At 63.1% G+C, this 42,901-nt stretch carries 39 protein-coding genes and 1 riboswitch; of the genes, 16 read left to right on the top strand and 23 right to left on the bottom strand.

All coding sequences use genetic code 11. The features are described 5' to 3' along the window. Positions 1 to 133 precede the first annotated feature (133 nt). On the top strand, positions 134 to 880 hold the full coding sequence (locus tag ACF8EA_RS10815) for an SDR family oxidoreductase (protein WP_325950790.1): 747 nt from the start codon (positions 134 to 136) through the stop codon (positions 878 to 880). A gap of 9 nt (positions 881 to 889) precedes the next feature. Here the strand turns inward: ACF8EA_RS10815 and ACF8EA_RS10810 are convergent, their stop codons facing one another. The 5 genes from ACF8EA_RS10810 to ACF8EA_RS10790 form a co-directional block, all read right to left on the bottom strand. Next, complete coding sequence (locus ACF8EA_RS10810; protein WP_392521995.1) at positions 890 to 2,956, bottom strand: PAS domain-containing protein; 2,067 nt, start codon at positions 2,954 to 2,956, stop codon at positions 890 to 892. A 62-nt stretch (positions 2,957 to 3,018) separates the two neighbouring features. Next, positions 3,019 to 4,674 (bottom strand): PAS domain-containing sensor histidine kinase, encoded by a 1,656-nt coding sequence (locus ACF8EA_RS10805; protein WP_103462577.1) that lies wholly within the window; start codon positions 4,672 to 4,674, stop codon positions 3,019 to 3,021. A gap of 57 nt (positions 4,675 to 4,731) precedes the next feature. Then, entirely contained in the window at positions 4,732 to 6,141 is a 1,410-nt protein-coding gene (mapR, locus tag ACF8EA_RS10800; protein WP_020191377.1) for a GntR family transcriptional regulator MpaR, read from the bottom strand. 50 nt (positions 6,142 to 6,191) lie between these two features. After that, the gene (gene ccoG, locus ACF8EA_RS10795; protein ID WP_392521994.1) at positions 6,192 to 7,595 is read right to left on the bottom strand and encodes a cytochrome c oxidase accessory protein CcoG; all 1,404 of its coding nucleotides are present in this window, start codon (positions 7,593 to 7,595) and stop codon (positions 6,192 to 6,194) included. Positions 7,596 to 7,716: 121 nt separating this feature from the next. Beyond that, entirely contained in the window at positions 7,717 to 7,956 is a 240-nt protein-coding gene (locus ACF8EA_RS10790; RefSeq protein ID WP_021785646.1) for a DUF3203 family protein, read from the bottom strand. A gap of 136 nt (positions 7,957 to 8,092) precedes the next feature. Between ACF8EA_RS10790 and ACF8EA_RS10785 the strand changes: the two genes are divergently transcribed. After that, entirely contained in the window at positions 8,093 to 8,611 is a 519-nt protein-coding gene (locus tag ACF8EA_RS10785; protein ID WP_392521993.1) for an MgtC/SapB family protein, read from the top strand. A gap of 533 nt (positions 8,612 to 9,144) precedes the next feature. On the opposite strand, the gene ACF8EA_RS10780 is transcribed toward ACF8EA_RS10785, so the two are convergent. The 3 genes from ACF8EA_RS10780 to ACF8EA_RS10770 all read right to left on the bottom strand — a co-directional run bounded on the left by ACF8EA_RS10780 (position 9,145) and on the right by ACF8EA_RS10770 (position 11,416). Then, entirely contained in the window at positions 9,145 to 10,044 is a 900-nt protein-coding gene (locus ACF8EA_RS10780) for a hydroxymethylglutaryl-CoA lyase (protein WP_392521992.1), read from the bottom strand. A 19-nt stretch (positions 10,045 to 10,063) separates the two neighbouring features. Then, on the bottom strand, positions 10,064 to 10,462 hold the full coding sequence (locus ACF8EA_RS10775) for a MerR family DNA-binding transcriptional regulator (RefSeq protein ID WP_003247847.1): 399 nt from the start codon (positions 10,460 to 10,462) through the stop codon (positions 10,064 to 10,066). A gap of 75 nt (positions 10,463 to 10,537) precedes the next feature. Next, positions 10,538 to 11,416, bottom strand: coding sequence for a helix-turn-helix domain-containing protein (locus ACF8EA_RS10770; RefSeq protein ID WP_392521990.1), 879 nt, complete (start codon positions 11,414 to 11,416; stop codon positions 10,538 to 10,540). 172 nt (positions 11,417 to 11,588) lie between these two features. Between ACF8EA_RS10770 and pobA the strand changes: the two genes are divergently transcribed. The 3 genes from pobA to ACF8EA_RS10755 all read left to right on the top strand — a co-directional run bounded on the left by pobA (position 11,589) and on the right by ACF8EA_RS10755 (position 15,643). Continuing rightward, positions 11,589 to 12,776, top strand: a complete 1,188-nt coding sequence (gene pobA / locus ACF8EA_RS10765) for a 4-hydroxybenzoate 3-monooxygenase (protein ID WP_392521989.1) — start codon at positions 11,589 to 11,591, stop codon at positions 12,774 to 12,776. A 150-nt stretch (positions 12,777 to 12,926) separates the two neighbouring features. Then, positions 12,927 to 14,717, top strand: a complete 1,791-nt coding sequence (gene ggt, locus ACF8EA_RS10760) for a gamma-glutamyltransferase (protein WP_392521987.1) — start codon at positions 12,927 to 12,929, stop codon at positions 14,715 to 14,717. A 44-nt stretch (positions 14,718 to 14,761) separates the two neighbouring features. Continuing rightward, positions 14,762 to 15,643: a LysR substrate-binding domain-containing protein gene (locus tag ACF8EA_RS10755; protein WP_021785640.1), complete on the top strand. Its 882-nt coding sequence runs from the start codon at positions 14,762 to 14,764 to the stop codon at positions 15,641 to 15,643. A 273-nt stretch (positions 15,644 to 15,916) separates the two neighbouring features. Here ACF8EA_RS10755 and ACF8EA_RS10750 read toward each other — a convergent pair whose 3' ends face one another. Next, positions 15,917 to 16,516, bottom strand: coding sequence for an START domain-containing protein (locus tag ACF8EA_RS10750; protein ID WP_392521986.1), 600 nt, complete (start codon positions 16,514 to 16,516; stop codon positions 15,917 to 15,919). Between the two features lie 88 nt (positions 16,517 to 16,604). Beyond that, the gene (locus tag ACF8EA_RS10745) at positions 16,605 to 17,441 is read right to left on the bottom strand and encodes a bifunctional allantoicase/(S)-ureidoglycine aminohydrolase (RefSeq protein ID WP_003247865.1); all 837 of its coding nucleotides are present in this window, start codon (positions 17,439 to 17,441) and stop codon (positions 16,605 to 16,607) included. Between the two features lie 283 nt (positions 17,442 to 17,724). On the opposite strand from ACF8EA_RS10745, the gene ACF8EA_RS10740 reads away from it, so the two are divergent. Then, positions 17,725 to 18,408: a TetR/AcrR family transcriptional regulator gene (locus ACF8EA_RS10740; RefSeq protein ID WP_003247872.1), complete on the top strand. Its 684-nt coding sequence runs from the start codon at positions 17,725 to 17,727 to the stop codon at positions 18,406 to 18,408. Between the two features lie 38 nt (positions 18,409 to 18,446). Here the strand turns inward: ACF8EA_RS10740 and ACF8EA_RS10735 are convergent, their stop codons facing one another. Continuing rightward, on the bottom strand, positions 18,447 to 19,454 hold the full coding sequence (locus ACF8EA_RS10735) for a GlxA family transcriptional regulator (protein WP_021785635.1): 1,008 nt from the start codon (positions 19,452 to 19,454) through the stop codon (positions 18,447 to 18,449). 161 nt (positions 19,455 to 19,615) lie between these two features. On the opposite strand from ACF8EA_RS10735, the gene ACF8EA_RS10730 reads away from it, so the two are divergent. Beyond that, positions 19,616 to 20,086: an FAD/FMN-containing dehydrogenase gene (locus ACF8EA_RS10730; RefSeq protein ID WP_392521985.1), complete on the top strand. Its 471-nt coding sequence runs from the start codon at positions 19,616 to 19,618 to the stop codon at positions 20,084 to 20,086. Between the two features lie 103 nt (positions 20,087 to 20,189). Continuing rightward, positions 20,190 to 20,402 carry a PLDc N-terminal domain-containing protein gene (locus ACF8EA_RS10725; RefSeq protein ID WP_003247877.1) on the top strand — a complete coding sequence of 71 codons (213 nt, stop codon included), beginning with the start codon at positions 20,190 to 20,192 and terminating at the stop codon, positions 20,400 to 20,402. A gap of 42 nt (positions 20,403 to 20,444) precedes the next feature. Here ACF8EA_RS10725 and ACF8EA_RS10720 read toward each other — a convergent pair whose 3' ends face one another. Continuing rightward, the gene (locus ACF8EA_RS10720; RefSeq protein ID WP_392521983.1) at positions 20,445 to 20,771 is read right to left on the bottom strand and encodes a hypothetical protein; all 327 of its coding nucleotides are present in this window, start codon (positions 20,769 to 20,771) and stop codon (positions 20,445 to 20,447) included. Positions 20,772 to 21,116: 345 nt separating this feature from the next. Here ACF8EA_RS10720 and ACF8EA_RS10715 point away from each other — a divergent pair, with 345 nt between their 5' ends. Both ACF8EA_RS10715 and ACF8EA_RS10710 read left to right on the top strand, forming a co-directional pair. Next, positions 21,117 to 21,527, top strand: coding sequence for a RidA family protein (locus ACF8EA_RS10715; RefSeq protein ID WP_103444296.1), 411 nt, complete (start codon positions 21,117 to 21,119; stop codon positions 21,525 to 21,527). A 107-nt stretch (positions 21,528 to 21,634) separates the two neighbouring features. After that, on the top strand, positions 21,635 to 22,507 hold the full coding sequence (locus tag ACF8EA_RS10710; RefSeq protein ID WP_392521980.1) for a DMT family transporter: 873 nt from the start codon (positions 21,635 to 21,637) through the stop codon (positions 22,505 to 22,507). Here the strand turns inward: ACF8EA_RS10710 and ACF8EA_RS10705 are convergent. The 6 genes from ACF8EA_RS10705 to ACF8EA_RS10680 form a co-directional block, all read right to left on the bottom strand. Next, entirely contained in the window at positions 22,504 to 23,223 is a 720-nt protein-coding gene (locus ACF8EA_RS10705) for a TorF family putative porin (protein WP_101196027.1), read from the bottom strand. The genes ACF8EA_RS10710 and ACF8EA_RS10705 overlap by 4 nt on opposite strands. Before the next feature lie 81 nt (positions 23,224 to 23,304). Beyond that, complete coding sequence (locus ACF8EA_RS10700) at positions 23,305 to 23,556, bottom strand: hypothetical protein (RefSeq protein ID WP_021785629.1); 252 nt, start codon at positions 23,554 to 23,556, stop codon at positions 23,305 to 23,307. Positions 23,557 to 23,725: 169 nt separating this feature from the next. Then, positions 23,726 to 24,682 (bottom strand): helix-turn-helix domain-containing protein, encoded by a 957-nt coding sequence (locus tag ACF8EA_RS10695; RefSeq protein WP_323601245.1) that lies wholly within the window; start codon positions 24,680 to 24,682, stop codon positions 23,726 to 23,728. 148 nt (positions 24,683 to 24,830) lie between these two features. Further along, on the bottom strand, positions 24,831 to 26,915 hold the full coding sequence (locus ACF8EA_RS10690) for a hydantoinase/oxoprolinase family protein (protein ID WP_323601244.1): 2,085 nt from the start codon (positions 26,913 to 26,915) through the stop codon (positions 24,831 to 24,833). 13 nt (positions 26,916 to 26,928) lie between these two features. After that, positions 26,929 to 28,674: a hydantoinase B/oxoprolinase family protein gene (locus ACF8EA_RS10685; protein WP_012052132.1), complete on the bottom strand. Its 1,746-nt coding sequence runs from the start codon at positions 28,672 to 28,674 to the stop codon at positions 26,929 to 26,931. A gap of 152 nt (positions 28,675 to 28,826) precedes the next feature. Continuing rightward, entirely contained in the window at positions 28,827 to 29,681 is an 855-nt protein-coding gene (locus tag ACF8EA_RS10680) for a LysR family transcriptional regulator (protein WP_392521978.1), read from the bottom strand. Between the two features lie 92 nt (positions 29,682 to 29,773). Here ACF8EA_RS10680 and ACF8EA_RS10675 point away from each other — a divergent pair, with 92 nt between their 5' ends. Next, positions 29,774 to 30,202 carry a multidrug/biocide efflux PACE transporter gene (locus tag ACF8EA_RS10675; RefSeq protein WP_101196030.1) on the top strand — a complete coding sequence of 143 codons (429 nt, stop codon included), beginning with the start codon at positions 29,774 to 29,776 and terminating at the stop codon, positions 30,200 to 30,202. Between the two features lie 179 nt (positions 30,203 to 30,381). On the opposite strand, the gene ACF8EA_RS10670 is transcribed toward ACF8EA_RS10675, so the two are convergent. The 4 genes from ACF8EA_RS10670 to ACF8EA_RS10655 all read right to left on the bottom strand — a co-directional run bounded on the left by ACF8EA_RS10670 (position 30,382) and on the right by ACF8EA_RS10655 (position 33,798). Then, a complete protein-coding gene (locus tag ACF8EA_RS10670; RefSeq protein ID WP_003247906.1) occupies positions 30,382 to 31,401 on the bottom strand; it encodes a branched-chain amino acid aminotransferase in 1,020 nt (339 codons plus the stop codon). 136 nt (positions 31,402 to 31,537) lie between these two features. Next, a complete protein-coding gene (locus tag ACF8EA_RS10665) occupies positions 31,538 to 33,115 on the bottom strand; it encodes an ATP-binding cassette domain-containing protein (protein ID WP_392521976.1) in 1,578 nt (525 codons plus the stop codon). A 171-nt stretch (positions 33,116 to 33,286) separates the two neighbouring features. Continuing rightward, positions 33,287 to 33,649, bottom strand: a complete 363-nt coding sequence (locus tag ACF8EA_RS10660; RefSeq protein ID WP_021785625.1) for a hypothetical protein — start codon at positions 33,647 to 33,649, stop codon at positions 33,287 to 33,289. After that, a complete protein-coding gene (locus tag ACF8EA_RS10655) occupies positions 33,646 to 33,798 on the bottom strand; it encodes a hypothetical protein (RefSeq protein ID WP_392521974.1) in 153 nt (50 codons plus the stop codon). The genes ACF8EA_RS10660 and ACF8EA_RS10655 overlap by 4 nt, the downstream gene beginning before the upstream one ends. A 100-nt stretch (positions 33,799 to 33,898) precedes the next feature. Then, a riboswitch (cobalamin riboswitch) is annotated at positions 33,899 to 34,116 on the top strand. 99 nt (positions 34,117 to 34,215) lie between these two features. On the opposite strand from ACF8EA_RS10655, the gene cobW reads away from it, so the two are divergent. The 4 genes from cobW (at position 34,216) to ACF8EA_RS10635 (ending at position 40,740) form a co-directional block, all read left to right on the top strand. Then, the gene (cobW, locus tag ACF8EA_RS10650) at positions 34,216 to 35,283 is read left to right on the top strand and encodes a cobalamin biosynthesis protein CobW (protein ID WP_021785623.1); all 1,068 of its coding nucleotides are present in this window, start codon (positions 34,216 to 34,218) and stop codon (positions 35,281 to 35,283) included. A 3-nt stretch (positions 35,284 to 35,286) separates the two neighbouring features. Continuing rightward, positions 35,287 to 39,048, top strand: a complete 3,762-nt coding sequence (cobN, locus tag ACF8EA_RS10645) for a cobaltochelatase subunit CobN (RefSeq protein WP_392521973.1) — start codon at positions 35,287 to 35,289, stop codon at positions 39,046 to 39,048. Position 39,049: 1 nt separating this feature from the next. After that, positions 39,050 to 40,072 (top strand): ATP-binding protein, encoded by a 1,023-nt coding sequence (locus tag ACF8EA_RS10640; protein ID WP_392521972.1) that lies wholly within the window; start codon positions 39,050 to 39,052, stop codon positions 40,070 to 40,072. A gap of 77 nt (positions 40,073 to 40,149) precedes the next feature. Then, positions 40,150 to 40,740, top strand: a complete 591-nt coding sequence (locus tag ACF8EA_RS10635; RefSeq protein ID WP_392521971.1) for a VWA domain-containing protein — start codon at positions 40,150 to 40,152, stop codon at positions 40,738 to 40,740. A 106-nt stretch (positions 40,741 to 40,846) separates the two neighbouring features. Here ACF8EA_RS10635 and ACF8EA_RS10630 read toward each other — a convergent pair whose 3' ends face one another. Further along, positions 40,847 to 41,113, bottom strand: a complete 267-nt coding sequence (locus ACF8EA_RS10630; protein WP_103469058.1) for a hypothetical protein — start codon at positions 41,111 to 41,113, stop codon at positions 40,847 to 40,849. Between the two features lie 341 nt (positions 41,114 to 41,454). Here ACF8EA_RS10630 and ACF8EA_RS10625 point away from each other — a divergent pair, with 341 nt between their 5' ends. After that, complete coding sequence (locus ACF8EA_RS10625; RefSeq protein WP_392521970.1) at positions 41,455 to 42,780, top strand: sigma 54-interacting transcriptional regulator; 1,326 nt, start codon at positions 41,455 to 41,457, stop codon at positions 42,778 to 42,780. Positions 42,781 to 42,901: the final 121 nt, after the last annotated feature.

The raw sequence follows: 42,901 nt of genomic DNA, 5'->3' as shown, positions 1-42,901 counted from the left end.
CAAAAGCCAGATCAAAAGCCAGATCAACAGCCACATCAACAGCAGAGGGTTGGCTGTGCTGATCTTTGTCATTCCAACGCAGCGCCATTTCGCCTATTGTCGATGCTCCCTTCCCCAAACCATTGGCAAACCCATGGAGAACGTCATCGTCATCACCGGCGGCAGCCGCGGCATCGGCGCCGCCACTGCGCTGTTGGCCGCCCGCCAGGGCTACCGCATCTGCATCAACTATCACGCCGATGACCAGGCCGCCGAAGCCATCCTCAGCCAGGTACGCGCCCTGGGCGCCGAGGCCATCGCGGTGCGCGCCGACGTCAGCGTCGAAGATGAAATCATCCAGCTGTTCCTGCGTGTCGACGACGAGCTCGGCCCGGTCACCGCACTGGTCAACAACGCCGGCACCATCGGCCAGCAAAGCAGGGTCGAGGACATGTCCGAGTTCCGGCTGCTGAATGTCATGAAAACCAACGTCGTCGGCCCCATGCTCTGCGCCAAGCACGCCCTGCTGCGCATGGCGCGCCGGCATGGCGGGCAAGGCGGGGCCATCGTCAACGTATCATCGGTAGCCGCACGCCTGGGTTCGCCCAACGAATATGTCGACTATGCCGCCTCCAAGGGCGCGCTCGACACCTTCACCATCGGCCTGGCCAAAGAAGTGGCAGGCGAGGGCGTGCGCGTCAATGGCGTCCGGCCGGGCTATATCCATACCGGTTTCCATGCGCTGTCGGGTGACCCAAACCGCGTCAGCAAGCTCGAACCTGGCTTGCCCATGGGCCGAGGGGGGCGTCCCGAGGAAGTGGCCGAGGCCATCCTCTGGCTGCTTTCGGACAAAGCCTCCTATGCCACCGGCAGCTTCATCGACCTGGGCGGCGGGCGCTGAACGCGCCCGTCAAGTTTCCAGCAGCTCGCGAACCCGCTCCGCCAGTGCGTCCAGTTCGAACGGCTTGGTCAACACCAGCGTACCTTGCAGCGGTTGGCCATCGCTGAACGCCGCGCTCTCATCGTACCCAGTCATCAACAGTACCTTGAGGTCCGGGTAACGCTCACGGCAGCGTTCGGCTACCTGGCGGCCATTCAGGCCGCCAGGCAGGCCGACATCGCTCAGCAGCAAGTCTGGCCGTTCGCCACTTTGCAGGTGGGTGAGGGCAGACGGACCGTTCTCGAAGGCGTCCACCCGATAGCCCAGCTCTTCCAGCACTTCGCCTATCACCAGGCGCAAGGCGGTCTGGTCTTCAACCAACAGAACGCGTTTTGCAGTCTCGCTGCTTCTTCGCAAAGGCGCGCGCTGCGGTTTGCTGATTGGCGCCTGGGCTTGCGCGTGGTGGCGGGGTAACAGCAGCTCGATGCGGGTACCCTCGCCAGGCACCGACAGCACCCGTAATTGCCCACCCGACTGGCGCACGAAGCCATAGGTCATGGACAGACCCAGGCCGGTGCCCTGGCCCATCGGCTTGGTGGTGAAGAACGGCTCGACTGCGCGCTCAACGACTTCAGCCGACATGCCGCTACCGTTGTCGACGATGCTCAGCCGCACGTACTCGCTGGCCGGCAGTGCCAGTGCCAGGGCCTGCTTGTCGTCAAGCCGCAGGTTGTCGCCAATGATCTCGATCACACCACCGGCCGGCATGGCATCGCGCGCGTTGATGCACAAGTTGAGCAAGGCGCTTTCCAGTTGGGGAGGGTCGATGAAGGTTGGCCACAGCTGGTTGGCGAAGCGGCTGCTCAGGGTAATCGCCGGGCCGATGGTGCGGCGAAGCAGGTCTTCCATGCCAGCCACCAAAGTGGCCACCTGCGTGGAGCAGGGTTGCAGGGTCTGCTGGCGGGAGAACGCCAGCAGCCGGTGCACCAGCGACGAGGCCCGCTGCGCCGCGCTGCTGGACAGCTCCAGCAAGGGTGCCAGGGCGTCGAAGCGTGACTGGTCCAGGCGTTGACGCATCAGCTCCTGAGCGCCAAGGATGCCGCCCAGCAAATTGTTGAAGTCATGGGCAATGCCGCCACTGAGCTGGCCTACGGCCTCCATTTTCTGTGCCTGGCGCAGCGCCGCTTCGGCCTTGGCCAAGCGTTCCTGCTCCTGCACCCGTTCACTGATGTCATAGGCGAACAGAAACGCGCCCTGTACCTCGCCTTTGGGGTCGCGCAAGGCGTTGAACCGCAACTCGTAATGGCGCAGCGCGGGGGGCTTGCCGAAGGTACCGATCTCGATGAACTGCTCGCCTGCCAGGGCGCGCTGCCACATCGGCAGAATAGGCGTCTGGCCGGCGGTGCCATCCTCGAACAACCCGGGCAGGTAGTCGCCGATTTCGGGTGTCCTCCCGTACAGCAGGTGGAAGTCATGCCTGGCCTGGCGATTGACAGCCAGCCAGCGCAGGTCCTTGTCGACCACATGCACATTGACCACACTGTGATCGACCAGCTCGGCAAACAAGCGTCGCTCCGCCAGTGCGGCACTCACCCGTTGTTCGAGCTCTTCGTTCAGACGCTGCAGGGCCTGCTCTGCACGCCTGCGTTCGGTCACATCCTTGAACAATACCGCTACCTGGCGTTTCTCGGCAGGCTCTATGCGAAAAGTGGTCACTGACAGCACACGGCCGGTAGCAAACAGTTCCTGCTCGAAGTGCAGCGGTTCACCGGTGCGAAGCACCGCGCCATAGCGGGCCACCCAGTCATCTGCCTCATCAGGCACCATCTCGCGCAGTTTTTGCCCGACCACGTTGGGGATGCCGGCGTGTTTGGCATAGGCTGCGTTGGCCAGCACATGCACGTAGTCACTCAGCGGGCCATGGGGGCCATCGAAGAACTCGATGATGCAGAAGCCTTCGTCCATGGTGTCGAACAGTGAGCGATAGAAGTCCTGGTCGTGCGCCTGGTGGCTTGCAAGCCGTTGCTCCAGCAGTGTGTTCTGGCGCTGGAGGTCTTCGACTTGTTGGCGCAGTGAGTTCAGATCACGAGAAGGCATGCCTGCGTCCGGCCAATGAAAAGTCCTGACTTTAACGTGTTCACCTGTAGGCGAATAGCCGCTCAGTGCGACTGGGCGGTGCTCCCCAGCAGCCGTTCAAGCGCCTGGGCAAGTGCCTGAAGATCGAATGGCTTGGCCAGCAGTTCGGTGCGCCGGTCGGGCCGCGCATTTGCCGTACTGTGCGCAGGGTCATGCCCTGTGATCAGCAGCACCGCTGCATGCGGCGCAATAGCTCGACAGGCGTCCGCGAGTTGGTAGCCATCGATTCCCCCGGGCAGGCCGACATCGGTAATCAGCAAGTCCGGCGCTGGGGCTTCCTGCAAGGCCTTGTATGCCTGGCGGCCATCTTCGAATGCCTGAACTTCATGGCCCTGGTCCAGCAATACCTCCAGCATGACCAGGCGCAGGGCCGGCTCGTCTTCCACCAGCATCACCTTGCATACGCGCTGCTGAAGCGAGGCCGCAGGCGCAGGCCCCTCGACGTGGGGGCTGGGTGAAGTGGCGGCGACGCTTTCATCGCGGGGCAGATACAGGTTGATGGCCGTACCCTGGCCAGGGGTGCTATCGATTACCAGCTGGCCCCCGGATTGCCGCACAAAGCCGTAGACCATGGACAGCCCAAGGCCAGTGCCCTGGCCAAGCGGCTTGGTGGTGAAGAAGGGCTCAAGGGCGCGCTGCATCACTGCTTTTGACATGCCCATGCCGGTATCTTCAACGCGGATACGCAGAAACTGGCCAGCGGCCAGGCCCAGCTGTCTGGCTTCGGCGCCTTGCACTTCGACATTGGCGCAACCGATGCTCAAGGTGCCGCCAAGCGGCATGGCGTCACGGGCGTTGATGCACAGGTTGAGCAGCGCATTTTCCAGTTGCTGTGCGTCTATTCGGATGGGCCATAGTCCGGCATGTGTCTGGTCGTGGTAGTCGACATAGGGGCCGGTGGAGCTGCTGATCAGGTCGTGCATACCGGCCACCAGTTGCTGCACATCGACCCGTTGCGGGACCAGCGTCTGCTGCCGTGAGAATGCCAGCAAGCGCTGCACCAAGGCTGCGGCGCGTTGGGCGTTGTGCCGGCTGAGTTCAAGCAGCTGCGCAGTGTCCGCCAGGCGTTGCTGCACCAGACGCTGCCCGGCCAGTTCCAGGGCGCCAAGGATGCTGGCCAGCAGGTTGTTGAAATCATGGGCAATCCCGCCGGTCAACTGGCCGACTGCCTCCATCTTCTGCGCCTGGCGCAGTGCTTCTTCGGCCTGCTGCAGGCGTTCCTGTTCGGTCACGCGCTGCGTGATGTCATAGGCGAACAGGTAGCCGCCCTGAATTCGCTGCTGAGCATCGAGTAACGGGTGATAGCGAATTTCGTAGTGGCGTGGTGCGTCGTCCGGCCCGAAGGTGACGGTGTCGATGAACGCTTCCCCTGCCAGTATGCGCGGCCATATCGGGGCCAGGCGGCCCATGATGTCGGGTTGACCGGTCAGGAACTGGGGTACGTAGTCACCAATCTGCGGCACGAAGCCTCGGTAACGCTCGAAGGTTTCGCGCGCCGTGCGGTTGATGGCCAACAGGCGCATCCTGCGGTCGGCAGCAAACACGTTGGCCGGGCTGTTGTCGAGCAGTTCTCCAAGCAGCCTGTCATGCGCCTGAGCGCTGTCTTCGCGCTCTGCCAGGCGTGCTTCCAGTTCTGCGACACGCGCTTGCAATCGGGCAAAGGACGTATCTGGCTGCATGACGAGGGCCTGATGGTCGGACCGAGCAACTATAGTCGTCCCTCTGGCCCCTCGCTATCAGAACGAGCGAATGATCCGCCCGAGGGTCTCCATCGCCTGTTCGGCGCCGTCATGCCAGGGGCTGCCGTAGTTCAGGCGGATGCAATTGCCAAAGCGTCGGGTGGGCGAAAAGATCGGCCCAGGGGCGATGCTGATGCCTTGGGCCAGGGCCATGTGGAACAGTTTGAGGGCGTCCATCTGCTCGGGCAGTTCCAGCCACAGGAAGTAGCCGCCGGAGGGCTGGCTGACCCGTGTCTGCGCCGGGAAGTGGCGGGCGATGGCTGCCAGCATGTTGGCCTGCTGGCCCTCCAGGGCGTAGCGGAGCTTGCGCAGGTGGCGGTCGTAGCCGCCGTGTTGCAGGTAGTCGGCGATGGCCGCCTGGGCCGGCATGGAGGCACAAAGGGAGGTCATCAGTTTCAACCGCTCGATCTTCTGCGCAAAGCGCCCGGCGGCCACCCAGCCAATGCGATAGCCCGGTGCCAGGCTTTTGGCGAACGAACCGCAGTGCATGACCAGCCCCTGAGTGTCGAAGGCCTTGGCGGGTTTGGGCGCCTGTTGCGAGTAGTACAGCTCGGCGTACACATCGTCTTCGATCAACGGCACCTGATGGCGCGTCAGCAGCTCCACCAGCGCCTGTTTCTTGGCCTCTGGCATGCTTGCACCTACCGGGTTCTGGAAGTTGGTCATGCACCACACAGCCTTTACCGGGTGCTTTTCCAGGGTCTGCGCCAGCACCCCCAGGTCCATGCCCTCGCGCGGGTGCACGGGGATTTCCACCGCCTTGAGCTTGAGCCGCTCCAGCACCTGCAGGCAGGCATAGAAGGCGGGGGCCTCGATGGCGACCAGGTCGCCCGGCTGGGTCACTGCCTGCAGGCACAGGTTCAGGGCCTCCAGTGCGCCGTTGGTGATCAGTAACTCTTCCATCGGCAGCATCAGCCCACCGACCATGTAGCGCAAGGCTATCTGCCGGCGCAGTTGCGGGTTGCCGGGGGACAGATCGGTCACCACCATGCGCGGGTCCATGCTGCGGCTGGCGCTGGCCAGTGAGCGCGACAGGCGTTGCAGCGGGAACAGCTCAGGGCTGGGAAAGGCTGAGCCGAAGGCAATGGTGTTGGGGTCCTTGATCGAGTCGAGGATCGAAAATACCAAGGCGCTAACGTCGACATCGGTAGACTCGCTTACCGGCTGCAGCGCCTGCGGCTCGCTGAACTGGCGCGGAACGTGGGCGTTGACGAAATATCCGGAGCGCGGCCGGGCCCGGATCAGCCCACGCCGCTCGAGCAGGTAGTAGGCCTGGAACACGGTGGACGGGCTGACCCCGTGGGTCTGGCTGGCGTAGCGCACGGACGGCACGCGCTGGCCGGGGCCCAGCACCCCGGAGCGGATCAGTTCGGCAATGTCGTCGGCGAAGCGTTCGTAGCGTTTCATTCTGGCCTTCTGTCGAAGCCTGGCAGGCAAGGTGGCATGAGTGTAAGGGATCAGCGGTTCATGGGGGCGACGAAGCGACTGTGCGCTACGCTGCGGATAGTGGGGTCGTCACGCTCACGGATTTCAAAGCTCAGCGTCTGCGAACTGCTGGCCGGGCGCTCGGCCAGCATTGCCACCGACACCGGCAGTTCGCTCATTTCGCCAGCAGGGATGACCAGTGCGCTATTACCCTGCAGGGTGAAACCGTCAGCGTCCAGCAGGCGCAGTTGATAGTGCTGGGTACGTTCGGTCTTGTTGATGACCTTGAGCAGGTAAATGTTCTCGATCTGGCCTTGGGCGTTTTCGCGGAACAGGCCGCGGTCCTTGATCACATCCAGCGATACAATCGGGCGCATCTGCAGGGCTACCACCAGTGCCCCGATCATGACCAGCAGCGCGGCAGCGTAGCCCAGCAGGCGCGGGCGCAGCCAGTGAGTGGTACCGCCTTGCAGGCTGTGCTCGGACTTGTAGCCAATCAGGCCGCGGGCGTAACCCATCTTGTCCATTACCCCGTCACAGGCATCTATGCACGCGGCACAGCCGATGCAAGCCATCTGCAAACCATCACGAATGTCGATGCCGGTGGGGCACACCTGCACGCACAGCGTGCAGTCGATGCAGTCGCCCAGTCCCTGGGCACCGACATCACTGCCTTTCTTACGCGGCCCACGGGCCTCGCCACGACGCGGGTCGTAAGCGACCGCCAGGGTGTCCTTGTCGAACATCACGCTCTGGAAGCGCGCATACGGGCACATGTGCAGGCACACCGCTTCACGCAGCAAGCCGGCATTGATGTAGGTAGCGGCCGTGAAGAACAGTACCCAGAACAGTGCCACACCGCCCAGTTGCAAGGTGAACAATTCTGCGGTCAGTGGCCGGATCGGGGTGAAGTAGCCGACAAAGGTCAGCCCCGTGAGCACGCCAATGGCCAACCACAGGCTGTGCTTGAGCGTGCGACGGGCCAGTTTGTTCATGCTCCAGGGCGCCGCGGCCAGCTTGATGCGCTGGTTGCGGTCGCCCTCGGTAACCTTTTCGCACCACATGAATAGCCAGGTCCAGGTACTTTGTGGGCAACTGTAACCACACCAGACGCGCCCGGCGTAGACGGTGATGGCGAAGAGGCCAAAGGCACAGATGATCAGCAGCGCCGACAGCAGGATGAAATCCTGTGGCCAGAAGGTGGCGCCGAAGATGTGGAACTTGCTGTTCCCCAGGTCCCACAGTACGGCCTGGCGGCCGTTCCAGTTCAGCCAGGCCGTGCCGAAGAACAGCACGAACAGGGCGCCGGCAAAGCCGATGCGCAGGTTACGGTAAAGCCCGGTAAAGCTGCGGGTATGGATGCCGCTGTCGGTGCGTCGCGCTTGGATGCTGGCTGGGGCGGTGGCGATCTCTGTAAAAGGGATTCTATCGTTCATGGTTCGGTGCTCATCAGGCCTCGATCAGGCATGAGCACTATGGCGCTGAAGCTGTTATCAGCACAGGTTCAGATTTTACGATAAAAACCATATCAGATTTGCCGCATAGCCCCGCCAGGCCTCATATCACCGAGCCTGGCGCGCTGGCCTTCAGATGCCTGCGGCTATCCACCGCACCCGCCACGGTCAGTGTATCGGCTTCGGTTTCCGTGATTGGCACGCGTTGGCCGGCCAGAATGGCCACCGACATGCGCAACTGCTCGTCGGTGATGATCTCGATGTCCGGGCCTTCGCCCTCGATGCGCAAGCCTTCGCCAATCAGCGTGCAGCGGCGGGTGGTTTCGTCGATTTCAATGGGCATGGTGGGATCCTCCTGGGGGGGTTACAGGGTGGACCGCGGTCAGGGGCCAGTTGCTGCATCAGCAGGCTGAGCGGCACTTTGCACTGCGTGCAGAGGTCAACCCTGAAACCATATGCTCAGGCAGGGGAGCACCGCGATGGATGTCATCTGGCAAGCAATCCAGGCCGAATTCGCCGATGTCACCGATGAGCGCGAGGTCACGCAAATCCTTGTGCGCTTGCTGATGGCTGCTGTGCTTGGCGCAATACTGGGCTTCGAGCGTGAACACAGGGGCAAGTCTGCCGGGGTGCGTACCCACATGCTGGTCTCGCTGGGCGCTGCCCTGTTCATGCTGTCACCCAGCATGGCGGGGGCCGATGACCAGGCGCTAAGCCGGGTGATCCAAGGCATCGTTGCCGGTATCGGGTTTCTCGGTGCGGGTACCATTCTGAAGGGTAACGGCCAGAACACCAGCCATGTGAAGGGTCTGACGACCGCTGCCGGGCTATGGATGACGGCTGCCATCGGTATGGCGGCTGGCATGGGACGCGAAGCCACGGCGCTGATCAGCACGGTACTGGCCCTGCTGGTACTGGGCACGATGCCGTTGCTGGTGGAGAAGGTCGAAGGAAAGGATGAGGAGAAGCAGGAGGAGGAAGAGGGCAGGAAGCACTGAGGGGAGCCGAAGCTCCCCTCAAAGCGTTGTTGCCTGCTCTTTTTTTATTATTGGGACCGGCCTATTGTTGTTTTTGTCGGCTTGTCCTGGTACTGCGGGTGACCCCCATGCGGGGTCAAGAGCAAACGTATTTTTTTGAGCGCTGACCTGCTTTCACCATTGCTGATCCGAACCTGGCTGCCGCTACCTTGAGGTAGTTTTTATTGTTCTGTGCCAGACCGCGGGGCGAACCCCTGAAAAGCGTGTCGACTCCAAAAAAATCTGCTTGCTACGCCTCTGCCGTGTTGTTCTTGTTATGTCAGAGCCGTTACCTGTTGTTTTTATTGGGTATCGCGTTTTTTTTGTTGTTGTACCAGAGATATAGCAGGGTGCGTGCCAACTTTTGAAAACCCTTTAAAATCAATGGGTTAATAATTTTGGTCGACACCGCCCTGCCTGAAATTCTGCCGATTTGTTTCCCTGTTACCCGATTTTTTGCTGTGAAATGTGCGGGAGGTAACACTTCACCCACACCAATGTGACACCCGTGTGACCTATTGAGCGCTGCAGGCCCGTGCTACCCGCGACCCGTTGTCGCGGCCCAGCACGCTGCTGATGCGCTGGCCGGCGGCTATCAGCCGGCCCAGGTCGATGCCGGTTTCAATGCCAAGCCCTTGCAGCAGGTACACAACGTCTTCACTGGCGATATTGCCGGTAGCACCCTTGGCGTAAGGGCAGCCGCCCAGCCCGGCTACCGAGCTGTCGAACACGCTGATGCCTTCAAGCAGGCTGGCATAGACGTTGGCCAGGGCCTGGCCGTAAGTGTCATGGAAGTGTCCGGCCAGTTGCTCGCGCGGTACCTGAGCCGATACCACCTCGAACAGGCGCCGGGTGTCGCCTGCGGTACCGGTGCCGATGGTGTCACCCAGCGAGACCTCATAGCAGCCCATGTCGTGCAGGGCGCGGGCCACCGGGGCCACCTGATCGGCGCTGACCTTGCCCTCATAAGGGCAGCCGAGCACGCAAGACACATACCCGCGCACGCGCACGCCGTGGCTGCGCGCAGCGTCCATGATGGGTTCGAAACGCTTGAGGCTTTCGCTGATCGAGCAATTGATGTTGCGCTGCGAGAACGCTTCGGAGGCGGCAGCGAATACCGCTACTTCCTTGACCCCCGCAGCCAGGGCGTCCTCGAAACCGCGCAGGTTCGGCGCCAGCGCGGCATACGTCACACCGGGGCGCTGCTGGATGCCGGCGAAAACCTCGGCAGAGCCGGCCATTTGTGGCACCCACTTGGGGGACACGAAACTGCCCACTTCTATATAGGCCAGGCCCGCTTCGGTGAGGTCGTTGACCAGGCGTACCTTGTCGGCGACGCTGATGGGCTGGGCTTCGTTCTGCAGGCCGTCGCGGGGGCCGACTTCGACCAGGCGGACGTGTTTGGGCAAGGACATGGCGGGTTTCCTGTGGCGTTCAGCGATTGTCTTTGTTGTTCAGGGTGGCGGCCAGGGCTTGTTCGCAGCGCTCCTGGGCGGTGTCCAGTTCCAGTTGCATCTGGTGAATGTCCAGCATCTGCTGCTCCAGCTGGGCACGGCGCTCGGCGATTTTCGCCAGCATGCTGTTGAGCTGCTTGAGGTTGCCGCTGGTGGGGTCGTACAGTTCGATCAGCTCGCGGCACTCGGCCAGGGAAAAGCCGATGCGCTTGCCGCGCAGGATGAGCTTCAGGCTGACCTTGTCGCGCGGTGAGTAGATACGTTCCAGGCCACGACGCTCAGGGCTGAGCAGTCCCTGTTCTTCATAGAAGCGTATTGCGCGGGTGGTGATGTCCAGCTCGCGGGACAGGTCGGAGATGCTGTAGGTCTGAGTGCTCATGCTCGGGCTCGACGTAGGGTATGCGGATATCCTGAGGGCAGGTTGACGTATACGTCAAGAAGAGGCTGGCATGGATTATTCAGACAGCCCCGATCTGCGATACCCATTGGGTGTCTGCCCACTCAAGCGCTTGAACCACCGGGCGAAGTAGGTCGGGTCGGTAAACCCCAGGCTGTCCGACAACTGCCCGATGCTCATCCGCGTGTAGATCAGGTTGCGTCGCGCCTCCAGCAACAACCGCTGGTGCACCACCTGCAACGCAGTCTGGCCACTCAGCGTCCGGCACAGCTGGTTCAGTTGCAAGCTCGGAACATTCAGCCGCGCGGCATAATCTTCAACCGATAGATGCTCGCGGTAATGCGCTTCGACCAGGCGCAAGTACTGCCCCAGCAACAGCCGGTCACGTTCATCGCGGTTGCGCGGCGCCAGCCCTTGCTGCTGGCGGCGGCTGATCCACACCACCAGCGCGGTCACCAACGCTTCGAGCATCGCTGCGCGAGCCGGGGCATTGCCCTGGTACTCCTGCTGCAAGGTGTCGACCAGACTGCGCAGGTGCACGCGGTCATGGCCCAGCGGGTAACACGCAGGTTGTGCCAGCACCGTCAGTGGCGCGCCCAGGCGCTGTTCCAGGTTCGCTACAAGGGCAGTACCAAAGGTCAGGACATAGCCCTGGATATCGGCGCTGAAGCGAAAACCATGCACGGTCATCGGCGGCACTACCTGGATCGCCGCTTCGCCGATGGCACTGCGCACCCCCTCGATCTCCACCTGGGCCTGGCCACGCTGTACATACAGCAGCTGGAACAGCTCGGCATGCTGGTGCGGCTTGATCTCCCAGTGATGCAGGCGGCTGCGCGCCGGGATTGATTCGCAGTGCAGCAGGTCGGTGCCGGGCCAGGCCTGATTTTCGCCGTACAGCTTGAACAACGGGACGCCGGGGAGGGTGGATTTCATCTGGGCTGACCTGTCCGTTAATCGAACGTTTTTCGTAAAAGTGCAGTTTTTTTATGGAATAGCACACTTAAGCGGCATTTTTTGCCATTAAAAATGCAATGGCAAACCCTAACAGCAGATGCCGCCCCGCTGCCAGTTCCGGGCCGGTATCGTCCGAACAGAGACAACAACAATGAAAACTCAGGTTGCAATTATTGGTGCAGGTCCGTCTGGCCTGCTGCTGGGCCAGCTGCTGCACAAGGCCGGTATCGATAACGTCATCGTCGAACGCCAGACCCCAGAATATGTACTGGGCCGCATTCGCGCCGGGGTGCTGGAGCAAGGTACGGTCGACCTGCTGCGTGAGGCCGGCGTGGCCGAGCGCATGGACCGTGAAGGCCTGGTGCACGAGGGTGTCGAACTGCTGGTTGGCGGGCGCCGTCAACGTCTGGATCTCAAGGCCCTGACCGGGGGCAAGACGGTGATGGTGTACGGCCAGACCGAAGTCACTCGTGACCTGATGCAGGCCCGTGAAGCCAGTGGTGCGCCGATCATTTATTCCGCCAGCAATGTCCAGCCGCATGAATTGAAAGGCGAGAAGCCCTACCTGACGTTCGAAAAGGATGGCCGGGTGCAGCGGATTGACTGCGACTATATCGCCGGCTGCGACGGTTTCCACGGCATCTCGCGGCAGAGCATCCCGGAGGGCGTGTTGAAACAGTATGAGCGGGTTTACCCGTTTGGCTGGCTGGGCCTGCTGTCGGACACGCCACCGGTCAATCACGAGCTGATCTATGCCCACCATGAGCGCGGTTTTGCGTTGTGTAGCCAACGCTCGCAAACACGCAGCCGCTACTACCTGCAGGTACCTTTGCAGGACCGGGTTGAGGAATGGTCTGACGAGCGTTTTTGGGACGAACTGAAAGCCCGTTTGCCCGCCGACGTGGCGGCTGACCTGGTTACCGGCCCAGCCCTGGAAAAAAGTATTGCGCCGCTGCGCAGCCTGGTGGTCGAACCCATGCAGTATGGTCACCTGTTCCTGGTGGGTGACGCTGCGCACATCGTCCCCCCTACCGGTGCCAAAGGCCTTAACCTGGCGGCCTCGGACGTCAACTACCTGTACCGTATTCTGGTCAAGGTGTACCACGAAGGGCGCGTCGACCTGCTGGCGCAATACTCGCCGCTGGCACTGCGCCGCGTGTGGAAGGGCGAGCGCTTCAGCTGGTTCATGACCCAACTGCTGCATGACTTCGGTAGCCACAAGGACGCCTGGGACCAGAAGATGCAGGAAGCTGACCGTGAGTACTTCCTGAGCTCGCCGGCGGGGCTGGTGAACATTGCCGAGAACTATGTGGGGCTGCCGTTCGAAGAAGTGACCTGATCTGTCATTGCGCAAACCTGGCACTCACGCAGAGAGCAAAGGCTGTATTGGTCAGCGAATGGCTTGCCGGTAATTGCACCAAGGCTTGAAGTCGAGACTGCCTATGACCGACAGTACTTCGCTGAATAGGTGAAGGCAGGACGCTTGACGATGAAATATCCCACCCCGCTGATCTGCGTTCTGTGCCTGCTGGCTGCCAGTGACTGGGCCGGGGCCGACCAGGTATTGCCCGCACCACCGGAACTGGCCTCTGGCTACCGTAGCGGTTTGCAGCCGGTGCACGCCAGCCGGCACATGGTCGCCGCAGCCAACCCGCTGGCCAGTAAAGCGGGGCGGGCGATGCTGCGTGCCGGCGGCAGTGCGATTGACGCCGCCATCGCCATGCAAATGGTGCTGACACTGGTCGAGCCGCAGTCCAGTGGGATCGGTGGCGGAGCGTTCATCCTTTACTGGGATGGCAAGCGCGTGCAGGCATTCGACGGGCGTGAGGCAGCACCTGCGGCGGTGACGGAAAAACTGTTCCTGCAAGCCGATGGCACACCCATGCCGTTCCGGGTGGCGCAGATCGGGGGGCGTTCGGTGGGCGTGCCCGGGGTGCTGCGTGCCCTGAAACAGGTCCACGAGCAGCATGGCAAGTTGCCCTGGCACGCCCTGTTCACCCCGGCCATCGCCCTGGCACGCAACGGCTTCGCGGTTTCCGAGCGCCTGCACACCCTACTGGCCGGGGATCCCTATATTGCACGCTCACCCGCCATGGCCGGTTACTTCCTCGATGAACAGGGCAAGCCGCTGGCGGTGGGTACGATCCTGCGCAACCCTGAGTTGGCTCATACCTTCGAGCAGATCGCCGCACAGGGGGCCGAGGTGTTCTACAGCGGTGAAATTGCCGAAGCCATCGTCGCCAAGGTGCGTAGCCACGCCAATGCCGGGTATCTGTCGTTGCAGGACTTGCAGCGGTACCAGGCCAAGGAGCGCGAGCCGTTGTGCGGTCCCTACAAGGCCTGGCAGATCTGCGGCATGCCACCGCCCTCATCGGGTGGGGTGACCGTCCTGCAAACCTTGGGCCTGCTCGAAGCCGTGCAGCGCACCGCGCCGCAACGCGACCTGGCAGCGCTGCACCCGCTGGCCACCTCGTCCCCGGCCCGCCTGGAAGCCCCGCCCTTGGCCGTGCACCTGATCGCCGAGGCCGAGCGCCTGGCCTACGCCGACCGCGCTCAGTACCTGGCCGACAGCGACTACGTGCCCGTCCCGGTCAAGGCCCTGACCGATTCTGCTTATCTGGCCAGCCGCGCGGCGCTGATCGGCGAGCACAGCATGAAGCGCGCCCGTCCGGGCCACCCGCAAGGAGCGGACCTGGTACTTGCGCCCGACCGCTCGCCTCTGCGTATCTCCACCTCTCACCTCAGTGCGGTGGATGACAGCGGCCAGGCCCTGGCCATGACCACCTCGGTGGAGGCCGCATTTGGCTCGCACCTGATGGTCAAGGGCTTCCTGCTCAACAATCAGCTGACCGACTTCTCGTTCATCCCCCACGAGCACGGCAAGCCTGTGGCCAATCGGGTGCAGCCGGGCAAACGGCCGCTGTCGGCCATGGCGCCGACATTGGTGTTCTCGCGTGCCACGGGCGAGTTTGTCGCGAGCCTAGGTTCGCCGGGTGGTTCGCAGATCATCGGTTACGTGAACAAGGCACTGGTCGGCCTGCTGGATTGGCAGCTCGACCCGCAACAGGCCGCTGGCCTGCCCAACTTCGGCAGTCGCAATGCCGGCACCGAAGTGGAAGCAGGGCTGAGCAGCCCGGCGCTGATCCGCCAGTTGGCAGCCTGGGGCCATGAGGTGACGCCGATGACCATGACCAGCGGCATGCAGATCATCCAGCGTAACGGCGAGGGTTGGTCAGGCGGTGCCGATCCTCGGCGGGAAGGAGTGGCCCTCGGTGACTAGCCGTGATAGAACGCAGACTTGCCATTCATTAGTTGAATATCCAGATGTCCATCAGCGTGAAATCGAATAGAGCCTTGTTCGACCTCGATCTGCTGCGCGCTATTGTCGTAGTAGCCGACTGCGGCAGCTTCACTACCGCTGCCGCGCGTTTGCATTCGACCCAGTCGACGATCAGCCAGAAGGTACGCCGCCTGGAAGACATGGTCGGCCACCGCCTGTTGGTGCGGGGCAACCGTGATGTGCTGCCGACCGACGCCGGGCAGACCTTGCTCGGCTATGCCCGACACATGCTTGCCCTGAACGATCAGATGCTTGAAGCCCTGGCCGGGGCGATGGTGGGCACCACGGTACGGCTTGGCGTGCCCGAGGACTTCGTTGGCGGGCGTACCACCAATGCGCTGTCGGCATTCAGCCGGCTGCACCCACAGGTGAAGCTCGAAGTGACCAGCGGCTTGTGCCGCGACCTGAGCCAGGCCTACGACAATGGCGAGCTTGACCTGGTGCTGCTCAAGCAACGACGCAACAGCCGTGAGGGCGTGGCCTGTTGGCCAGAGCGTCTGCAGTGGATCGACAGCGCGCGCACGCCTGCCTTCGAGCTGGACCCGATCCCGTTGGTCACCTTTCCGCCACGTGGCCTGTATCGCGAGGACATGATCAACGCCATCGAAGGCATGGGCCGGCGCTGGCGCATCAGCTTTACCAGTTCCAGCCTCAGTGGCATCCAGGCCGCGGTCGCCGATGGCATGGGTATCAGCCTGCTGCCGCCAAGGGCGGCCACCGGCGAGCACAGGGTGTTGGGGGCCGGGCAAGGGCTGCCGGAGGTCGACAGTTATGAGATCGTCATCGTGCACCGGCCGACCGCGGATGTGATGGTCAAGGCGTTGGCTGAGGTGATGGCGCAGTTGCTGGCGGGCGGTGGGATCTGATGATCTGTGGAAGATGCTCTTGCACAGCACTCAAAGCCAGCACGATCATTGTGAGGTTGTCCGGCGAATACAGGTGAAGCCCTTTGCCTTCCATCGCGCAGCCTGCATCGCGGGCAAGCCCGCTCCCACACCCGTCACGCTCCCTGTTCGCCGGACCTGATTCAAGGTCTCGATCCTTGCGCACATCCCGCGTTTTTTATTTTCTGTAGTACGTACCGTGGTACGGCGTGATCTTCCAGAGCGAAGCCCGGCGGATGGCGGCGACCAGCATACTCAAGGTTGGCGCTCAGCCACCGCTCGCAAGGTACGCAGCGTCACCACCGCTATATCCACCATTAGCCGGTTGGCCAGCCAGCTCGGCACATCCCCGGCAGGGGCGGCCTGCAACTGGTAGGTCACCTCGGTCACCCGCTCACCCAGCGGCTTCATCCGCCACTTGCCACTCAGGTGCCGTACCCGGATCAGTCCGTCAACCTTGGGGATTCTGTCGGGCTCGGCGCTCAGGTGGCGCACCAGGGTACCGTCGGCCAGGCGTTTGCTGGTCACTTTCAGCACCATGTCTCGCGGCCTCGTCGGCCATGGTGGGTTGGTGGTCAGGTATACCCAGGTGCTATCACCTTCCACATCCAGCAGCCGCAGCTGGTCACAGGCGTACAGCCACTTGCAGGCTACGCGCAGGTTATCCTGCAGGTCAGTAAGCGTGCGCACGCTGGCTTTCATGGTGCTGACACCACGAAACTGCGGGTAGGGCGAGGCGCTTGGGTCTTTCAGGTACACGCGAATGCCTTCGCGGTCGTAGGCGAGTTTCCAGCCATCGGTGGCCAGGGCAGAGGTGCACAGCAGCAAGGTCGCGATCAGCAGGCAGCGGTTCATGGCCGTACCCTGCAGGGGTGGGTGTTTCAGTATGCGCGGCAAACAGAAAGCCCGCCAGGTTGGCGGGCTTGCGGGCATCAGCCTGGGCTTAGCGTTTAGGGTTCAGCGTCAGGTGTACGTGACGGTTCACGTCCTTGTACAGCAGGTAGCTGAAGTTGCCTGGGCCGCCAGCGTAGCAGGCTTGCGGGCAGAAGGCGCGCAGCCACATGAAGTCGCCGGCTTCCACTTCGACCCAGTCCTGGTTCAGACGGTACACTGCCTTGCCTTCCAGCACGTACAGGCCGTGTTCCATCACGTGGGTTTCTGCGAACGGAATCACACCGCCCGGCTGGAAGGTGACGATGTTCACGTGCATGTCGTGGCGCATGTCGGCCATGTCGACAAAGCGGGTGGTTTTCCAGCGGCCTTCGGTGCCCGGCATTTCGATGACGGTGGCGTTGTCGCGGTGGGTGACGAAGGATTCCGGTACATCCAGGCCTTCAACCTTCTGGTAGTGCTTGCGCAGCCAGTGGAAGGTGACGTTGGACTTGCTGTTGTTACGCAGGCTCCACTCGGCGCCCGGGGCCAGGAAGGCGTAGCCGCCAGGTACCAGGGTGTGGTGCTTGCCTTCGACGGTGATGTCCAGTTCGCCTTCGACGATGAACACCACGGCTTCCGCATCAGCGTCCAGCTCAGGGCGCTCGCTGCCGCCTTCCGGGGCCAGTTCGACGATGTACTGGGAGAAGGTTTCGGCAAAACCGGTCAGCGGGCGGGCGATGACCCACATGCGCATCTTGTCCCAAAAGGGCAGGTGGCTGGTGACGATGTCACGCATCACGCCTTTAGGGATGACGGCATAGGCTTCGGTGAACATGGCACGGTCAGTCAGCAGCTCGGTTTGAGCCGGGTGCCCACCGTGTGGGGCGAAGTACGAATGGTTCGACATGGACGATCTCGACTTGTTGTTCTCTCCCCATGCCTTGAACCGCACCGGCCGGTGCGGCGCAGGGGATGTGGTCACAGAATAGGGTCGAGCATGTGCTATCCACAAATTAAATGTTGGAATACCCGGTATTTGATCGCTGAATGCTGACCTGGCACCCAGTGTGCCGTTCGGGCAGCTGGCTGCCGCGGCCATGCATCATGCTTACCCGACCAATAGCGTGCTTCCCTGCATGGCCGCGCTAACGGATAATCCCCGCATTCCAATAAACAGCCTGTGAGTGGGTATGAGTGATTCCGTAGTCGGCCTCGGCCAGCCTGAAACCGAAGGGGTGCGCAAAACGCGCAAGAACAACCCTGAGAAAACACGCGAGGACATCCTCCAGGCCGCCATCAACGAGTTCGTTCAGCAAGGGCTGGCCGGCGCCCGCGTCGACGCCATTGCCGAACGCACCGCCACTTCCAAGCGCATGATCTACTACTACTTCGGCAGCAAAGAGCAGCTGTATTGCGAGTGCCTGGTGAAGTTGTACGGGGATATCCGCAAGACCGAGCAGAGCCTGGACCTGGAGTCGTTGCCGGCTGAGCAGGCGATTCGTCGGCTGGTGGAGTTCACCTTCGATCACCACGACCGCAACGTCGATTTCGTGCGCATCATCTGCACCGAAAACATCCACTATGGCGAGTACGTCAAGCAGTCACCGGCCATTCGCGAAATGAGCAGCCTGGTGTTGGAGGCCTTGGGCAACACCCTGCGCCGCGGCGTTCAGGAAGGCGTGTTCCGCGCCGGCATCGAGGTCATCGACCTGCACATGCTGATGAGCTCGTTCTGCTTCTACCGGGTGTCGAACCGCCATACCTTTGGCGAGATCTTCCAGATCGACCTGTCTGATGAGCAGGTAAAGCTGCGCCACAAAGCCATGATCTGTGATGCGGTGTTGCGGTATATCCAGCTCGAACCTCGTACGTGAGATTGCTCGAGCGCCTAGGCTGACTCAAAGAGCCTCGGTCACTCGCCCAGCCGTTGCTCGCGCGACGGCGGGTAGCCGAAATACGCCGCATAGCACTTGCTGAAGTGCGACACCGAGACAAACCCGCAGGCCACTGCCACTTCCATCACCGACAGGTCGGAATACTGCAGCAGCCGGCGGCTCTTGGTGATGCGCAGCTCCATGTAATAGCGCCGTGGCGACGTGCCCAGCTGGGCCTGGAACAGGCGGTCGATCTGCCGGCGCGAGCGCCCGCTGTAGGCGGCCAACTGGTCGAGGCTGAGGGTTTCCTCCAGGTTGTTTTCCATCAGCTCGACAATGGTGCGCAGGTGCAGGCTCATGGACTTCTTCGCCCCAGGACCCACCTGGCGGTAGCGCGCACCGGAAAATGACAGGATTTCCTCGACCCCTTCGGCCAGGCCATCACCATACAGCCGGCGCACCAGGCCCAGCATCAGCTCCATGGCGCCATTGGGGCTGGCGGCGCTGAGGCGGTCACGGTCGAGGGTAAAGCTGGCCGGGGTGATGCGGGTTTGCGGGCTGCGCTCGGACAGGCTGGCGCGTTGCTCGGGGTGGATGCTGCAACCGTAGTCGTCCAGTACCCCGGCGCGGCCAAGGAACCAGGCGCCGTTCCACAAGCCGCCCAAGGCCATACCGTGGGCCGCGCAATCGTCCAGCAGGCGATCGAGTTCCGGGTACTTCAGTGGTGTGCGCAAGCCGCCACAGACCACCAACAGGTCCAGCTCCTTCAGCGCCGCGGCGGACAGCTCGGTGGCTACCAGTTCCAGCCCCAGGTCGCTGAGCACCCGGTCGCCGTCCAGCGACAGCGGAGTGAACTGGAAGCTGTCGGCACGCAGCAGGTTTGCCGTGACCAGCACGTCCATGGCCACGGTGAAACTGGCCATCGAGAAGTGTTCGAGCAGGATAAAGTCGACCCGATAGGGCGCCTGGATATTGGCGCTGCTTGTTTTCAGCCGTAGCATGTTGCTGGTGCTGGTTTTTTTGCTGAACTGGCGTGGCGTGGGCACTCTGGACTCCGCTTCCTGGCTGGCCCGCAGAGTGTGGACGGTGCCCGGGGGAAAGACAATCTCCCTGGTGGCGGTGTCGTATTACAGGTCGTGTTCAGGCAACCTGCCTGTCCTGGTGCTTTGTCGCTATGCTGACATTCCCGTCATTGAGGATGCCCCTGATGAAATATGCCGCTGTAGTGTTGCTCAGCCTGTTGCCGTTGCTGGCCAACGCCCTGGAGCAGGGCGACAAGCTCGCCCCGTTCACACTGCTCGACCAGTACGACCAGGCCTACAGCCTGGATGCCGACACGCAGATTCTGCTGGTGGCACGCGATATGGACGGTGCCAAGCTGGTCAAGACGGCACTGGCCGAGGAGCCCAAGGGCTACCTGGAAGCACGTAGCGCCGTATTTGTGGCCGACATCCAGCGCATGCCTGCACTGATCAGCAAACTGTTTGCTGTCCCGGCCATGCGCGATTACAGCTACCGGGTGCTGCTCGACCGAGAAGGGCGAGTGGCCAGCCGTTACCCCGGACAGGATGGCCAGGTGCAGTGGTTGCAACTGCAGCAGGGCGTGCTGGTCAGCCAGCGGGCGTTTACCGATGCAGCGGCGTTGAAGGCTGCACTGGAGAACGCACCACGGCAATGAGGCCCTATCGCCGCGCCTGCAAAGAGGTGTGGCGAGTCAAATCAATCTGAACCCTCAGCGCTTGCAGCAACCCAACCCATTACATGCCATTGGGAGAGCGCTCATGGAAATCGGTACAATCTGGATCATCATTGCGGCCCTGGTCATTCTGCTGGAGATCTGGGCCATCTGGCACATCATCGGCAGTGAACGGCGCGCCGAGCGCAAGATGCTGTGGATCGTCTTCGTGGTCTACGCACCATTCCCCGGTTTGCTGTTCTGGGCCTGGCGCGGGCCGCGGGCGGTGAAGGGCAGGGCGGTGCTGCAGGAGAAATGAGGTTTGCGGCCTCAGGCGCGGGACGCCTGAGGCCTTCGAGGTTTATTTAGGCAGGATGTCGAAACGTATGGCAGGGCCCAGCCCGTCCACCATCAGGCAGCCGTAGAACTTCACGGTGGACAGTACGCGCAATTCCTTGAGCGCGTCATGGATGTAGTCGTGGACCAGCTTTTCAGCTTCACGCTTGCGGTCAGCGAGGCTGGTGCCATTGAGCGTGATCATGCCAAGCAACGTGGTTTCAATGTGCTCAACGGTGTCCAGGCCGAGCTTTTCCCGCAGGTGCAGACGTGCCTGTGCCGCATCGGTTTCATCGCGTGGAGCGTTGTGCGGCTTGATGGTATAGGCCAGCTGAAAATCACATTTGCTCATCGGTTTTTCCTTGTTGGTTAAAGGCCTCCATGCCGGGCTTTGCAATCTAGGCTCTGTACGGAAAGCCTTGATACTTGTTGATGCTGCGTTGAAAACAGCCTCGGAATGCTCATGTACTCCAGTACAGTCGGGCGCAACCCCGGCCGTTCCTCGGCTGTTTTCGCCTTGCCTGACCTGCGTCTCAAGGCTTTTCGTACAGAGCCTACGGTCTTACAGCCTCCGCGCAAACACACGCGTGGTTCTGACATGACGGTGTTTTGTACGAAATGTCCTACTTCGTGCTTGACCTCGAGTTAGCTTAAGGTCCGATACTCCGGCGCTCTTCCAACCGAGCGAGGGCTTGTCGTGACCCCATCAAACGCATTCCAGCTAAGCAACCCTGAAGGCCTTTACGACCCCAGTGGCAACGCCTACTCCCATGTCGCCGAAGTGCGCGCTGACAGCCGTCTACTGTTCATCGCCGGCCAGGGTGGGGAGGAGAGCAATGGCCGGTTGTCACCTGTGTTCGCCGAACAGGCTCGCCAGGCACTGGCTAACCTGGAACTGGCCCTGGCGTCGAAAGGTGCCAGCCTGGCTCAGGTGTTCAAGCTGACCCTGCTGATTGTCGAGCACACCGAAGCGCGCCTGCGCCAATGGGTGGCCGAGGCCGACAGGGCCTGGGGAACGCACATGAAACCGACCTGCACGTTGATACCGGTGCCCCGGCTGGCGCTGGACGGCATGCTGGTGGAAATCGAGGCAGTCGCTGCGGTGTAGTGCAGTCAAATCAGTGGTGGCGCCAGGGAATTACTCTGTTGTATATCGATGCAGGCACCATCGGCACTGCTGCTATAACAACAATCCCACTCAGAGGTGACCACACCATGAGCACTGGCACGAGCACGCTTACTGACCGCAAGACCAGAGCCTGGCTTTGGCCTGCGCTGTTCAGCCTGGTGGCATTTGCTGCCAACTCGGTGTTCTGCCGGCTGGCGCTGAAAGACGGGGCCATCGACCCGGTATCTTTCACCATGGTACGCCTGGCCAGTGGTGCGCTTTTTCTGCTGTTGCTGATTCGCCTGCGCAAGCCGGTGCACACCATGGGCGGCAATTGGTGGGGCGGCCTGGCGCTGTTTCTGTACGCGTTCCTGTTTTCTGCGGCGTACCTGCAACTGGGGGCTGGGGTGGGGGCGTTGTTGCTGTTCGGTGCTGTACAAATCACCATGTTCGGCTTTGCCTGGTACCGGGGCGAACACATCACGGTACGCATGCTTCTGGGCATGCTGATCGCCTTTGCCGGCCTGCTGGTGCTGCTGTTGCCCGGTGCTTCGGCACCTTCGTTGGCCAGTGCCTCGCTGATGGCTCTGTCCGGGGTGGCCTGGGGGGTGTATACGCTACTGGGCAAAGGCTCGCCCAGGCCGCTGGCCGACACTGCCGGCAATTTTGCCCGCAGCCTGCCTTGCCTGGTGCTGCTGCTACCGATGCTGTTGCTGGGCGCCGGCCCGCACCTCACGCCGCTTGGCTTGGCGTATGCATTGGCTTCGGGTGTGCTGGCCTCAGGCGCCGGCTACGCCGTGTGGTATGGCGTGGTCAGGCAGGTCAGTGCGCAACAGGCGGCGACTCTGCAGTTGAGTGTGCCGGTGATTGCCGCACTGGGCGGGGTTGTCCTGATCGGCGAGCCGGTGTCGTTGCGCTTGTTGATCGCCTGTGTGGTGGTGTTGGGCGGCATTGCCCTGGCGCTGGCGTCGCGCCGTTAAAAAAAGTTGCGCTGGGCCTTGAGGGTGACCACGCTGTCGCAATAGGTGTTGATACCTGAGTACGCATCGCAGCCGTCGCCACTCAGGCTGGAGTTGCTGTAGATCAGGTTCAGGTCGATGCCCAGCCAAGGCCGCGACAATTCCAGTGACCAATCGGAAAAGGCATTCACCTGGCTACCATCACCAATGGTGAACGGTGTGCCCAGGCGGTGGTGGGCGAGCTTGACGGTGAAGTCGACGTCGAACATCGGCAGATGGCCGAAGTCGGCGAACAGCGTGCCGGTGCGGTTGTCGGGGTTGTCGCGCAGCGCCCCGCCGAAGCGGCTGCCCAGCACCGAAACACCCCCATACAGGGCGTAGCTGTCGGGGCCTGCGATATTTGGCTGACTGTAATGGATCAACCCTACCTCGTAGCCCAGGCTGCTGTCGAAATGGTGCTTGTAGCCCAGGTAACTGTCCAGGCGCAGGGTCGAGTTGTGGGCGACGCCCATGCTGGGGGCGTACTGGCCCAGATACCAGCCATTGGGGTGGCTAAGGTCGAGCCCACCATGGAATGCGCCGACGGCGCTGGGTGAGATAAGCCCTTGCGCCATGCTGCGCGAGGGAGTGGTACCGAGTGTAAAGTCGAAATCGCCCAGTTGGCGTTTCATCTGCTGGGCTAGCGATACGGAGCTGAAAAGCAGCGCAGCACTCAGCAACAGAAGGGGCCTGATCATGGTCTCCGTCCTGGAAGGCTTGCGGTTGAGCGGTAGAGGATACCTGCGCAAGTGGAGGGAGGGAACCGCCGGCTAGCCCGTTCAGCCTTTGGTCGAAGGTTCAGCGTCGGTGGTCTCGGTCACCACAGGCAGCTTGCCGGCACGCAGGATTACCCGCCGTTGCTGCTCGTAATTGTCCAGCGACAGGCCGCGGCGCTGTAAGGCTTCCAGTTGCAACTGGCGAGTTTCTTCAGCGGTGTACGGGCGCAGCTCAGGGTGGCTGGCACAGCCGCTGATCACGGTGATGGCGAAAACGACAAGGACGGCGGCAAGCTGGCGGGCCAGGGCATTCATCGGTTAGCTCCAGGGCAGTCTAGTAGGCAGCGAGGGGATGGAGCTAGGTTATGCGGCCACAGCGTTCGGTAGAAATTGCCCTGCTCGATAGTGACTATCGACGGTTCCGAGGAAGCCCACCTAAATCGCATCCTGGACGCACAGGGCCCATCCACTTTCCGTTGCTTTATCAGTGCGTACGCGTAGCCCGCACTTCGCTTGCCGTGCACCCATACTGCTGGCGAAAGGCCCGGGTGAACTGCGCCTGGTCGGCAAAACCCCAGCGAAATGCCAGTTCGCCGATGGCCGAGTGGCAATGCGGGTCGCGCAGTTGCCGGTGCACGGCCTCCAGGCGTTGACGGCGTACCCACTCGCCAAGGGTGTAGGGCGTGATCGTGAACAGCTTGTGAAGGTAACGCAGCGACAGCCCACAGGCGCTGGCGATGGTTTGTGGCGACAGCTCGGGGTCCCCCAGGTTTTGCTGTACATACTGCTCGACCCGCGTCAGGTGCAGGGTGCTGAGGTTGCTGCCCTCGCTGCCCAGCACGCGCTCATCCTGTTGCAAGGCCAGCAGCAGGGTGGCAGAAGCCTGTTCCAGCAGTAAATGCCGGGCGGCTGCGGGGCTGGTGTCGAAATGGCGGGCACACAGGTCGAGTTGCTCAACGAAGATGCGCCCCAGGCCCTGACGGGCATCGAAACAATGCCGGGTATAGCGCTTGTGCCCCAGCAGGTTGGCTTTGAGTGCACGCTCGGGCAGCTTGAGCACCCACAAATCGTTTTGCGTGCCGTAGTGGAAGCGGTAGGGTGCATCGCCGCGCTCGACGATGAAACCGCCAGGGCTGCAACTGATTTGGTGGCCGTCCTGTTCGAAGTGCACCTCGCTGCCATGCGGCACGGTCACCAGATAGAACGCTTCATGGTCCTGGCCAATGTGCGCTTTGTTGCGCGAGTAACCCAGCTGGCTGGAGCGCAGGCGCGACAGGCTGAGCGGCGTGCTCGGCGTACTCCAGCGCTGCAGGTGGCCATCGAACGGTTGTCCGGCAGCAAATTCAAGGCTCAGCGGAAAATAGGTGTCACTGATGGCTTCGGCCCAGCGTGCCTGGCGTTCTGGTTGTGGCCAGCCGTGAGTCGAGAGTTCTGTGGGCATGGTGGGTCCTTTTTCAAAGAGGGCAGCATTGAAAAAAGGAACTGCAGGCAAGCTACTCAAGCAGCTCTTGTTATTGTACAAACCGCCCGGCAGCGCAAAACTGCCGGGCGGTTGTCAGGCCCATGATCGGCGCGCGCCGACCGCAAGATCAACCCCCGCGTGTCACCCGGTAGGTGGCCGACGGCTCCAGGCGCGCCTGCCAGCCGGGTGGCAGGACAATGTTGGTGGTGTCTTCCTCGATCACGCAGGGGCCATGCACGGTCTGCCCAGGCAACAGGTGGTTGCCGTTGAACACCGGTGTGGGCTGCGATTCACCATCGGCACTGAACAGCATCGGGCGGACGGATTGCGCGGTGGGGGCGGGGGGCTCGGCCGGCCCCTGCAGCTCGGGTTGCGGCGGGCGTGGCAGGTGGCCGATCACCGAGCACTCCAGGTTTACCAGCTCCACCGGGCTGGCGGGTTCGCTGTACGAGTACAGGGTCTGGTGGCGGCTGTGGAAGCGGCTGATCAGCGTGGCCAGCCCTGCCTCGTCCAGGCTGTGCTGCTGCAGGTCCACACTGCACTCATGAATTTGCCCCAGGTAGCGCATCTCCAGGGTGTAGTGACAGCTGCTGGCCTGGTCGCCAAAGCCGTCTTCGCGCAGGTTGGCCAGGCCTTGCTGACGCAGTCCGGCGAGGGTCTGGTTGAGTTGCGCCAGGTCGACGTGCCCGGCGTCCAGGCGCATCGACAGGCTGGTGAGCTGGTCATAGCGCACGTCGGACAGGATCTGGCCGAACGCACACAAGCCCGAGGCCACCTTGGGGATCAGCACGGTATGCATGCCGATTTCTTCGGCCAGGCGCACCACGTGCATGCCCGCCGCACCGCCTGCGCCGATCAAGGCGAAGTCACGCGGGTCGTGACCGCGCTCGATCGATACGCGGCGGATGCCGTTGACCATGTTCAGGTTAACCAGGGTGGTGATGCCGAATGCCGCGCGTTCCACACTGATGCCCAACGGTTCGGCGACCTTGCTCCGGATGGCGTCCAGCGCGGCCTGACGGTTCAGGCGGATACTGCCGCCCAGCAATGCGCCGTCGGGCAGATAACCAAGTGCCAGGTTGGCGTCGGTGACAGTGGGTTCGCGGCCACCCTTGCCGTAGCACACCGGACCAGGCATGGCGCCGGCGCTGCGCGGTCCGACCTGGAGCATGCCAAACTCGTCCAGGTGGGCGATGGAGCCACCGCCGGCACCCAGGGTCTCTACCTGAATCATCGGCACGCCGATGCGCTGGCGCAGGAAGTCCACGTCCTTGCTGAAGTTGGTGCGTCCGGCATTGGTCAGGGTGATATCGAACGAGGTGCCGCCCATGTCCACGGTAATGACGTTGTCGATACCGAACGGCCTCGCGACCGCCAGCCCGGCTTTTGGCGCTGAGGCCGGACCAGAGTTGATCGCGTTGACGGCGCGCTCACGCATCAGGTGCCCGGGCGCCAGCCCGCCGTTGGACTGGAAGTAGCGTACCGGCTGCTGTGCGCCAAGCTCCTGGAACAGGCTGTCGATGCGCGCCACGTAACGTGCCATTACCGGGCTGAGGTAGGCGTTGACCACGGTGGTGGAGGTGCGGGTGTATTCGCGAATCTGCGGGAACACCTCGCAGCCGGTGCAGACGAACACCTCGGGCAGGGCAGCCCTTACCAGTTCGGCGGCCCGCTGTTCGTGGCTGGGGTTGCGCACCGACCACAGGAAGGAAATGGCCACGGCCTGCACGCCTTCGGCACGGAAGTAGTCGATGGCGGCATGGATGGCGGCTTCGTCCAGCGGGCTGTGCTCGCGACCATCGCCAAGGATTCGGCCACCGATCGGGCGGCGCAGGTGGCGTGGGGCAAGCATGTGTGCCGGCGGGTAGTGGGCGTCGTAGCGGTGGCCTTCTTCCTTGTGGCCCAGGCGGATTTCCAGGCTGTCCTCGTGCCCCTCGGTGCACAGCAGGCCCACCTTGGCCCCGGTGCGCTCGATCAGCGCATTGAGGGCCACGGTGGTGCCGTTGATGCACAGGTCACAGTTGGCGATCAGTTCGGCCGGGCTGCGCCCGGTGGCGTCGGCGATCTGTGCCAGGCCGGCGCGAATGGCCAGGGTGCCGTCCTGCGGCGTGGACGGGGCCTTGAACAGCTGCACGCCGCCGTCGCGATCGGCCAGGATGAAATCGGTGAAAGTGCCGCCGGCGTCTACGCCCAGGCGATATTGGTTACGCATGCGTGTTCTCCGGTTAGCGCGGGGCGCGGGCAAGGCGGGTGGCTGTTTCGTCTAGTTGGCCATCGGCATCGAGGACCACGCCATATTCCAGGGCTGCGCCTTGTGGCGAGACCAGGCCGTTGCGCACGTCCTCCAGTACTGCTGCGACCCGACGGCGCAGCGGGTCGCCGTAGCCACCCCCCCCTGGGTTGATGTTGATGATGCGTTCGCCGGGCTGCAGGGTGAGCATGGGGTTCTGCGTGTAGTGGTCTTCGCGGCCATCGGCGTGGCGATGGATCAGCCGGCCCAGCTTGGGCTCGAGCAGGGCATTGCGAGCCCCGGCGGCACCGGCAGTGGGCAACTGGCGCCCCTCGCCGAAGCCGACCACGGTCATGGCGTGGTCCAGCGGTTCGATCTCCAGGCGGGTGCCCGAACCACCGCGCAACTCACCGGCGCCACCACTGTCGGCCATCAGGCTGTAGCGGTGGATCAGCACCGGATAAGCGTGTTCGAGCAGCTCGATGTCACCGCTCATCAGCGCCCCGAAGCAGCACAGCGGGCCGCAGGCGTGCCAGCCATCCATCACCTTGTTGGCACCGGCACCGGATATGATCGAGGCCAGCACCATCGTCACGTACTCGCTATTGCCGTTGCGCGGGTCGCGGCCGGCAATGTTGATGCCGCTGGTATGCCCCCAGGAGGCCGTTACCCGCTGTGGCGAGGCCTGTTCCAGCGCAGTGCGCACGGCATCGGCGAGGGTTTCCATCGGCGTGGTGGTGCAATTGACGTGGGGCGCAGGTTCCTCGGCATTGCACAGCGTGCCCCTGGGGCCGACATCGACCGTCACGCAGCGATACAGGCCTTCGTTGTAAGGCGGCGCCACCTGGGCGAACATCATCAGCCCCAGATACACCCCGGATACCGAGTTGCCCTCATAGGAATTGATGAAGTACGGCACCTGGGGCGGGCTTTCGATGCGTACATGGGCCTGGTCGCCACGGATCTGCACATGGGCGGTGATGGCCAGTTCACCCAGACCGTGGCCGGCATCTTCGAGCACGGCGGTGCCGCTGTAGTCACCATCCGGCACATCGCGCAACAGCGCCCGCATGTGTCGGTCGGCCATGTTCTTCAGTTCGGCGATGCAGGCACGCACCTGTGCCACGCCGTACTTGTCGAGCAGCTCCAGCAAGTGCCGCTCGCCGACCTTGCAGGCGCCATACTGAGCATTGAGGTCACCTTCCTGATAAGGGCGGGCGCGCATGTTGGTGAGCATGAAGTTGATCACGTCCTCACGACGCTTGCCCTTTTCCCACAGCTTGACCGGTGGAATGCGCAGGCCCTCGGCGTAGATCTCCTTGGCATCGGGGTTGTAGCCCGCCGGCACCGGGCCGCCGATGTCGGTCAGGTGGCCCTTGCAAACGGTCCAGAACACCAGCTCGCCTTGGTAATACACCGGCTTGTACATGCAGCAGTCGAGAATATGGCTGCCCTTGTAGGCGGGGTCGTTGTGGTAGATCACGTCGCCTTCGGCGATGTCGTCGCCGAAGAACTCGGCCACGCACTTCATGGCCGGGATCAGCGAGCCCAGGTGGATGGGAATGTCCTGGCCCTGCAGGATCATTTCCGGCAAGTGGTCGAACAGCGAGTTGGAATAGTCGTGGGCCAGGTTGAACACACTGGAGCGCCCGGTTTTTTCCAGGGTCAGGGTCATTTCGCGTTGCGCTGTCTCCAGCGCACCCCGGACAACCGCAAGGGTGATCGGATCTACTGTCTGCATAGGTCACCAACGTTTGTTCTTGTGCTTTGGGTGCGTGCCGCAGCGGGGCGGCGCGTGGTGACAGGCTAAGGGGCAGGGTGGGGGGAAGGCTTGTCGCTGGGTGTACCGGTTGTTGTGTCTGGGCGCACTTCAAGTTCGGGCGGGCAACACAACTATTGCCCCAACATCTGTCGCACCAGCCATTGTCCGGCCGGCCCCAAGGCACGTCGGCTCGACCAGGCCACATCCATATCCACCCGCCGGGGGTAACCCGCTATCTGCAACTCCACCAGCTCGTTGCCAAACCGTCTTACCAGCGCCCTGGGCAGTTCGGCCCAGCCAAACCCGCGTACGGCGAACTCCAGCAGGGTAAGGTAATCCGGTGCCGACCACGCTTGGCCACGGCCATGGTGCAGGCTGGGGGCATAGGTCTTGATATACAGCTGTCGTGCGTTCTCCAGATGCTGTGCCTGTACTTGCGGCAGGGTTGCCAGCGGATGCTCGCTGGCGACATATACGCCGAACTCTGCCTGCTCCGGCAAGCGTGCCACGGCCACGTCGGCGGGGTAGCCGGGCTGTGTGGCAAGGATGCCGACATGGGCCAGGCCCTGCTGGATCATCTCGATCACATCAGCGTCTTCCGCCGGGCCGCAGCGTAGCTCGGTATGGGGGTAGTGCTGGGCGAAACGAGTCATCACCGCCCCCTGGAACGTTACGCTGTAGCTGTCCGACATCACCACAGATACCAGCGCCTCGACATTTTGCGCCAGTCGCACTGCCAGCGCATCGAGCTGGGCGCTGGCATCGAGAATTGCTTCGACATGGCTCAGCACCTGCCTGCCCGCTTCATTGAGCGTGGGGTGGCGGCCATTGCGGTCAAACAGCGAGCAGCCGATATCGGCCTCGAAATTGGCGATGGCGATGCTGACGGTGGACTGGCTTTTGCGCAGCTTGCGCGCCGCCGCAGAAAACGAACCTAGTGATGCGGCTTCGGTAAAGGCGACCAGAGCTTCGGGAGAGTAACGCATGGTATTGATAAAACCGATGGTAGCTATGTCGCGAGTATCAGTTCTATCAAAGAGAATGGGAAGCACGACTCACGCAATGGATGGAATTTGCAATGAAAAACGTGTCTTTCACCGAACGCCTGGTCCACGCGGTTGGCTATGAAGTTTTCGCGGTACTGCTGTGTGCGCCGCTGCTGTCCTGGATCATGGGCAAGTCATTGGCAACGGCGGGCGCGCTGGCGGTGACCCTGTCGGTAATCGCCATGTTGTGGAACATGGCCTACAACGCACTGGTCGATCGCTGGGTGCAATCCGAACGCATCAACTGGAAGGCCAGTACGCGTTTCGTGCACGGTCTTGGCTTCGAAGCCGGCCTGGTGGTGTGGTGCCTGCCGGTGGCGGCTTGGATGCTGGATATTTCGCTGCTGCAGGCGTTCATGGTGGAGCTGGGCTTCTTCGTAATCATCCTGCCCTACACCGTGGTGTACAACTGGACGTTCGACAAAGCCCGGCACCTGCTGGTGCAGCGGCACCTGGCATGATTCTGCAACCCTGCGCGGTTCACTGATCGGGGGGCACAGGTCGGTGGTTGGGCGCAGCCGGTGCCATGCCCCGCGCCGTCTGCTTTGCGGGTAAAAACCGCTCGAGGTGACCGTATAAACCCAAGAAAAACGGGGCATGCCATCGCTGGCATGCCCCGTTTTCATACAGCTGATGCGCCTCAGGCGACCTTGACGATCCAGCCTGCCGGTGCCTCTACATCGCCGCTCTGGATACCGGTCAGCTCGTTGTAGAGCTTCTGGGTAACCGGGCCGACCTTTTCCAGGTCGTGGAACACGTGCAGCTTGCCGTTGTACTCGATGCCGCCGATTGGGGTGATCACGGCTGCGGTACCGCAGGCACCGGCTTCGACGAAGCGGTCCAGCTTGCTGATCTCGACATCGCCTTCGATCACGGTCAGGCCCAGGCGCGATTGCGCCAGTTCCATCAGCGAGAGGCGGGTGATGCCTGGCAGCACCGAGGCCGATTTCGGGGTGACGAACTCGTTGTTGGCGGTGATGCCGAAGAAGTTGGCCGAACCGACTTCCTCGATCTTGGTGTGGGTCAGCGGGTCAAGGTAGATGGCATCGGCGAAGTTGGCCTTCTTCGCTTCAGCGCCCGGCTGCAGGCTGGCAGCGTAGTTGCCACCGACCTTGGCCGCGCCGGTGCCCTGCGGGGCAGCACGGTCGAAGCTGGAAATCTGGAAGTTGTGCGGCTTCATGCCGCCCTTGAAGTACGAACCAACCGGGATGGCGAACACCGAGAAGATGAACTCGGGGGCGGTGCGCACGCCAATGTTGTCGCCGGTGCCGATCACGAACGGGCGCAGGTACAGGGCGCCTTTGCCGTGTGGTGGCACGAACTTTTCGTTGGCCTTGACCACTTGCTTGCACGCTTCGATGAACACATCGGTCGGTACGTGCGGCATCAGCAGGCGTGCGCAGCTGCGCTGCATGCGGGCGGCGTTCTGGTCCGGGCGGAACAGGTTGATCGAGCCGTCCTTGCAACGGTAGGCCTTCAGGCCTTCGAAGCACTGCTGGCCGTAGTGCAGGGCCGTCGAGCCTTCACTGATGTGCAGTACGTTGTCTTCGGTCAGGGTGCCCTTGTCCCACTCGCCATTGCGCCATACGGACAGGTAGCGTTTGTCGGTCTTGATGTAGTCGAAACCCAGCTTGTCCCAATTAATGCTTTCGTTGCTCATGACACCCTCATTGTCTTGCAAGTGCCCGATCGCTCGGGCTGCTGTTATATGCGCACCATGCCACCTTAAACCATCCTTGGCGGATCGGGAACGGCCAGTCACGAATTGATAGGCTGCGATGCTTTTTTTTCGGTTTCTACAACCGCAAGTACTCATCCAGCGCCAGGTTTTCCAGCAATACCGCATCATGGGACGCCACTATCAGCGCCCCGCGAAACTGCCCAAGCATGTGTTCCAGGGCTGTCAGCGATGGCAGGTCCAGGTGGTTGCCGGGTTCGTCCAACAGCAACAGGTCGAGCGGCCGTTCGCGGTACAGCACGGCGGCCAGCGCCGCCTTCATACGCTCGCCGCCGCTAAGCAGGCCACTGGGCAGTTCGATACGGGGCGCATCCAGGCCCAGTTGCGCCAGGCGGCTGCGCAATTTTCCCTGGGCCAGCGTCGGGTTGGCTTGGCGTAGGTGTTCGAGCACGCTACGGTTGCCTGGCAGGGTGCTGCAGTGCTGGTCGAGCAGGGCGGTCTCACCACTGAGGCGCACGTTGTCGGGCGATGCCGGCAATTCCCCATTCAGCAGCCTGAGCAGGGTGGACTTGCCACTGCCATTGGCGCCGATCAGCCCTACGCGCTGACCCAAGCACAAGCGCAGGTCAAGCGCTTTGCGGGTGCCATGGGGCAAGCAAAGTGCCTGCAAGGCCAACACTTCTCGGCCCGGATGACGCTGAGGGGTGGGTGCGTGCAAGGTAATAGCGCTGTCTTGCTCCACCTTGCGGGCGGCGTCACGCACTTTGCCCAATAGCGTTTGCCGAGCATCGCGATGGTCGCGGCGCTGCTTGCCGGCAGTGGCCTGGCTGCGCTCCTGCTTGCGGTCGACCAGGATCTTGGCCTGGTTGGCGTGCCTGGCTTGGCGCCCGGCCCGGGCCTGATGGCGCTCCAGGTCTTCGCGTTGGCGCTGCAGTTCACGGGCCTGTCGTTGCTGCGCCTGCTTCAGCCGGGCAAGTTGCTGCTGTGCCTGCGCCGTCTGGTTGGTTTTTTGCGCACTATAGAGGCTGTAGTTGCCACCATAGGCCTGCAAGCCCAGGCTGGATAGTTCGACAATGCGTGCCATGTGCGCCAGCAGGCTGCGGTCATGGCTGATCACCAGCAAGCCACGGTCCCAGGCTTCGATCATGCTCAGCAACTGGGCGCGGGCGTTGCTGTCCAGGTGATTGCTTGGCTCGTCGAGGATCAGGTAATCGGCACCGCTAAGCCACGCGCCAATCAGTGCCACGCGCATGGCTTGGCCACCGCTCAGGGTCCGAGCGGGCTGGCGCCAGTCAAGTTGACCCAGGCCGTGGCCCTGAAGCTGCAGCTGCAATTGCTCGCGCATATCCCAGCGCTCGCCAACGGTGTCGAAATCCTGGGGCTCGATGCTGCCTCGCTCGATGCGCTCCAGCGCTGCAATCACCGGCCCCACTTGGGCCAGGTCGGCCAGCGTGGCGCTGCGCTCGATGACTTGCTGGTCCAGCAAGTGGACAGGCCCGAGGCGCCGACAATGGCCGCTGCTCGGTTCACGCTGGCCGGCAAGAATCTGCCCTAGCAGGCTTTTGCCCACGCCATTGCGCCCGACCAGGCCGGTGCGGCGTTGGTCGAAGGTTTCGTTGAGGTTGCTAAACAGTGGCCTGCCATCAGGCAAGGCCAAGGAAACGCTGTCCAGCGTCAGAATCGACGTGTTCGTCATGTACAACTCCACAAATGCCGCGACATCTCCGGAACGAACCGGAGGCTGAAGACTGGCCGTCGAACGGACGGCGGCATCAATGGCGCATTGGACGAACACCTCGTAATTTAGGGAATGCGTAGCCTAACGGACCGTTTGGGGCCGGGTAAAGCACCGGCTGCCGGTTGGGGCTCAGCGCTGCGTCTGCAAGCGCTTGGCCCAGTCTCCGCCGTGGCCGTGCGCGCAGGCCTCTTCACTGTCGAATCGCACATGCCAGGCCGGATGGTCCAGCTGAATGCCGGCTTGCTCCAGCGCCAGGCCGGTAAGCGCCAGCATGCGCGCCTTCGCATCACCGACCACGGCCGCTGCCTTGTCGGCCTCTTGCTCGAATACCCAGGTGATACGCAGGCTGCTCGGAAAGTCCTCGGGGTCGAGGCGATGGGTAAGCCAACTAAAGCCGACAATCTCCGCCTTGGCGGCTTCGCAGGCATCGGTCAGGCACGCGACCAACTCCCGCTCCAGGCGACTTATCTCGCGTTTGCCCAATGCCTTCATGGGTTGGCCTCGTCATCGATCTGCTGGCAAAAGCGCAGGCGGTTGCCGAACGGGTCTTGCCCCAGCATCTGCAGAAAATCCAGGTAAAAAGCCTTGGCCTTGTCGGCGGAGAACATGCGCAATACCGGTAGGGCGGGGGCGAGGGGCATGGGGCGTCCTTGTCCGTTGAAAAAGTGCCACTGTAGCGCAGTTGCTGCCCTTATGGTCGACCAGCCGGCAGCAATGGTTGACCACCCGCCAGCCACTGCGTAGCCTTGCCCACTTCGAGGTTCTTCGGCATGGCCGGAGCTAAGACGGGAACGCGGTACAAGCCGCGGCTGCCCCCGCAACTGTAAGCACCGACAACGGATCGACACAGCCACTGCGCCAGCGCGCGGGAAGGCGTCATCCCGCCAGCCCGCTGTTCAACTGAACGGGGGCATGGAACGGTGCAAGCCAGGAGACCTGCCTCGTCACGTTTTCGACTTTCAACCGGGCGGGGTGATCCGGTGGCGAACAAGCCCGGCCGGTCCGGCCCGCGGCTGTCGTCCTGCATGCCCGCGCCACACTGCCAAGGGCAATGCGACATGAAAACACTGGCCAAGCTCCCCGTCACCATCGTCACCGGCTTCCTCGGCTCGGGCAAGACCACCTTGCTGCGCCACATGCTCGACAACGCCCAGGGCCGCCGCATTGCGGTCATCGTCAACGAGTTCGGCGAACTGGGCATCGATGGCGAAATCCTCAAGCAGTGCAGCATCGGTTGCACCGAGGAAGAAGCCAGCGGCCGCGTCTACGAACTGGCCAACGGTTGCCTGTGCTGCACCGTGCAGGAAGAATTCTTCCCGGTGATGCGCGAGCTGGTCGCACGCCGTGGCGACCTCGACCACATTCTCATCGAAACCAGCGGCCTGGCCCTGCCCAAACCATTGGTACAAGCGTTCCAGTGGCCGGAAATCCGCAATGCCTGCACCGTCGATGCGGTCATCACCGTGGTCGACAGCCCGGCCGTGGCCGCTGGCACCTTCGCCGCCTACCCGGACCAGGTCGATGCCCAGCGCAAGCTCGACCCTAACCTGGACCATGAATCGCCCCTGCACGAGCTGTTCGCTGACCAGCTGGCCAGCGCCGACCTGGTGGTGTTGAACAAGGCCGACCTGATCGACGCCGAAGGCCTGGCCAAGGTGCGTGCCGAGGTGGCCGAAGAACTGCCGCCGGCGGTGAAAGTGATCGAGGCCAGCAGCGGCAAGCTGCCACTGGACGTGCTGCTGGGCGTGGGTGCCGAGTCCGAGTCACATATCGATGGCCGTCGAACTCACCACGATTCCCACCACGACGGCGACGATCATGACGATCATGACCACGACGCTTTCGATTCCATCTCCATCGACCTGCCTGAAGCCGACGAAAGCCTGCTGCTCGATGCGCTGACCCAGCTGGTGGTGGAGTTCGGTATCCTGCGCGCCAAAGGCTTCGCCGCCATCCCGGGCAAGCCGATGCGCCTGCTGGTACAAGGCGTGGGCACCCGTTTCGACAAGCACTTCGACCGCGCCTGGCGTGCCGACGAGCCGCGCATTACCCGCCTGGTGCTGATCGGCCAGGACCTCGATGCTGCCCAGCTGGAAGCGCGCCTGCGCCAGGCACTGGGCGCCTGACCCATGCACCTGCTGCGGACCCAGCCCGGTGGTTTCGTACCGGATGACAGCATTGCCGACCTCGGCCAGACACCCGCCGAGCTGGTGATTCTCTGCAGCGGCGATTCGCACCTGGCATTGCTCGCCGACACCGCCGAGCAATTGCCCGAAGACTTTCCCAGCCTGCGCCTGGCCAACCCGATGCAGGTGCAGAACCATGCATCGGTCGACCTGTATGTCGACCAGGTGCTGCGCCATGCCAAGGTCATCCTGGTGTCGCTGCACGGTGGCGTTGGTTACTGGCGCTATGGTGTCGAACAACTGGTCGAGCTGGCCGCCCGTGGCGTGCAGCTGATTCTGGTGCCGGGCGACGACCGCCCAGACCCGGAGCTGACCAGCCTGGGCAACGTCCGCGGTGAGCAGGCCGAGCGGCTTTGGCATTACCTGCGCCAGGGCGGCAAGGCCAACGCCATCAACCTGTTCAACTGCCTGGCCAGCCAGTGGCTGGGCCGCGACTATGCCTGGGACGAACCGCAGCCTTTGCCGCGCACGGCGGTCTATCACCCGGCCAACGGCAGCGCGACACTCGAGGACTGGTACCCGCACTGGCACCCCGAACAGCCGGTGGCGCCGTTACTGTTCTACCGCTCGCACCTGCAAGCGGCCAATACCGCCTTCATCGACGTGTTCTGCCAGCGCCTGCAGGCTGCCGGCCTGAACCCGTTGCCGATCGCCGTGGCCAGCCTCAAGGAAAGCGCCTGCCTGGAACAGGTCGAAGCCTGGCTGGACGAGGTCGGCGCCGAAGTGCTGGTCAATACCACCGGTTTCGCCTTGTCCAGCCCCGAGCGTCCCAACCTGCGCCCGTTCCGCCGCGACATCCCGGTGCTGCAGGCCATCTGCGCGCAGGACAACCAGCCTGGCTGGGAAGCCAGCGAGCAGGGCCTGGGGGCGCGCGACCTGGCCATGCACATTGCGTTGCCGGAGCTGGACGGGCGCATCATCACGCGCCCGGTCAGTTTCAAGGACATGGCCTGGCGCAGCGAGCGCAGCCAGTCCGACGTTGTCTGCTACCGCGCCCACCCCGAGCGCATGGACTTTGTCGCCGAATTGGCCCGCCGCTGGGTCGAGCTGGCCCGCCTGCCCAATGCCCAGAAGCGTGTAGCCCTGGTGCTGGCCAACTACCCGACCCGGGATGGCCGCATTGGTAATGGTGTCGGCCTGGACACGCCCGCCGCCGCACTCAACATCCTCAAGGCGCTGCAGGCCGAAGGCTATCCGCTGGCCGAACTGCCGGGCAGTGGTACGCAACTGATCCACCAGTTGCTCGGTGGCGTGACCAACGACCTCGACCACCTCGACCAGCGCCCCTGCGCCCAGAGCCTGAGCCTGGCGGATTACCAGGTGGCCTTCGAGCGCCTGCCGCAGGCCAACCGCCAGGCAGTACTGGAACGCTGGGGGCCGCCCGAACAGGACCCGATGTACCGCAGCGGCCGGTTGATGGTTGCCGGCCTGCGCTTTGGCTTGACCTTCGTTGGTATCCAGCCGGCGCGGGGCTACCAGGTGGACCCTAGCGCGGTGTATCACGACCCTGACCTGGTGCCACCGCACGGCTACCTGGCGTTTCACTTCTGGCTGCGTCACGCATTTGCCGCCGATGCGGTGATCCACGTCGGCAAGCACGGCAACCTCGAATGGTTGCCCGGCAAAGGCGTCGGGCTATCGGCGCAGTGCTGGCCGGACGCGCTGCTCGGTCCGCTGCCGAACATCTACCCGTTCATCGTCAACGACCCGGGCGAGGGCGCCCAGGCCAAGCGCCGTACCCAGGCGGTGATCATCGACCACCTGATGCCGCCGCTGACCCGTGCCGAAACCTATGGCCCGCTGCGCCACCTGGAACAACTGGCCGACGAATTCTACGAAGCGCAGTTGCTCGACCCTCGGCGTGCCCGCGAGTTGCAGCGTGACATCCTCGAGCTGGTCAAGGCCAACCACATTGACCGTGAGTTGCAACTGGAAGGGCAACTGGACGATGCGGCGCTTTGGCTGCCGCGCCTGGATACCTACCTGTGCGACCTGAAGGAGTCGCAAATTCGCGATGGCCTGCACGTGTTTGGTCAGTCACCTGAAGGGCGGCTGCGCCTGGATACGCTGCTGGCGTTGTTGCGGGTCGAGCGTGGCGACGGCCGTGGCGGTAATGCCAGCCTGCTGCGGGCCCTGGCGAAAGCACTGGTGCCGGGCTGGGACCCGCTCGATTGCGACCTTGGGCAGCCGTGGCAGGGCATGCGCCCTGAACAGCTGCAGGCCATGAGCAATGAACCCTGGCGCACCTGTGGCGATACCCGCGAGCGCCTTGAGCTGTTGGCACTGCAGGTGATTGGGCAGGCACTGGAGGGCACAGTACAGTTACCCGACCTGAGTGAGTGGCAACCGGTGCACGCTGTCGTGCAGGCCCTGTGTGAGGCGGTCGCACCCAGCCTGGACGCCTGCGGCACGGCTGAAATGCATGGCCTGCTGGCGGCACTGGCCGGGCGCTTCGTGCCCGCCGGCCCCAGTGGTGCGCCAAGCCGAGGGCGCCTTGATGTGCTGCCCACCGGCCGCAACTTCTATACCGTGGACGTGCGCAACCTGCCCACCACCACGGCCTGGCGCCTGGGCTTCGCCTCGGCCAGCCTGATCCTCGAACGCCATCTGCAGGACCACGGCGACCACTTGCGTCAGCTCGGCCTGTCGGTATGGGGCACGGCGACCATGCGCACCGGCGGCGACGACATCGCGCAAGCCATGGCGCTGATGGGCGTGCGGCCTGTCTGGGCCACCGGCAGCCAGCGCGTGGACGACTTCGAAATTTTGCCGTTGAGCTTGCTCGACCGCCCGCGGGTGGACGTGACCTTGCGCGTTTCCGGCTTCTTCCGTGATGCCTTCGGCAACCTGATCCGCCTGTTCGACGCCGCCGTGCAGGCAGTGGCCGCGCTGGACGAACCTGACGACCTCAACCCCCTGGCTGCCCGCGTGCGCAGCGAACGGGCAGCGTTGCAGGCTCAAGGCGTGGATGCCGAGCAGGCCGCGCGTCAGGCAGGCTGGCGGGTGTTCGGTGCCAAACCTGGCGCTTACGGTGCCGGGGTGCAGAACGCCATCGATGGGCGCTTGTGGCACAGTCGCGACGACCTGGCTGAGGTCTACCTCAACCACGGCGGCTATGCCTACGGTGGCAGCGACGACGGCACCCCGGCCCGCGCCCAGTTCGCCCAGCGCCTGGCCAAGGTGCAGGCGGTGCTGCAGAACCAGGATAACCACGAGCACGACCTGCTCGATTCCAACGATTACTACCAGTTCCAGGGCGGCATGCTGGCGGCCTCGGAAACCCTGTCCGGGGCGGTGGTGGCCAGCTACCATGGCGACCACAGCCAGGCCGACCGACCGCGCATCCGTACCCTCAAGGAAGAGCTGAACCGGGTGATCCGTGCCCGTGCGCTCAACCCCAAGTGGATCGACGGGGTCAAGCGTCACGGCTACAAGGGTGCCTTCGAGATGGCAGCGACAGTCGACAACCTGTTCGCCTTCGACGCCACCACGCACCTGATCGACGACCATCATTACCAGGGGCTGGCCGATGCTTACGTGCTCGACCCGGCGACCCGCGATTTCATGCGCGAGCACAACCCCGAGGCTTTGCGCGACCTCACCGAGCGCCTGCTGGAGGCCCAGCAGCGCGGTTTGTGGCAGGCGCCGGGCGACTACCGCGAAGCCCTTGAGGAACAACTGCTCGACGGCGAGGAACAGGCTTGAAATGAGTGAATCCGTACAATTTCCGCTGGCGGCCGTGGTCGGTGCAGACGACCTCAAGCTGGCGCTGTGCCTGACCGCCATCGACCCCAGGATCGGTGGTGTGCTGATCGAAGGGCCGCGTGGCATGGCCAAGAGCACCCTGGCCCGTGGCCTGGCCGACCTGCTTGGCGAAGGCCCGTTCGTCACTTTGCCATTGGGCGCCAGTGAGGAGCGGTTGGTCGGCACCCTCGACCTGGATGCCGCGCTAGGGCAGGGCAAGGCGCAGTTTTCTCCGGGCGTGCTGGCCCAGGCTGACGGCGGTGTGCTGTATGTCGATGAGGTCAACCTGCTGCCCGACACCTTGGTCGATCTGTTGCTTGACGTGGCTGCCAGCGGCACAAACCGCGTCGAGCGTGACGGTATCTCGCACCGGCACAGCGCTCGCTTTGTACTGATCGGCACCATGAACCCGGAAGAAGGCGAACTGCGCCCGCAGTTGCTCGACCGTTTCGGATTGAACGTGGCGCTGGAGGGCTTGCCGGAGCCCGAGGCCCGGCAGCAGATCATTCGCCGCCGTCTGGCCTTCGACAGTGACCCTCAGGCGTTCTGCGCACACTGGGCCCAGGCCCAGGCGCAACTGCGCGAGCGCTGCCAGGCGGCGCGCCAGGCCCTGGCCGACATTGCCCTGGATGACCAGGCGCTGGCCTGGATTACCGAGCGCTGCTACGCCGCTGGCGTGGACGGCCTGCGCGCCGACCTGGTGTGGCTGCGCGCTGCGCGCGCCCACTGTGCCTGGCGCGGCGCTGCGGCTATCGAAGAAGTGGATGTCGAGGCGGTGGCCGAATTCGCCTTGCGTCATCGCCGCCGTATGACGCCCCAGGCCAACCCGCCGTCGGCGCCACCGCCGCCTGAGCAGCAGCCCCGTCATCAAAGTGCCGACAACCCTGGTGAACAGGGCGGGCAGGGCGACTGGGGGGCATTGCCGGCACAGCCGGTGGCCAGCGGCGCCCGCCGCGAGGTGCCGAACTGGGCAAAAAAGCCCTGAGCATCCCCCAGCCACCAGCCAGGGGGGCGGATGCCAGAGCGGGCAAAGGCAAGCAGAACGGTACCCGCCGTGGCCCCGTGCGTCATGCGGCGGCTGGCCGGGTGGCCTGGCTGCCGACCTTGCTCAAAGGGCGGCCACGTCTGCGAGAGGACCTGTGCTGGCAGCAGCGCAAGGGCAGGCCTGCAGAATTGTGGCTGGTGATCGTCGATGCCTCGGCTTCAACCCGGCGTCATCAGGCGTTGGCGCAGACCAAAGGGCTGCTGGCGGCATTGTTCGACCAGGCCTATCGCCAGCGCGCCCGCCTGGCCCTGCTGACTGCCAGCGGGCGCACGCCACAGTGGCAGCGCCACGGGCTGAAGGCATCCGCCGCCTTGCAACCCTGGCTGCAGGCCTTGGGGGCAGGTGGGGGCACGCCGCTGTTGGCCGCACTGGAGCAGGCGCGGCACTGGCTACAGGCGCGGCAGCGAGCGCATCCGCAAGAGGCCTTGCGTTGCCTGGTGTTCACCGACGGTCGCCTGCAGCACTGCAATGTCGTGCAACCGATGCCGTGCGCCACGTTGTTGGTCGATATGGAGCTGACGCCAGTGCGCCTGGGGCGCGCGCAGCGTCTGGCAGAACAATTGCACGCCGATTACCAGCATTTGCAACAATTCAAGGTGGTGGATTGAAAGGGCGCTTTGCGACACTATGTCGCAATCAGAAAAGTTGTCGCAACAGCAACAGAGAAGTTGTACAAGTGCGTGACAGTGCACGCACTTGCTGTGCCGGCCGATATTACTTTGGCATCGACCACGGTTGCAGGTCGTAACCCTTTTCACACAGTTCGGCGCGCACTTCTTCGATCAGGCTGGCCCATTGGGTCGGGTCGGAGTAGATGCGCGACGACACCTGCTTGGCGCCGATGCGGGTGCTGGTCCGGTCGATCACTGCCAGGCTCAGTTCACCAGTACCGTTGGGCGCATCCCAGGCTACGCACTGGAACGGTTCGAAGGCGTGGTCGGCAATCAGCAGTGCTTCGTTGACACGGAGCGGGGCATTCATGGTTCGGTCTCTCTATGGTCCCAAACATCGAAGTGAAGTCCGCGTTGCTTTAAAGTCGCCTCATGTATCGCGAAGTGCAGCGCGGGGTTGTGTGTACTGATGCTCGTTGTTAGTGGGTAAGTCACACATTGGTTGTAAAATTTTTTTCAGGGGTGACGCTGTTCTTGCCTGCGCCGCCATGTGATGTCGATAAAGTGCGAAAATTCCCGTGGCGGTTTGTAAGAAAATGATTCGGCAGACAAACGGTACTGGGAACCGTCAACTTCGTTGCTACTGTTAAACGAGCGCCACAACTTGCTGTTTTATTTCAAAAAACCAAAAACTGGCGCCAAGGACCGGTCATGCAGCAGCCTGCCGCTCAACGCCGTTTGCTTATCGTCGACCCCTGCGACGATTGCCACCGTTTGTTACCTGGCCTGCGCAACGCAGGCTGGGATGTGGACAGCTGCATGCTCGGGGCTGCGCTGGACCACACTTGCGATGTCGGGCTATTGCGCTTGCAGGCCTCGCACCTGAGGCACCCGGACGCGGTCAAGGACATGATCAAGCGCAGCAACACCGAATGGATTGCCGTGCTCAGTGCCGACCAGCTGCGCATGCCGGCGTTCGGCGATTTTGTATGTGAATGGTTTTTCGACTTCCATACCCTGCCGTTCGACGTTTCCCGTGTGCAGGTAACCCTGGGCCGGGCCTTTGGCATGGCACGCCTGCGTGGCAAGGGAGCCGTCAAGGTCGATGAGACGACCCATGAGTTGCTCGGCGAAAGCCGGCCTATCCGCGAGTTGCGCAAGTTGCTGGGCAAACTGGCACCCACCGAATCGCCTGTGCTGATCCGCGGTGAGAGCGGCACCGGCAAAGAGCTGGTGGCGCGCACCCTGCACCGCCAGTCGCTACGCAGCGAGCAGCCGTTCATCGCTATCAACTGCGGGGCGATCCCCGAGCACTTGATCCAGTCCGAACTGTTCGGCCATGAGAAGGGCGCCTTTACCGGTGCCCACCAGCGCAAGGCCGGGCGTATCGAAGCGGCCGATGGCGGCACGCTGTTCCTTGATGAAGTCGGCGATTTGCCGTTGGAGTTGCAGGCCAACCTGCTGCGGTTCCTGCAGGAGAAGCACATTGAGCGGGTGGGTGGCAGCCAGCCAATACCGGTGGATGTACGGGTGCTGGCGGCCACTCATGTGGACCTCGAGCGGGCCATCGAGCAAGGGCGTTTCCGCGAAGACTTGTATTACCGCCTGAACGTCTTGCAGGTGGTGACCGCGCCGTTGCGCGACCGGCATGGTGACCTGTCGATGCTGGCTAGCCATTTCGCCCATTTCTACAGCGTGGAAACCGGGCGTCGGCCGCGGTCGTTCAGCGACCATGCCCTGGCGGCGATGGGCCGGCATGACTGGCCGGGTAATGTGCGCGAGCTGGCCAACCGTGTGCGCCGCGGGTTGGTGCTGGCTGAAGGACGGCAGATCGAGGCGCAGGACCTTGGGTTGCAGTTGCTCGACCCGGAACAACAGCCGCTGGGCACGCTGGAAGAATACAAGCACCGCGCCGAGCGACAGGCGCTGTGCGATGTGCTCAACCGGCACAGCGACAACCTGAGCGTGGCGGCCAAAGTGCTGGGCGTCTCGCGGCCGACGTTCTATCGGTTGCTGCACAAACATCAGATACGGTGATTGCTGCTGAGGTACGCTTGCGCCGTTCTTTGAAGCCGCTCCTACAGGGAAACCACAACCCCCTGTAGGAGCGGGTTCACCCGCGAAAGGGCCGGGCCTGTTGGCCAATTTCCACCTGCCG

Origin of the sequence: Pseudomonas sp. YQ_5, from assembly GCF_043103305.1 — a bacterium.
In the GTDB taxonomy this organism is placed as follows: domain Bacteria; phylum Pseudomonadota; class Gammaproteobacteria; order Pseudomonadales; family Pseudomonadaceae; genus Aquipseudomonas; species Aquipseudomonas putida_Y.
This window is presented reverse-complemented; position numbering and strand designations above follow the sequence as displayed.

What these genes read in the sequence shown, in the direction of transcription:
- ACF8EA_RS10810 (WP_392521995.1), bottom strand. Translation starts at nt 2,956, where the DNA reads ATGCCTTCTCGTGATCTGAACTCACTGCGCCAACAAGTCGAAGACCTC.
- ACF8EA_RS10780 (WP_392521992.1), bottom strand. Translation starts at nt 10,044, where the DNA reads ATGTCCTTGCCCAAACACGTCCGCCTGGTCGAAGTCGGCCCCCGCGAC.
- ACF8EA_RS10665 (WP_392521976.1), bottom strand. Translation starts at nt 33,115, where the DNA reads ATGACGAACACGTCGATTCTGACGCTGGACAGCGTTTCCTTGGCCTTG.
- pobA (WP_392521989.1), top strand. Translation starts at nt 11,589, where the DNA reads ATGAAAACTCAGGTTGCAATTATTGGTGCAGGTCCGTCTGGCCTGCTG.
- ACF8EA_RS10720 (WP_392521983.1), bottom strand. Translation starts at nt 20,771, where the DNA reads ATGAGCAAATGTGATTTTCAGCTGGCCTATACCATCAAGCCGCACAAC.
- ACF8EA_RS10775 (WP_003247847.1), bottom strand. Translation starts at nt 10,462, where the DNA reads ATGAGCACTCAGACCTACAGCATCTCCGACCTGTCCCGCGAGCTGGAC.
- ACF8EA_RS10725 (WP_003247877.1), top strand. Translation starts at nt 20,190, where the DNA reads ATGGAAATCGGTACAATCTGGATCATCATTGCGGCCCTGGTCATTCTG.
- ACF8EA_RS10705 (WP_101196027.1), bottom strand. Translation starts at nt 23,223, where the DNA reads ATGATCAGGCCCCTTCTGTTGCTGAGTGCTGCGCTGCTTTTCAGCTCC.
- ACF8EA_RS10740 (WP_003247872.1), top strand. Translation starts at nt 17,725, where the DNA reads ATGAGTGATTCCGTAGTCGGCCTCGGCCAGCCTGAAACCGAAGGGGTG.
- ACF8EA_RS10805 (WP_103462577.1), bottom strand. Translation starts at nt 4,674, where the DNA reads ATGCAGCCAGATACGTCCTTTGCCCGATTGCAAGCGCGTGTCGCAGAA.
- ACF8EA_RS10690 (WP_323601244.1), bottom strand. Translation starts at nt 26,915, where the DNA reads ATGCGTAACCAATATCGCCTGGGCGTAGACGCCGGCGGCACTTTCACC.
- ACF8EA_RS10710 (WP_392521980.1), top strand. Translation starts at nt 21,635, where the DNA reads ATGAGCACTGGCACGAGCACGCTTACTGACCGCAAGACCAGAGCCTGG.
- ACF8EA_RS10815 (WP_325950790.1), top strand. Translation starts at nt 134, where the DNA reads ATGGAGAACGTCATCGTCATCACCGGCGGCAGCCGCGGCATCGGCGCC.
- ACF8EA_RS10695 (WP_323601245.1), bottom strand. Translation starts at nt 24,682, where the DNA reads ATGCCCACAGAACTCTCGACTCACGGCTGGCCACAACCAGAACGCCAG.
- mapR (WP_020191377.1), bottom strand. Translation starts at nt 6,141, where the DNA reads ATGAAACGCTACGAACGCTTCGCCGACGACATTGCCGAACTGATCCGC.
- cobN (WP_392521973.1), top strand. Translation starts at nt 35,287, where the DNA reads ATGCACCTGCTGCGGACCCAGCCCGGTGGTTTCGTACCGGATGACAGC.
- ggt (WP_392521987.1), top strand. Translation starts at nt 12,927, where the DNA reads ATGAAATATCCCACCCCGCTGATCTGCGTTCTGTGCCTGCTGGCTGCC.
- ACF8EA_RS10790 (WP_021785646.1), bottom strand. Translation starts at nt 7,956, where the DNA reads ATGCCCATTGAAATCGACGAAACCACCCGCCGCTGCACGCTGATTGGC.
- ACF8EA_RS10700 (WP_021785629.1), bottom strand. Translation starts at nt 23,556, where the DNA reads ATGAATGCCCTGGCCCGCCAGCTTGCCGCCGTCCTTGTCGTTTTCGCC.
- ACF8EA_RS10680 (WP_392521978.1), bottom strand. Translation starts at nt 29,681, where the DNA reads ATGCGTTACTCTCCCGAAGCTCTGGTCGCCTTTACCGAAGCCGCATCA.
- ACF8EA_RS10640 (WP_392521972.1), top strand. Translation starts at nt 39,050, where the DNA reads ATGAGTGAATCCGTACAATTTCCGCTGGCGGCCGTGGTCGGTGCAGAC.
- ACF8EA_RS10630 (WP_103469058.1), bottom strand. Translation starts at nt 41,113, where the DNA reads ATGAATGCCCCGCTCCGTGTCAACGAAGCACTGCTGATTGCCGACCAC.
- ACF8EA_RS10745 (WP_003247865.1), bottom strand. Translation starts at nt 17,441, where the DNA reads ATGTCGAACCATTCGTACTTCGCCCCACACGGTGGGCACCCGGCTCAA.
- ACF8EA_RS10685 (WP_012052132.1), bottom strand. Translation starts at nt 28,674, where the DNA reads ATGCAGACAGTAGATCCGATCACCCTTGCGGTTGTCCGGGGTGCGCTG.
- ccoG (WP_392521994.1), bottom strand. Translation starts at nt 7,595, where the DNA reads ATGAACGATAGAATCCCTTTTACAGAGATCGCCACCGCCCCAGCCAGC.
- cobW (WP_021785623.1), top strand. Translation starts at nt 34,216, where the DNA reads ATGAAAACACTGGCCAAGCTCCCCGTCACCATCGTCACCGGCTTCCTC.
- ACF8EA_RS10670 (WP_003247906.1), bottom strand. Translation starts at nt 31,401, where the DNA reads ATGAGCAACGAAAGCATTAATTGGGACAAGCTGGGTTTCGACTACATC.
- ACF8EA_RS10675 (WP_101196030.1), top strand. Translation starts at nt 29,774, where the DNA reads ATGAAAAACGTGTCTTTCACCGAACGCCTGGTCCACGCGGTTGGCTAT.
- ACF8EA_RS10730 (WP_392521985.1), top strand. Translation starts at nt 19,616, where the DNA reads ATGAAATATGCCGCTGTAGTGTTGCTCAGCCTGTTGCCGTTGCTGGCC.
- ACF8EA_RS10755 (WP_021785640.1), top strand. Translation starts at nt 14,762, where the DNA reads ATGTCCATCAGCGTGAAATCGAATAGAGCCTTGTTCGACCTCGATCTG.
- ACF8EA_RS10770 (WP_392521990.1), bottom strand. Translation starts at nt 11,416, where the DNA reads ATGAAATCCACCCTCCCCGGCGTCCCGTTGTTCAAGCTGTACGGCGAA.
- ACF8EA_RS10625 (WP_392521970.1), top strand. Translation starts at nt 41,455, where the DNA reads ATGCAGCAGCCTGCCGCTCAACGCCGTTTGCTTATCGTCGACCCCTGC.
- ACF8EA_RS10785 (WP_392521993.1), top strand. Translation starts at nt 8,093, where the DNA reads ATGGATGTCATCTGGCAAGCAATCCAGGCCGAATTCGCCGATGTCACC.
- ACF8EA_RS10660 (WP_021785625.1), bottom strand. Translation starts at nt 33,649, where the DNA reads ATGAAGGCATTGGGCAAACGCGAGATAAGTCGCCTGGAGCGGGAGTTG.
- ACF8EA_RS10655 (WP_392521974.1), bottom strand. Translation starts at nt 33,798, where the DNA reads ATGCCCCTCGCCCCCGCCCTACCGGTATTGCGCATGTTCTCCGCCGAC.
- ACF8EA_RS10750 (WP_392521986.1), bottom strand. Translation starts at nt 16,516, where the DNA reads ATGAACCGCTGCCTGCTGATCGCGACCTTGCTGCTGTGCACCTCTGCC.